This window comes from Clostridiales bacterium (genome assembly GCA_025757645.1).
In the GTDB taxonomy this organism is placed as follows: Bacteria; Bacillota; Clostridia; order Oscillospirales; family Oscillospiraceae; genus CAG-103.
On record CP107216.1, the window covers coordinates 1074376 to 1131135 of the forward strand.

Annotated in this window: 56 protein-coding genes (2 of these 56 cut by a window edge); 40 read left to right on the top strand and 16 right to left on the bottom strand. The window is 63.5% G+C overall.

The window, feature by feature from the left end; translation table 11 throughout:
- Nucleotides 1-56, top strand: the end of a protein-coding gene (locus tag OGM61_05030; protein ID UYI85441.1) for an ECF transporter S component. Its footprint begins 646 nt before the window's first position; only the last 56 of its 702 coding nucleotides appear in the window; its start codon lies beyond the left edge, outside the window; it ends in the stop codon at nucleotides 54-56.
- 45 nt (nucleotides 57-101) lie between these two features.
- On the opposite strand, the gene OGM61_05035 is transcribed toward OGM61_05030, so the two are convergent.
- The 3 genes from OGM61_05035 to OGM61_05045 are packed head-to-tail and all read right to left on the bottom strand — an operon-like array spanning nucleotide 102 to nucleotide 3591.
- Complete coding sequence (locus tag OGM61_05035; protein ID UYI85442.1) at nucleotides 102-980, bottom strand: MBL fold metallo-hydrolase; 879 nt, start codon at nucleotides 978-980, stop codon at nucleotides 102-104.
- A 17-nt stretch (nucleotides 981-997) separates the two neighbouring features.
- Nucleotides 998-2689 (bottom strand): M3 family oligoendopeptidase, encoded by a 1692-nt coding sequence (locus tag OGM61_05040; GenBank protein UYI85443.1) that lies wholly within the window; start codon nucleotides 2687-2689, stop codon nucleotides 998-1000.
- Nucleotides 2686-3591, bottom strand: a complete 906-nt coding sequence (locus tag OGM61_05045) for a LysR family transcriptional regulator (protein UYI85444.1) — start codon at nucleotides 3589-3591, stop codon at nucleotides 2686-2688. The genes OGM61_05040 and OGM61_05045 overlap by 4 nt, the downstream gene beginning before the upstream one ends.
- A 216-nt stretch (nucleotides 3592-3807) precedes the next feature.
- On the opposite strand from OGM61_05045, the gene OGM61_05050 reads away from it, so the two are divergent.
- Nucleotides 3808-4578 carry a DMT family transporter gene (locus tag OGM61_05050; GenBank protein UYI85445.1) on the top strand — a complete coding sequence of 257 codons (771 nt, stop codon included), beginning with the start codon at nucleotides 3808-3810 and terminating at the stop codon, nucleotides 4576-4578.
- Nucleotides 4579-4626: 48 nt separating this feature from the next.
- Here OGM61_05050 and OGM61_05055 read toward each other — a convergent pair whose 3' ends face one another.
- The 5 genes from OGM61_05055 to OGM61_05075 form a co-directional block, all read right to left on the bottom strand.
- The gene (locus tag OGM61_05055) at nucleotides 4627-5214 is read right to left on the bottom strand and encodes a cytidylate kinase-like family protein (GenBank protein ID UYI85446.1); all 588 of its coding nucleotides are present in this window, start codon (nucleotides 5212-5214) and stop codon (nucleotides 4627-4629) included.
- Nucleotides 5215-5242: 28 nt separating this feature from the next.
- Nucleotides 5243-6607: an SLC13 family permease gene (locus tag OGM61_05060; protein UYI85447.1), complete on the bottom strand. Its 1365-nt coding sequence runs from the start codon at nucleotides 6605-6607 to the stop codon at nucleotides 5243-5245.
- A 185-nt stretch (nucleotides 6608-6792) separates the two neighbouring features.
- Nucleotides 6793-7641, bottom strand: coding sequence for an NYN domain-containing protein (locus OGM61_05065; protein ID UYI85448.1), 849 nt, complete (start codon nucleotides 7639-7641; stop codon nucleotides 6793-6795).
- Between the two features lie 110 nt (nucleotides 7642-7751).
- Nucleotides 7752-8537 (bottom strand): polysaccharide deacetylase family protein, encoded by a 786-nt coding sequence (locus tag OGM61_05070; protein ID UYI85449.1) that lies wholly within the window; start codon nucleotides 8535-8537, stop codon nucleotides 7752-7754.
- A 131-nt stretch (nucleotides 8538-8668) separates the two neighbouring features.
- Entirely contained in the window at nucleotides 8669-10342 is a 1674-nt protein-coding gene (locus OGM61_05075) for a formate--tetrahydrofolate ligase (GenBank protein UYI85450.1), read from the bottom strand.
- Between the two features lie 115 nt (nucleotides 10343-10457).
- On the opposite strand from OGM61_05075, the gene OGM61_05080 reads away from it, so the two are divergent.
- A complete protein-coding gene (locus tag OGM61_05080; protein ID UYI85451.1) occupies nucleotides 10458-11414 on the top strand; it encodes a tRNA-dihydrouridine synthase family protein in 957 nt (318 codons plus the stop codon).
- Nucleotides 11415-11463: 49 nt separating this feature from the next.
- Here OGM61_05080 and OGM61_05085 read toward each other — a convergent pair whose 3' ends face one another.
- Genes OGM61_05085 through OGM61_05110 form a run of 6 tightly spaced genes read right to left on the bottom strand, consistent with a single transcriptional unit; the run spans nucleotide 11464 to nucleotide 18408 of the window.
- Nucleotides 11464-12207, bottom strand: coding sequence for a DUF975 family protein (locus tag OGM61_05085; protein ID UYI85452.1), 744 nt, complete (start codon nucleotides 12205-12207; stop codon nucleotides 11464-11466).
- Between the two features lie 20 nt (nucleotides 12208-12227).
- Nucleotides 12228-12788, bottom strand: a complete 561-nt coding sequence (locus tag OGM61_05090; GenBank protein UYI85453.1) for a haloacid dehalogenase-like hydrolase — start codon at nucleotides 12786-12788, stop codon at nucleotides 12228-12230.
- Nucleotides 12789-12798: 10 nt separating this feature from the next.
- Nucleotides 12799-13530, bottom strand: coding sequence for a YdcF family protein (locus tag OGM61_05095; protein ID UYI85454.1), 732 nt, complete (start codon nucleotides 13528-13530; stop codon nucleotides 12799-12801).
- Entirely contained in the window at nucleotides 13527-15398 is a 1872-nt protein-coding gene (locus tag OGM61_05100) for an ABC-F family ATP-binding cassette domain-containing protein (protein UYI85455.1), read from the bottom strand. The genes OGM61_05095 and OGM61_05100 overlap by 4 nt, the downstream gene beginning before the upstream one ends.
- A 14-nt stretch (nucleotides 15399-15412) precedes the next feature.
- Nucleotides 15413-16717: a penicillin-binding transpeptidase domain-containing protein gene (locus tag OGM61_05105; protein UYI85456.1), complete on the bottom strand. Its 1305-nt coding sequence runs from the start codon at nucleotides 16715-16717 to the stop codon at nucleotides 15413-15415.
- A complete protein-coding gene (locus OGM61_05110; protein ID UYI85457.1) occupies nucleotides 16714-18408 on the bottom strand; it encodes an FtsW/RodA/SpoVE family cell cycle protein in 1695 nt (564 codons plus the stop codon). The genes OGM61_05105 and OGM61_05110 overlap by 4 nt, the downstream gene beginning before the upstream one ends.
- A 133-nt stretch (nucleotides 18409-18541) precedes the next feature.
- Here OGM61_05110 and OGM61_05115 point away from each other — a divergent pair, with 133 nt between their 5' ends.
- The 27 genes from OGM61_05115 (at nucleotide 18542) to OGM61_05245 (ending at nucleotide 48011) form a co-directional block, all read left to right on the top strand.
- Nucleotides 18542-18892, top strand: coding sequence for a NusG domain II-containing protein (locus OGM61_05115; GenBank protein ID UYI85458.1), 351 nt, complete (start codon nucleotides 18542-18544; stop codon nucleotides 18890-18892).
- The gene (locus tag OGM61_05120) at nucleotides 18889-19401 is read left to right on the top strand and encodes a Gx transporter family protein (protein ID UYI85459.1); all 513 of its coding nucleotides are present in this window, start codon (nucleotides 18889-18891) and stop codon (nucleotides 19399-19401) included. Before OGM61_05115 ends, OGM61_05120 begins: the two co-directional genes overlap by 4 nt.
- Before the next feature lie 337 nt (nucleotides 19402-19738).
- Complete coding sequence (locus OGM61_05125; GenBank protein ID UYI85460.1) at nucleotides 19739-21238, top strand: O-antigen ligase family protein; 1500 nt, start codon at nucleotides 19739-19741, stop codon at nucleotides 21236-21238.
- Nucleotides 21238-21798 carry a lipocalin family protein gene (locus OGM61_05130; GenBank protein UYI85461.1) on the top strand — a complete coding sequence of 187 codons (561 nt, stop codon included), beginning with the start codon at nucleotides 21238-21240 and terminating at the stop codon, nucleotides 21796-21798. Before OGM61_05125 ends, OGM61_05130 begins: the two co-directional genes overlap by 1 nt.
- A gap of 136 nt (nucleotides 21799-21934) precedes the next feature.
- The gene (locus OGM61_05135; protein ID UYI85462.1) at nucleotides 21935-22726 is read left to right on the top strand and encodes a C39 family peptidase; all 792 of its coding nucleotides are present in this window, start codon (nucleotides 21935-21937) and stop codon (nucleotides 22724-22726) included.
- 317 nt (nucleotides 22727-23043) lie between these two features.
- Nucleotides 23044-24429 carry a class II fumarate hydratase gene (gene fumC / locus OGM61_05140; GenBank protein UYI85463.1) on the top strand — a complete coding sequence of 462 codons (1386 nt, stop codon included), beginning with the start codon at nucleotides 23044-23046 and terminating at the stop codon, nucleotides 24427-24429.
- Nucleotides 24430-24431: 2 nt separating this feature from the next.
- On the top strand, nucleotides 24432-25607 hold the full coding sequence (locus tag OGM61_05145; GenBank protein ID UYI85464.1) for an NAD-dependent malic enzyme: 1176 nt from the start codon (nucleotides 24432-24434) through the stop codon (nucleotides 25605-25607).
- Nucleotides 25608-25640: 33 nt separating this feature from the next.
- Nucleotides 25641-28019, top strand: a complete 2379-nt coding sequence (locus OGM61_05150) for an endonuclease MutS2 (protein UYI85465.1) — start codon at nucleotides 25641-25643, stop codon at nucleotides 28017-28019.
- A gap of 121 nt (nucleotides 28020-28140) precedes the next feature.
- Complete coding sequence (locus tag OGM61_05155) at nucleotides 28141-28404, top strand: HPr family phosphocarrier protein (GenBank protein ID UYI85466.1); 264 nt, start codon at nucleotides 28141-28143, stop codon at nucleotides 28402-28404.
- Between the two features lie 92 nt (nucleotides 28405-28496).
- Entirely contained in the window at nucleotides 28497-30329 is a 1833-nt protein-coding gene (uvrC, locus tag OGM61_05160; protein UYI85467.1) for an excinuclease ABC subunit UvrC, read from the top strand.
- Nucleotides 30320-30862 (top strand): 16S rRNA (guanine(966)-N(2))-methyltransferase RsmD, encoded by a 543-nt coding sequence (gene rsmD / locus OGM61_05165; GenBank protein ID UYI85468.1) that lies wholly within the window; start codon nucleotides 30320-30322, stop codon nucleotides 30860-30862. The genes uvrC and rsmD overlap by 10 nt, the downstream gene beginning before the upstream one ends.
- A complete protein-coding gene (gene coaD / locus OGM61_05170) occupies nucleotides 30859-31350 on the top strand; it encodes a pantetheine-phosphate adenylyltransferase (protein ID UYI85469.1) in 492 nt (163 codons plus the stop codon). Before rsmD ends, coaD begins: the two co-directional genes overlap by 4 nt.
- A 60-nt stretch (nucleotides 31351-31410) precedes the next feature.
- Entirely contained in the window at nucleotides 31411-31956 is a 546-nt protein-coding gene (locus OGM61_05175) for a hypothetical protein (protein ID UYI85470.1), read from the top strand.
- Between the two features lie 369 nt (nucleotides 31957-32325).
- Nucleotides 32326-32742, top strand: coding sequence for a division/cell wall cluster transcriptional repressor MraZ (mraZ, locus tag OGM61_05180; GenBank protein UYI85471.1), 417 nt, complete (start codon nucleotides 32326-32328; stop codon nucleotides 32740-32742).
- Entirely contained in the window at nucleotides 32742-33674 is a 933-nt protein-coding gene (rsmH, locus tag OGM61_05185; GenBank protein ID UYI85472.1) for a 16S rRNA (cytosine(1402)-N(4))-methyltransferase RsmH, read from the top strand. The genes mraZ and rsmH overlap by 1 nt, the downstream gene beginning before the upstream one ends.
- Before the next feature lie 14 nt (nucleotides 33675-33688).
- Nucleotides 33689-34231 carry a cell division protein FtsL gene (locus OGM61_05190; protein ID UYI85473.1) on the top strand — a complete coding sequence of 181 codons (543 nt, stop codon included), beginning with the start codon at nucleotides 33689-33691 and terminating at the stop codon, nucleotides 34229-34231.
- 119 nt (nucleotides 34232-34350) lie between these two features.
- Nucleotides 34351-36633 (top strand): penicillin-binding transpeptidase domain-containing protein, encoded by a 2283-nt coding sequence (locus OGM61_05195; GenBank protein ID UYI85474.1) that lies wholly within the window; start codon nucleotides 34351-34353, stop codon nucleotides 36631-36633.
- Between the two features lie 20 nt (nucleotides 36634-36653).
- The gene (locus OGM61_05200; GenBank protein UYI85475.1) at nucleotides 36654-38111 is read left to right on the top strand and encodes a UDP-N-acetylmuramoyl-L-alanyl-D-glutamate--2,6-diaminopimelate ligase; all 1458 of its coding nucleotides are present in this window, start codon (nucleotides 36654-36656) and stop codon (nucleotides 38109-38111) included.
- Entirely contained in the window at nucleotides 38108-39124 is a 1017-nt protein-coding gene (gene mraY / locus OGM61_05205; GenBank protein UYI85476.1) for a phospho-N-acetylmuramoyl-pentapeptide-transferase, read from the top strand. The genes OGM61_05200 and mraY overlap by 4 nt, the downstream gene beginning before the upstream one ends.
- Nucleotides 39125-39155: 31 nt before the next feature.
- A complete protein-coding gene (gene ftsW / locus OGM61_05210; GenBank protein ID UYI85477.1) occupies nucleotides 39156-40316 on the top strand; it encodes a putative lipid II flippase FtsW in 1161 nt (386 codons plus the stop codon).
- 90 nt (nucleotides 40317-40406) lie between these two features.
- Nucleotides 40407-41543, top strand: coding sequence for an undecaprenyldiphospho-muramoylpentapeptide beta-N-acetylglucosaminyltransferase (murG, locus tag OGM61_05215; GenBank protein UYI85478.1), 1137 nt, complete (start codon nucleotides 40407-40409; stop codon nucleotides 41541-41543).
- A 56-nt stretch (nucleotides 41544-41599) separates the two neighbouring features.
- Nucleotides 41600-42859, top strand: a complete 1260-nt coding sequence (gene murA, locus OGM61_05220) for a UDP-N-acetylglucosamine 1-carboxyvinyltransferase (GenBank protein UYI85479.1) — start codon at nucleotides 41600-41602, stop codon at nucleotides 42857-42859.
- A 16-nt stretch (nucleotides 42860-42875) separates the two neighbouring features.
- A complete protein-coding gene (locus OGM61_05225; protein ID UYI85480.1) occupies nucleotides 42876-43655 on the top strand; it encodes an FtsQ-type POTRA domain-containing protein in 780 nt (259 codons plus the stop codon).
- A 152-nt stretch (nucleotides 43656-43807) separates the two neighbouring features.
- Nucleotides 43808-44983, top strand: coding sequence for a cell division protein FtsZ (gene ftsZ / locus OGM61_05230; GenBank protein UYI85481.1), 1176 nt, complete (start codon nucleotides 43808-43810; stop codon nucleotides 44981-44983).
- A gap of 75 nt (nucleotides 44984-45058) precedes the next feature.
- Nucleotides 45059-45883: a YihY/virulence factor BrkB family protein gene (locus OGM61_05235; GenBank protein ID UYI85482.1), complete on the top strand. Its 825-nt coding sequence runs from the start codon at nucleotides 45059-45061 to the stop codon at nucleotides 45881-45883.
- A gap of 183 nt (nucleotides 45884-46066) precedes the next feature.
- Complete coding sequence (locus OGM61_05240; protein ID UYI85483.1) at nucleotides 46067-46648, top strand: sigma-70 family RNA polymerase sigma factor; 582 nt, start codon at nucleotides 46067-46069, stop codon at nucleotides 46646-46648.
- Nucleotides 46638-48011, top strand: a complete 1374-nt coding sequence (locus tag OGM61_05245; protein UYI85484.1) for a PepSY domain-containing protein — start codon at nucleotides 46638-46640, stop codon at nucleotides 48009-48011. The genes OGM61_05240 and OGM61_05245 overlap by 11 nt, the downstream gene beginning before the upstream one ends.
- Nucleotides 48012-48107: 96 nt before the next feature.
- Here the strand turns inward: OGM61_05245 and OGM61_05250 are convergent, their stop codons facing one another.
- Together OGM61_05250 and sigK are read right to left on the bottom strand one after the other, a co-directional pair.
- The gene (locus tag OGM61_05250) at nucleotides 48108-48476 is read right to left on the bottom strand and encodes a metal-sensing transcriptional repressor (GenBank protein ID UYI85485.1); all 369 of its coding nucleotides are present in this window, start codon (nucleotides 48474-48476) and stop codon (nucleotides 48108-48110) included.
- Nucleotides 48477-48542: 66 nt separating this feature from the next.
- Nucleotides 48543-49235: an RNA polymerase sporulation sigma factor SigK gene (sigK, locus tag OGM61_05255; protein ID UYI85486.1), complete on the bottom strand. Its 693-nt coding sequence runs from the start codon at nucleotides 49233-49235 to the stop codon at nucleotides 48543-48545.
- 252 nt (nucleotides 49236-49487) lie between these two features.
- On the opposite strand from sigK, the gene OGM61_05260 reads away from it, so the two are divergent.
- The 10 genes from OGM61_05260 to infB all read left to right on the top strand — a co-directional run.
- Nucleotides 49488-49697 carry a hypothetical protein gene (locus OGM61_05260; protein UYI85487.1) on the top strand — a complete coding sequence of 70 codons (210 nt, stop codon included), beginning with the start codon at nucleotides 49488-49490 and terminating at the stop codon, nucleotides 49695-49697.
- Nucleotides 49698-49869: 172 nt separating this feature from the next.
- Nucleotides 49870-50163, top strand: coding sequence for an AbrB/MazE/SpoVT family DNA-binding domain-containing protein (locus tag OGM61_05265; GenBank protein ID UYI85488.1), 294 nt, complete (start codon nucleotides 49870-49872; stop codon nucleotides 50161-50163).
- Entirely contained in the window at nucleotides 50160-50909 is a 750-nt protein-coding gene (locus OGM61_05270) for an ABC transporter ATP-binding protein (protein ID UYI85489.1), read from the top strand. The genes OGM61_05265 and OGM61_05270 overlap by 4 nt, the downstream gene beginning before the upstream one ends.
- Complete coding sequence (locus OGM61_05275; protein ID UYI85490.1) at nucleotides 50887-51537, top strand: ABC-2 transporter permease; 651 nt, start codon at nucleotides 50887-50889, stop codon at nucleotides 51535-51537. The genes OGM61_05270 and OGM61_05275 overlap by 23 nt, the downstream gene beginning before the upstream one ends.
- Before the next feature lie 90 nt (nucleotides 51538-51627).
- Entirely contained in the window at nucleotides 51628-52389 is a 762-nt protein-coding gene (locus tag OGM61_05280) for a M15 family metallopeptidase (GenBank protein UYI85491.1), read from the top strand.
- A gap of 149 nt (nucleotides 52390-52538) precedes the next feature.
- Complete coding sequence (locus tag OGM61_05285; protein UYI85492.1) at nucleotides 52539-52994, top strand: ribosome maturation factor RimP; 456 nt, start codon at nucleotides 52539-52541, stop codon at nucleotides 52992-52994.
- A gap of 17 nt (nucleotides 52995-53011) precedes the next feature.
- A complete protein-coding gene (nusA, locus tag OGM61_05290) occupies nucleotides 53012-54064 on the top strand; it encodes a transcription termination factor NusA (protein UYI85493.1) in 1053 nt (350 codons plus the stop codon).
- A 21-nt stretch (nucleotides 54065-54085) separates the two neighbouring features.
- Nucleotides 54086-54358: a YlxR family protein gene (locus OGM61_05295; protein ID UYI85494.1), complete on the top strand. Its 273-nt coding sequence runs from the start codon at nucleotides 54086-54088 to the stop codon at nucleotides 54356-54358.
- On the top strand, nucleotides 54315-54767 hold the full coding sequence (locus OGM61_05300; protein UYI85495.1) for a ribosomal L7Ae/L30e/S12e/Gadd45 family protein: 453 nt from the start codon (nucleotides 54315-54317) through the stop codon (nucleotides 54765-54767). The genes OGM61_05295 and OGM61_05300 overlap by 44 nt, the downstream gene beginning before the upstream one ends.
- Nucleotides 54764-56760: the 5' portion of a translation initiation factor IF-2 gene (infB, locus tag OGM61_05305; GenBank protein ID UYI85496.1), read on the top strand. It continues 343 nt past the right edge of the window; only the first 1997 of its 2340 coding nucleotides appear in the window; it begins with the start codon at nucleotides 54764-54766; the stop codon falls past the right edge of the window. Before OGM61_05300 ends, infB begins: the two co-directional genes overlap by 4 nt.

Genomic DNA, 56760 nt, shown 5'->3' on the forward strand with positions numbered 1-56760 from the left:
AGCCGCTATTGCGTAAACTCGCGCGTGTGAAAGAAAAATACGGACTTCTGGAATGAAAAACCTCCGCATCCGATCGGATGCGGAGGTTTTTTGCATGCACTTCATGCCTGCTGCCAGAGCAGACGATTGTCGTCAAAGACGGCGCGGAGTCTGCCGCTGTCCTTCAGCCACGCGAGGTAGGAGCGCACTGTGCTGCCGACGAGCACGTACTGCTCAAAGTTCATCACGAGATCAAAGCGCCGGAACAACTGCTGCAAGACCGCCTCGAACGTCTGCGGTTTCTGGCAGAGCTCCGTGATGATGTCTGCGATCTCGAGCACCTTGTCGATGTTGTACTGCGCGAGCGGGGCGATGTCCTCCGTGGCCGCGGCGTGCGCGGGCACGAAGGCGCGGGCGGTGAGCGTCTTGACCATTTCGAGCGTGTTCAGGTAGGCTGCAACGTCGTAGAGGAAGCCAATCTGGTACTTTTCCAGCGTCTCCCGGCTCGACAGGCAGTCGGCCAGATACACCACGTCGTCCGGCGTGCGAAAGCCCACCATGTCGAAAAAGTGCCCCGGCAGCGAAAGCCACTCAAACCCCTCCGGCAGGCACGCCGGGGTCAGCTCCTGCGCGTCGCTGGGCTTGGCCATGAGGAACTTGTGCTGCAGCTCCTTCGGCGGATAGCCGCCGTAGAGAAACGACGGCTCGAGCACCGGGTGGCGCGTGAAATCGCACTCGATGCCGGGGGCGTAGACCTTGCAGCCGGTCTGGTTTTGCAGGTACTGGTTGCCGCCGATGTGGTCGGCGTTGGAGTGCGTGTTGTAGATGGCGGTCAGGTGCCAGCCATTGGCGTCGAGAATCTGGCGCACCTTGCGCCCGGCCTCCTTGTCGTTGCCGCTGTCGATGAGGCAGACGTCGGTGTCGTTCAGGCGCACGAGGCCGATCTTGGCCGGGCTCTGGATGTAGTAGCTGTTTCCGGCCACCTGGGTCAGTTCATACATGGCGGTGTCCTCCCTTGTCAGACGGTGTGTTTGCGGATGAGCGGCTCTACCCGTGCTGCCAGCTGCGCGAGCGCGCCCGGCTCGAACGGGGAGCGGAAGCCGGCCTCGGCCAGCAGATCCGTCCAGAGCTTTTCGCCGCCCTGCTGCGACAGGTGCAGGTAGCGGGCGAAGGCGTCGTCATAATCGTCCTGCGACGCGAGCAGGAACTGGAACGCCGCCGTCTGCGCCAGACAGTAGTCGATGTAGTAAAACGGCGTCTCGTAGATGTGCATCTGGTACTGCCAGCGTGTGCCGCGCTCGAGATACGGGATGCCGCTCTGGTCGATGTACGGGCGGTATTTCGCCTCCAGCTCCAGCCAGACGGCGTTGCGCTCGGCCGGGGTAAGGCCGGGCTCGGCATAGACGCGGTGCTGGAATTCGTCCACCATCGTGCCGTAGGGCAGGAAGCTGAGCGCATCGAGCGCGTGCTGGAAGCGGTAGCGCTCCGCGTCGCCCGCCTTGGGGAAGAAAGCGTCGAGATATGGCCAGGCGAAAAACTCCATGCTCATCGAGTGCGTCTCGGCGGTCTCCATGCCGCCGCAGCCGAGCTCCAGCGCGAAGCGGTTGTCCGCGATCAGGTAGGCGTTGAGCGCGTGGCCGGCCTCGTGCGTCACGACGTCCACGTCGCCGGACGTGCCGTTGAAGTTTGCGAGGATGAACGGCTGCCGGAATTTCGGGAACTCCGTGCAGTAGCCGCCGCCCCACTTGTTCGGGCGGGACTCCACGTCAAAGGCTTCGTTTTCGCACATCATGCGGAAAAATGCGCCCGGCACGTCGCCCATGGCATCGTACATCTTCTGCGCTGCCGCAAACAGGTCGTCCTTGCCGCAGGGCGTCGGGTCGCCGCCGGGGGTGAAAAATTCGTTGTCGTAGAGCCGGAACGTGTCGATGCCGAGACGCTTCGCGTTTTCCAGCCGCAGCCGGGACACGACCGGCACGATGTCGCGCACGATGTTCTCGCGGAAGGCCTGAACGGCCTGCACGTCGTAGCACATGCGCTCCATGCGGCAGTAGCCGAGCTCAATGAAGTTTTGATAGCCCATCTTTTTGGCCATCCGGTCGCGCACGTGCACGAGCCGGTCAAAGATATCGTCCAGCTGCGCGCTGTGCGCTTCCAGCGTCGTGCCGAGGGCCTCGTAACATTCCCTGCGTGTGGCGCGGTCGGCGCTGCGGGCGTATTTCATCAGCATCGGCCGCGGCAGCTGCTCGCCCCGGAAGGGGAAGAGCATGCCCGCCATGAGCTGGGCGTATTCGCTCACGAGCTTGTTCTCCTCGACCATGTCGTCGATGATCTCCGGCGACATGCTCCGCCGCTGCAGCTCCATGCTGCGCAGCAGGATCGGCGAGAGCGCCGTCTCGAGTTCTTTTCGAAACGGGCTGTCGAGCACGGCGGAGGTGTACTGCAGCGCGAGATTTTCGACCTCCGGGCCGATCTCGTCGTAGTAGTCCTTTTCCGCCAGATAAAACGGGTCTACGGTGTTGATCGTGTAGCGCATGTACGACAGCGACTGCGCCGTGGCGTACTCCGTCGTGAGCGAGAGATATTCCGCCCGCGCGGCGAGAATTTCCTCGACGCTCTGCGCTGCCTTTACGCGCTCGATCACGCGCTGCAGGCCCTCGGTCATTTCCTCGCGCGTCACGCGCCGGTAGGGGAGTTCGGATACTTTCATGCTTGCTCCTTTCCAAGTTCCGCGGCCTCGGGGTCCGTGCGCAGGGTCTGCCGGGCAAAGGCGAGAAACCGCTTCGCCGCCGGGGACAGCTCCTCCGGCGCGGGCGCGGCGATGCCGATCTCGGCATACTGCGGCGGATCGACCGGGAGGATCACGATGCCGGTCGTGTCCCAGCCGCGGGTGATGAGTTGGTTGTTCAGGCTCACGCCGAGACCGGCCTGCACCATGGCAAAGGTGGCGCGGCTGTCCACAGTCGTGTAGCGGACGTTCGGCGTGATGCCCGCGTGGGCGAACACGCGCGCGTTGTCCGTGTCCTGGTGCATATAGGTCGCAATGGTCGGCTCGGTCGCAAACGCCGCGAGCGGGAACGTCCTGCCTCCGGCCAGCGGGTGCTCCGGCGGCAGCCACGCGACCATGGGGTCGGCGTACAGCGGGATCCAGTCAAAGTCGCCCTCGCGGAAGCTCGTGATGCAGAAGTCGGCCGTGTGCTCGCACACGGCGCGCGTGAGCTGGCTGCTGTTGCCCTGCAGGACCTGCACCTCGATGCCGGGGTAAACTTCGCAAAAGCGGGCGATGCAGCGGCTGAGCCAGCCGTAGTACGCCCCGTAGACGCAGCCGACGGCGATCGTGCCGGTCTCGACGCCGCGGATCTCGGCTGCCTGCGCGTCGAGCAGACCGCTCCAGTGCGTCAGCTCCCGCAGCGTCGGCAGCAGCGTCCGGCAGGCGCGCGTCGGCTGCACGCCGCTGTGCGAGCGGCTCAGCAGTGGGAAGCCCAGCTCCTGCTCGAGCGCCGCCATCATCCGGCTCAGGCCGGAGGGGGTATAGTCCAGTTTTTCCGCCGCCGCCGAGAGGCTCCCGGCCTCGAGCACGGCCAGCAGTGCGCGGCATTTTTCCGTGTCCATAAGCTGCCTCTGTCCTTGCAGATTCCGCAAGGAACCGTTGAAACATTGTCTCTTTACGCAATGATATAACCGTGGTATCGTTTCGTCAAGACATTTTCGGGAGGAATACGGATGAAGACCCGGACCATGACGCGCACGCAGGCGGAGCTGCTGCTGGCGGCGGTCATCATTGCGCGCAGCACATCATATGTGCTCACAAAAGTCGGCTTGTAGGACATGGGCAAATTCACGCTGCTGGCGGTGCGGTTTTTGTTGGCGTTTGCATTTCTGGCGGCGCTGTTCCGGCGGCGGCTGCTGCAGATCGACCGGCGCACGCTGCTGAGCGATCTTGCCATGGGCAGCATCTATTTTTGCGTCATGACGGCGGAGCTCACGGCACTGAAAACCGTGGAGACCTCTACCGTGTCGTTCGTGACGAACACGGCCGTCGTCATCGTGCCGCTCATTCAGGCGGCGCTCAGCCGCCGCTGGCTGGAGCGCCGTGTGCTGTTCGGCGCGCTGGCGTGCCTGCTGGGCATGGCACTGCTGACGCTGCGCGGCGGTCTCACGCTCACGCCGGGCGTCGGGTACTGCATTCTGGAGGCGTTTTTGTATTCGACGGCCATCCTCGTGACCGACCGGCTCACGCACGCCGGAGCGGACCCCCTGCTGTCCGGCGTGGTGCAGGTGGGGTTTCTGGGCGCGCTGGCGCTGATCGCGTCGTTTCTGTTCGAGACGCCGCACCTGCCCGGCAGCGGCACGGAGTGGCTGGTCGTGCTGGCGCTGGCGCTCGTGTGCAGCGGCTTTGGCTTCACGCTCCAGCCGGTCGCGCAGAGCGGGACGACGGCGGACCACGCGGCGCTGTTTTGCGCGCTCAATCCCTTCGTTGCGGCAGCGCTGGGCGCGGTGTGCTTTCACGAGCACTTCGGCATTGTGGGCCAGCTCGGCGGCGCGCTGATCCTGGCAGGGATCGTCGTGTCCTGCTGGCCGCAGAAAACCGGCGGATGAAAAACAGAAAATGCCCCGGGTGCCAATGCATCCGGGGCATTTTCATGCTTATTCGTTCTGCGCCTGATAGGCACGCACATAGGTCACGAGCGTGTCAACGGTTTTCTCGATGCCGAGCTTGCCGCTGTTGACGACGAGGTCATAGCCGCGCGCGTCGCCCCACTTCGTGTCGCAGTAGTAGTTGTGGTAGGCCTTGCGGTCGCGGTCGACGCGGCGTATTTCCAGCGCCGCCTGATCGGCCGTGAGGGATTTTTCCTCCATGAGCCGCTGACGCTTCTGGTCGGGCTTGCCGGCGATGAACAGGTGCACGGCGTTCGGATTGCTGCGCAGGATGAAGTCCGAGCAGCGGCCGAGCACGACGAACGACTCGCCGCTGTCCGCCAGCTTCTGAATGTAGTCGAACGTCTCGTGTGCGAGTGCATCCTCCGGCGCGTTGAAGTTCTCGCCGATGCGGCGCGACCACAGCAGGTGCACCGGCTTCTCGTCATAGCGCGCGGCGTCCTCGGCGTTGAAGACACTGGCCAGCAGCAGCTCCTTATCATAAAACGCGATGCCGAGCTGTTTGGCGATCTGTTCGGCGATGTACTTGCCGCCGCTGCCGTGTTCACGGCCGACGGTCACGATGATTTGCTTCATGATGCGTTACCGCCTTTCTGATGTAAAATTACAGGTATCTCAGGAACAGGCATCCCAGCGAGACCGCAATGACCAGCACGGTGGCCGGGACGCAGTATTTGCAGTATTTGCCCCAGCTGATGGGGTGACCACTCTTGGCCGACACGGACGTGGCCACGACGTTGGCCGATGCGCCGATGGGCGTGGCGTTGCCGCCGAGGTCGGTGCCGAGCGACAGCGCCCAGGCGAGCACGGACAGATCCATGCCCTGCGTCGCCGCGATGGACTGCACGACCGGGACCATGGTGGCCGCGAACGGAATGTTGTCGATCAGTGCGCTGCACACGGCCGACAGCAGCAGAATGATGAGGATGACGACCTTGATGCTGCCGCCGCTGATATTCGAGATGAACTGCGCGATGAGCTTGAGCACGCCGGTCTGCTCCAGGCCCGCAACGGAGATGAACAGGCCGATGAAAAACAGCAGCGTCTTGTAGTCCACACCGCGGAGGACTTCCTTGACCGCAGCGCCGCCGTTGGTAAACACGGTCACGAGCAGCGTCAGGCACGCGACGATGACGCCGATGCACGAGACGGTCAGGCCGGTCTGTGCGTGCGTCACGAGCAGCGCGACCGCGATGAGAAACACGATCACATCCGCGACGAACGCCTTGCGGTTGGCGATGGCGGTCGCCGGAGCGGGGCAGACGGCGTCGGCCGGGCGGGCGGCCTCGCTCGCCTTGAGCGGCTTGCGGAAGCACAGCCAGAAGAAGATCAGCACGAACACAAAGCAGATGCCGATGATGACGCCGGTGTTTTTAATGAAGTCCGTGAAGGTATAGCCGAGCGCGGTGCCGATGATGATGTTGGGGGGATCGCCGCACATGGTGGCAGCGCCGCCGAGGTTGGCGCAGAAGACTTCCGACAGGATCATCGGGACAGGGTCAAAGCACAGGATCTGTGCCAGCTCCAGCGTGACGGTCGCAAGAAACAGCACGACCGTGATGCTGTCGATGAACATGGCCAGAAACGCGGACATGGCCATGAAGCACAGCAGCAGCGGCACGACGTGGTAGTGCGCGAGCTTTGCCAGCGACAGGCACAGCCAGCGGAAGAAGCCGGATTTGCCGAGGCCCTCGACCATGATCATCATACCGGTGATGAAGAAGATGGTCGACCAGTTGACGCCGGAGCTTGCGCTCTCCGAAGCGCCGTACCAGAAGTCAGTGCGGAAGATCGCACCGAGGTTCAGAGCATTTTTGATCGCGTCCCAGCTGTGCATGCAGATGCCGAACACGACCACGAGCACGAGGGCTGCACTGCCAAGGGTGACATACTGGCGCTCGAATTTGTCCATGATGATGAGCGCAAACATGCCGACGAAGATGACAGCCGCAAGGATTTGAGCAGTCATGGAAAGACCTTCTTTCTTGCTTGAAATTTGCGGGGAGTGCCGACGCAGAGGCATCGAAGAAAGAGGGTTGCTTCGCGGTGGTGTTCTTCCCCAACAGGAGAGGAATTTTAGCGCGCTCGATGGCAAAAGTCAAGGGCTTTTCGCAAATCTGAGCGGGTTCTTATCAGACTTTTCAATGCTTGATATTACAGGCATTTATAGGCGATGATCGTCGCGCCGCCCTTGCCCTCATAGCGCTTGATCTGATACTTGTTCGGGAAGGCGGCCAGCAGCTCCGGCAGCTTGCTGTAGCCGTAGGCGCGCACGTTGAAATCGGGCTTGACGCGCTTGATGTACAGCCCCGAGGAGCTGACGTTGACAAAGCCGTCGGCGTCCTGATACTTCTCGGACGCGATGTGCAGCAGGTTGTGGATCTCGCCGATATTGGGCTTTTTCGGTTCCGGCTCGGGTTCGGGTTCCGGCGTCGGCTCCGGCTCGGCGGAAGGCGCGGCTTCGGCAGCGGGCTTTTTCGTGCTGCGGGTGGTCTTTTTCGTCTTGCGGGCGGGCTTTTTGGCCGCGGGCTCTGCGGCGTGCTCGGCGGCTGCCGGCTTTTCGTCTGCCTTGGACAGGTAGTCGATGAGGATGAAGTCGTCGCACGCATTTTTGAACGACTCCGGCGTCGTCGTCACGCCGGCGCCGATGATGTACAGGCCCGACTCGCGCAGACGGATGGCCAGCGGCGTGAAGTCGCTGTCGCTCGACACGAGCACGAGCGCGTCATACATATTGTTGTGCAGCAGATCCATGGCTCCGATGACCATGGCGATGTCGGTCGTGTTTTTGCCGGCAACGTAGTCAAACTGCTGCTCGGCGCGGATGGCGAGGCGCTTGAGCTCCGGCTCCCAGTTTTTCAGCGAGTCCTTGCGCCAGTTGCCGTAGGCTTTTTTCACGACGATGCGGCCGTAGGCCGACACCTCGTGCAGCACGGCCTCCAGCTTGGACAGCTGCGTGTTGTCCGCGTCGATGAGCACGGCGATTTTCTGGAAATTTTCCATAGATATTACTCCCAAACCGCCCCGTGGGCGGTGATTTTTTCTCCATTATAACGTTTTTGCGCGCAAAATGCAACGAAAGCGGGGATCATGCCCCGCTTTCCCTGCGCGCCCTATGCGCCCTCGTCCGCGGCCGCCGGGCACTGGCGGCCGTTGGGGTCGATGCTCGTGTCGCCGGGGAGGATCATCTGCGAGATCGGGATGATGGAATACCCGTCGGCGATGAGCGCCTCAATGATCCCGGCCAGTGCCTCCGGCGTGTGCTCGGCCGCGTTGTGGAACAGCACGATGCTGCCCGGCTGCACGCGCGTGAGCACGCGCGAGGTGATCTCGTCGCTGCTCAGGCCCTTCCAGTCGAGGGAATCGACGTCCCACTGGATGACGTGCATGCCCAGGCCGTTGATGGTGCTCACGACCGTGTCGTTGTACTCCCCGTAGGGACAGCGAAACAGCGTCGGCCGCGTACCGGTGACGGCCTCAATTTTATCGGCGCAGGTGTTGACCTCCGTCTGGATCTGCTCGGCGCTCAGCTGCGCCATGTGCGGGTGCGTGGACGAGTGGTTCATGACCTCGTTGCCCGCGTCTGCGAGCGCCTTGACCGACTCCGGATATTTGTCCACCCATTCGCCCACGACGAAGAAGGTCGCGTGGACGTTGTACTTGTTGAGGATGTCGATGAGCATCTGCGTGTCCTCGTTGCCCCAGGCCGCGTCGAATGACAGACTCACGACGCGGTCGTCGCGCTGCACGCTGTAGATGGGCAGCACGCGCTTGGCCGCGCTCACGCCCACGATCGCGGGGCTGTTGACCGCCCAGAACATGAGCGCGATGGCCAGCACCATCGCGCACACGCTCAGCAGTTTCCGGTGTTTTCTGACGGCTTGCCGCACTTTGTACATTGCACCACCTCCGGCTTTCTGCCTTCATCCTATGAGCAGGGGGTGCGCGGTATGCGCCGATTGGTTTACATAACTTTTGCCCATGCGCAGAAAAAACGCCCGCACACGAAACGGTGTGCGGGCGCAAACGCTCAAAACAGGCCGGTGATGCGGCCGTCGTCATCGACGTCGATGTTTTCGGCGGCCGGGACTTTCGGCAGGCCGGGCATCGTGAGCACGTCGCCCGTGAGCGCGACGAGAAAGCCCGCCCCGGCGGACACGGTCACGCTGCGCACGGTCACGGTGAAGCCCGCGGGCGCGCCGAGCAGCGCAGGGTCGTCCGACAGGCTCGCCTGCGTCTTGGCGATGCACACCGGCAGGCCGCCGAAGCCGAGCGCCTCCAGCTCGCGGATCTGTCTGCGCGCGGCGGGCAGGATCTCCGCGCCCGCGCCGCCGTAGACCCGGCGCACGACAGCCGTGATCTTTTCCTCGACCGGTGCGTCGAGCTCGTAGGCAAAACGGAAACGGTTCTCCGTTTCGCACAGGCGCACGACCTCGCGCGCGAGCGCCTCGCCGCCGCGGCCGCCGTCGGCCCAGACGGTGGACAGCACGACGTTGACGCCCAGCTCCCCGCACAGCTCCGTCAGCAGTGCGATCTCGCGGTCGGTGTCGGTGGGGAAGCGGTTGATGGCCACGACGCACGGCAGGCCGAACGTGTCGCGGATGCAGCGCACATGGTGCAGCAGGTTCGGCACGCCGCGGCGCAGCGCGTCGAGATCCTCCGTGCCGAGTTCGTTCAGCGCCAGACCGCCGTGCATTTTCAGTGCGCGCACCGTCGCCACCACGACGGCGGCGTCCGGCCGCAGTCCGGCGAGCCGGCACTTGATGTCCAGAAACTTCTCCGCGCCGAGATCCGCGCCGAAGCCGGCCTCCGTCACGGCGTAGTCGCAGCGGTGCATGGCCATGCGCGTGGCGAGCACGCTGTTGCACCCGTGCGCGATGTTGGCAAACGGCCCACCATGCACGAACGCCGGCGTGCCCTCGAGCGTCTGCACGAGGTTGGGCTTGAGCGCGTCGCGCAGCAGCGCCGCCATCGCGCCCACGGCCTTGAGGTCGCGCGCCGTGACGGGTCGGCCGTCATACGTGTAGCCCACGATGATGCGGCCCAGCCGCGCCTTCAGATCGGCCATGGACTCTGCCAGGCAGAGTACGGCCATGATCTCGCTGGCGGCCGTGATGTCAAAGCCGTCCTCGTGCGGCACGCCGTTGGCCCTGCCGCCGAGCCCGCCGACGATGCAGCGCAGCTGCCGGTCGTTCATGTCCACGCAGCGCCGCCACGTGATGCGCCGCGGGTCGATGCCGAGGGCGTTGCCCTGCTGGATGTGGTTGTCGAGCATGGCGGCGAGCAGGTTGTTCGCCGCGCCGATGGCGTGAAAGTCGCCGGTGAAGTGCAGGTCGATGTCCTCCATCGGCACGATCTGCGCGTAGCCGCCGCCGGTTGCGCCGCCCTTGCGCCCGAACACCGGGCCGAGCGACGGCTCGCGCAGCGCGACGGCCGCGTCCTTCCCGATGCGGCGCAGCGCGTCGGCCAGACCGATGGTCGTGGTCGTCTTGCCCTCGCCAGCGGGCGTGGGCGTGATGGCCGTGACGAGGATCAGTTTGCCTTTTCCGCGCGGCGGCTGCCCGAGCACGGACAGGGCCACCTTCGCCTTATGGCGGCCATACGGCTCTATATCAGCATCGTCGATGCCGACGGTGCGTGCAATGTCACAGATCGGCTGCATCGTGCAGCGCTGGGCGATCTCCAGATCGCTTTGATATCCCATATAACCCCTCCCTTGGATGCGTGTACCCTTTATCATACCTGACGGCGGCGGGTTTGTAAAGCTTGACGCGGGGTGGATTTTCCGCTATCATGGGCCGGATGATGAGGTGATGACCATGCAGTATCTCTGCGCGCCGATGGAGGGCGTGACCGGCGACCTGTTCCGGCAGGCGCAGCGGCAGACGTTCCCCGCGGCGGACAGCTACTATACGCCGTTTCTCTCGCCGACGGCGAACCGCACGTTTTCCCCGCGCGAGCTGCGCGAGATCGAGCCTGCGCACAACGCGGGTATCCGTGTCGTGCCGCAGCTCATGGGCCACTGCGCCGAGGACTTTCTCTGGATGGCGGGGCAGCTCGCTGATATGGGCTACGACGAGGTGAACTTCAACCTCGGCTGCCCGTCGAACACCGTCACGGTGAAGAAAAAGGGCGCAGGTCTGCTCACGGAGCCGGATCTGCTGCGGCGGTTTTTCGACGCCGTGTTTGCCGCCTGTCCGCTGCCGGTGTCGGTCAAGACGCGGCTCGGCAAGACGACGGCGGAGACATTCCCCGCGCTGCTGGAGCTGTATAATGACTACCCGATCTGCGAGCTGATCGTGCACCCGCGCGTGCAGGCCGACCAGTATCACGGCCACCCGGATCTCGACATGTTTGCCTACGCGCTCGCGCACAGCCGCGCCCCGGTGTGCTACAACGGCGATTTGTTCGACGCTCCGGCCGTGCGCGCGTTTCAGGCGCGCTTTCCGACGGTGGAGCGCATCATGCTCGGCCGCGGGCTGGCCGCCAACCCCGGCCTTATCGGCCAGCTGCGCACGGGTGTCGAGCCGACGGCGGCGCAGTTTCAGGCGTTTCATGACCGGCTCTATGCGGCCACGAGCGCGCGCATTCCCGACCGGCGCGCGCTGCTGTTTCGCATGAAGGAGGCGTGGCGCTATCTCGGCTGCAGCTTCGCGGATGCCGAGCGGCCGCTGCGCCGCATCCGCAAGGCGCAGGACATGATAGAGTACGAGAGCGCGGTGCGCCAGCTTTTCGCGTCCTGCCCGGTGCGGGAGAATGCGGGCTATTTTGTCTGAAGATGCAGATATCCCCGGCAGCCATGCTGCCGGGGATATGTTTTTGTGTTCAGTTCTGGCTGTACCAGTCGCCGCCCGGCTGCGGGCCAGGGTTCGGCTGCCAGCCGTTGGGGGCACGGTCGCCCATGCTGCGCGGCAGGCTGCGGTAGAACGCGGCGCGCGACACGGTCATATACGGCGTGAGCCAGAGATAGCCGATGCCGGCGGTCAGCGTGGCCAGCAGCGCCCAGCCGATAAAGCTCAGGTCAAGGCAGAACAGGTCGCCCTTGCGCCCGTCCATGAGCGCCTTGGAGCGCTCGATGGCCTCCGTGGCCTGCATGCCCGGATTTTCGGCCATGATGTACGTCGCCATGGAGTAGCGGTAGGCGGCGACGATGCCGGGAATGACAAACAGCAGCGACCATGCGATCACCTTGAGCGTGATGAGCAGGTTGAGCACGAAGGCGTTGCCGAAGATGTCAAAGCCGGAAAACAGATCCTCAAACTGTGCCTGCTCGCCGTCGACCAGCTTCAGGCAGAAGCGGTTGTGGCCGATGGAGACGCTGCCGCCGATGACGAACTGCACCAGCGAGATCACCCCGGACACGGGGAGAAACACCTGCAGCGCGTGGCGCAGGGCCTCGGGATAGTACTGCGTCAGGTCGTCCCCGTTGATGGTGAGGCTAAATGACGGGGTGAAGCTGCTGCTCGTCCCGCCGAGGATGCTCGCCAGCAGCGTCACGCCGACGGCGAGCCACCAGTAATTTTTCAGCGCGCGGCGGGCCATGCCGCGGTAATCGGATGCGGAATACATAGGCGTTCTCCTTTCTGCCCTTACCAGGGCGTGCGGGTCTGCCCGTGCACGAGGTAGGCGTGCTCGGCCAGCTCCGCGAGCGGGCTGTCGCTGCGGGAATCGGAGTAAAACTCCGCGATCTCGACGTTGGGATAAGCCTCGTGCAGGCGGCGGACCTTTTCCGCACCGTGGCAGTTTTCGCCGTCGGTCTTGCCGGTGTGTTTATCCACGCGCGAGGCCAGCAGCCGCACGCCGAGCTTCTGCGCCGGAATGCGCACGAGAAACTCCGGCGAGGCGGAGATAATGATGTCGTCCGGTCGCTGCTGCGCAAGATACCACGGGTTTACGCGCGCAAAATTCTGCGCCCAGAACGCCTCCAGCTCCGCGTCCACATCGGGCACGCGGCGCAGAAAGCCGTACATCCGCTCCTTGATGGCCGTCTTGCTCACCTTGCCGAGCCAGTAGCCCGGCAGCAGGACCAGCGTGCCCAAAAGCGCCCGGATCACACCGGGATGCCGCCGCAGACACCAGCGCACGAACGCCACTGTGCTGTCCACGGGGAAGATGGTCTTGTCCCAGTCGTATACGTTGACTTTTTCCATAGGGCACCTCTCAGTACAGGGTGCCGGCCAGCTGCATATACGCGGCGGCAAAGGCCTCCCGGATGAAGTAATTGACGCGCATGGTCGGCAGCGTCGTCTCGGCAGCGATGCCGACGGGCTCTGCGCCCAGTGCCCGCACCATGCGTTTGGCGCGGTAGAGGTGGTATTCGCTCGTCACGATGCCGACGCCGTTCGCCGGGTCGTACCCCCGCGCACGGAGGATGGCGAACGAATTTTCCAGGTTCTCGCGCGTGGTGCGCGACTGATCCTCCTGCACGATGCGCGCGCTGTCGATGCCGTGCGCCGTGAGGTAGTCGGCCATGGCTTTGGCCTCTGTGATGTCCTCGCCCTCGCCCTGGCCGCCGGAGACGACGGCCAGCGCGTCCGGGTTCGCGCCCAGATACGCGAGTGCGGCGTCGAGCCGGTTGCACATCGACAGCGACGGTGTGCTGCCGTTGACGCCTGCGCCGAGCACGATGATCGCGTCCGGGTGCGCGTCCGTGTCCGTGCGCGCGTCGCGCACGACGGGGATCTCAAAGACCGCGAACACGATCACCCCTGCGCACACGAGCACGCCCAGCACGATGCGCCCCACGCGGTGCAGCTGTGGGAATAGAAATACCAGCACGGCGATGCCCCAGAGCGTGTAGCCCAGAAAGTCGTGCCCCGGCATCGCAAAACGCAGCACGCAGCCGGCGATGACGAGCACGATGGCGGCAATCAGAGATGTTTTGTGTTTCATTCGCACAGCGCCTCCCACGCCTCGTAGAGCGCCTCGAGCTGCGCATTGAGCGCCTGCTTTCGCGCATCGATCTCCATGAGTTTCTGATAGTCCGTGGCGTTGGCCTCGCTCTCGGCGTCGAGCGCCGCGAGCTGCCCCTCCAGCTTTTCGATCTCGCGCTCCGTGCGCTCGCGCGCTCGCGTGGTGTTCGGGGCGCGCTTCGGCTTTGGCTTCGGCTCTTTTTTGCGCTCGACGGCCTTGGCCGTCTGCTGCAGGGCGGTCTGGCGCGCGCGGTATTCGCGGAATTGCTCATACGTCCCGCGGTAGTCCGTGATCGTGCCGTTTTCAAGCAGCCAGATGCGGGTGGCGAATTTCTCGATGAAGTACCGGTCGTGCGATACGAACAGCAGCGCCTGTGTATAGTCGCTCAGCGCGTCCTCGATCCACTCGCGGCTGGCGATGTCGAGATGGTTCGTCGGCTCGTCGAGGATGAGGAAATTGATTTCCCGGCGCATGAGCATGCACAGCCGCAGCCGGGACAGCTCGCCGCCCGAGAGCGCCGACACGGGCTTGAGCACATCCTCGCCGCAAAAGCCGTAGGCGCCGAGCTGGTCGCGCGCCTCCTGCGGCGTGCACTTGCACTCGTAGAGCATCGTGTCGAGCATGGAGCGCTCCGGCACGGCAAAGCGGACGATCTGCGGCAGGTATGCCGTGCGCACGGACGGCCCGCGCTGCACCCAGCCGATATCCGGCGTCTCTTCGTTCATGACGAGCCGCAGAAACGTCGTCTTGCCGGCGCCGTTGTCGCCGATGAGGGCGATGCGCTCGCCGCCGGTCACGGTCAGGTCGAGGTCGTGAAAGAGCGTCCGCTCGCCGTAGCGCTTGCCCAGACCCGACATGGTCAGCACGTCGTCACCGCGGAATTCCTGCGCCGTGAAGTGCACGTTGAGCTTGCGTGCCTCGGTCGGCCGCTCGGTCGTTTCGAGCTTTTCCATGCGCTTTTCGATGGAAAACGCGCGCTTGTGCAGCTTGTCGTTGCCCATGAAGGCCCAGAGGTGCAGCTTGGCCGCCGCCTCCGTGAGCTGCTGGAGCTTGGCCTGATCTTTCTCGTATTTTTTGAGCTGCTCGTCAAAGCGGCGCTGCCGCTCGACGACGTAAAAGCTGTAGTTGCCGCTGTAAAACTCCGCCTGCCCGGACGTAAAGTCGATCGAGCGCTGCACGACGCGGTCGAGAAAATACCGGTCGTGGCTGATGACGAGCACCGTGCCGCGAAAATGCAGCAGGTACGCCTCCAGCCACTCGGTCGCGCGCAGGTCGAGGTGGTTCGTCGGCTCGTCGAGCAGGAGAATGTCCGTGTCCTCGAGGATGAGCCGCGCGAGGTTCACGCGCGTTTTCTCCCCGCCGGAGAGACTGTCGAACGGCTGCGCGCGCATCGCGGCCGGGATGTCCAGACCGTTGGCGACGCGGTTGCGCTCGTGCTCCATGTCGTACCCACCGAGACGGCGGAAATTTTCCGACAGGCGGTCGTACTCCGAGAGCAGGGCGGGGGAGTCGTCCGTCGCCATGCGCGCGGTGAGCTCGTTCATGCGAGCTTCCATATCGTAGAGCCGCCGGTGCGCCTCGCGTAGCACGTCCTCCGTTGTCCAGCCGTCAGGGTAGACGGGGATCTGCGAGATCAGCCCCAGCCGCCGCCCGGAGGCGATGGACACGGTGCCGGCGTCCGGCTGCAGCTCGCCCGAGAGGATGCGGAAAAACGTCGTCTTGCCGCAGCCGTTGCGCCCGAGGATACCCACGCGCTCGCCGGCGTTGACGTCGAATGTGATACCTTTTAATATATCGTTGCCCTGCTCAAAGCCCTTGACGAGCCCACGGACGGATAGATCGATCATGTGTGACTCCTAAATTACTTGTTCACGGCCGCCTGCAGCACGGTGTTGGCCACAGCGCCCGCATTCGTCAGGCCGCCGCCGGCGTTCTCCACCAGCACGACGAAGGCGTACGGGTGCGCATCGTCGAGCAAAAAGCCCGTGAACCAGGCGTGCGACGTGCCGTCACCCACCTCGGCGGTGCCGGTCTTGGCGCAGAGGTTCAGGCCCGGGAAGCGGTTCGTGCCGTAGTGGGCCGAGACGTTGTAGTTCATCATGTCGCGCAGCTTGTTGGCGGTCGCGGTGCTCAGCAGGCTCGTGGTCGAGCCGCTGGGTGTGTCGAGCAGCAGCGATGGTTCCACGACGCTGCCGCCGTTGGCGATGGCCGAGACATAGCGCAGCATGGAGTACGGGCAGATGAGGTCCTCATACTGGCCGATGCCCGACCAGGCGAGATTTGCGCTGCCGGACGCACCCTTGGTGAAGCTGCCGGCCATCGTCGGGATGCCGCTCAGCGACTGGGAATCGAGGAAGCCGAACTTCTTGGCGTAGCTCTCGATGGTGTCCGCCCCTAGCTCGAGCGAGATCTGCGCGAACGCGCAGTTGCAGGAGTTTGCCAGCGCGTCCTCAAACGTCTGGCTGCCGTGCACGCCCGTGCACTTGACGGTCACGCCCGCCACATCGACGCTGCCCGCGCACGTAAAGCGGCGGCTGTCGATGTCCTTGATGTTCTCGATCGCGGCGGCGGAGGTGATGAGTTTGAAGATGGAGCCCGGCGTGAACGAGCCGTTGATGCAGCGGTTGATGTATGCGCCGTCCGGCACGTCGCCGTCGCTGCTGGGGTCGATGCTCGGGCCGGAGGCCATGCACAGGATCTCGCCGGTCTTGTAGTTGCTCACAAGCACCGCACCCTTGCGCCCGGCGAGCGCCTCATAGGCGGTCACGCACAGGCTCGAATCGAGCGTGAGCGCGACGGTGTGCCCGTCGGTGGCGTAGGTGCCGGTGATGGGGTTGTAGCCCGACAGCTGCTTGGAAAATGCCTTGAGCGCGCCAGTGCCGACGTTGCCGGTGTAGTCGCCGACGGCCTGATAGCAGGCCGTGCGCACGGCGGCGTCATCGGCGTAGCTGCGCGAGCCGCCGTTGGCCGTTGCGAGCACGACGCCGCTGCGGTCGGTGAGCGTGCCGGTGCTGAGCACACCGCTGGTGTAGACGCTGCTGTTGGCGGCGAAGGTCGCCCACTCGGCGCCGTGTTCGATGTAGCGCACGATGTACACGCCGATGCCGCCGAGCACCAGCACGGCGACGAGCAGCGCGCTCATGGCGCGGCGTTTGACTTTGTTCATGCCTGCGCCTCCTTTTTATTGCGCGATGGCAGCCGCACCACGAAGCTCGCACCGCGTCGGGTGTCTGCCGCCTTGATATAGGCCAGCAGCATCCAGCACGAGAGCATGCTCGACCCGCCCTTGGACACGAACGGGAACGTCACGCCCGTGAACGGCAGGATATCGAGCACGCCGAACACGTTGAGCGACATCTGCACGAGCATGAGCGTCACGGTGGCGCAGCCGGCGATGACGTAGTACGACGAGCGGCCCTGGGCCGCATTCTTGACGGTGAAGATGGCGAGGGCGATGATGGCCAGCATCGCGCACAGCGCCACGATCAGGCCGAGCTCCTCGCACAGCATGCCGAACACCATGTCGGTGTTGGCAGCAAAGATATTTTTCAGCCAGCCGCAGCCTGCGCCCTGCCCGAACAGACCGCCGGAGGCGGCCGCGCTCAGCGCGCGCGTTTGCTGGAAGCCCGCGCCAGAGACGTCCTCCCACACGTGCCCCCAGGTGGCGAAGCGCTGCGCCACGTGCGGCTTGATGCTCAGCACCAGCGTACCCGCCATGGCGGCGGACGCCACGGCCAGCAGCACGGTCGCAATGCTGCCCGAGCGCATGAAGGCGATGACGAGGAAAGTCGCAAAGAAGATGAGCGCAGAGCCAAAGTCGCCCATCAGCGCCAGCCCGCCCACGCAGATGGCGGAAAAGGCGATGAACAGCAGGATGCTCTTGCTGCGGAACATCCGGTTGATCGACGTTGCGCCGACGTAGATGAACGCGACCTTGATCAGCTCCGACGGCTGCAGGGAAAAGCCCGCGATCGTCAGCCAGTTTTTCGCGCCGAACACCTCGCGCGCGGCGAACAGGTTCAGCGCCAGCAGTGCCAGCGAGATGATGGCCGCCGGCCAGCGCAGCGCCTTGACATGGCTCAGGTCGCGCAGCCACCAGCCGAGCAGGAAAAACAGCGCGATGCCCACGATGATGAGGATGATCTCCTTGGTCAGATCGTCCGGCGTGCTCGTCGCGCAGATCTCGAGCCCGAGCGTGCACAGGAAAAACGCGATCGTCTCGACCTCGAAGCCCGAGCGGTCCATCGTGCGCATGAGCACGTAGCAGAACCACTGCGTGAGCGCGAGGGCTGCAAACGACATCAGAATGCCCAGCAGGTGCGCGCTGTCGGCCGAGGACACGAACTCCAGCGCCAGCAGCAGCTGAAACACCGTCAGGAAAAACAGCGTGCCGCCGGCGGAGACCTTCCGTCCGGCGATCGTGCGGCGCTGCTCCTGCACGGCGCGGCGCTCTTCGCTCATGTCGGCGAACTTGAGCATGTGCGTCGAGCAGCGGAGAATGTCGCCGCTGAACACCTGCGTCGGCTCGGTGATCTGTTCGCCGTTGAGGTACACGCCGCCGCTGCGGCTCAGGTCACTGACGGTCCACTCGCCGGCGTCGTTGCGCATGAGTACGGCGTGGACGTTGGCCACGTCGGGATAGGGCAGCGTGATGTCCGCGCTGCGGGCGCGGCCGATCAGGCACTCCCAGTGCAGCAGGGGATAGACCTTGCCGTCCGGCGTGACGAGATGACCCCAGGTCTCCGGCTCGGCGCGGCCGTAGAACATGGACGCGACACAGCGGATGAGCACGATGAGCGCGATGACCGGCAGAATGAAGTGCGCGGCCTGCGCGGCATAGGCAGTTACGGCAGACACGGCGTCCGCCTCCTTTCCGAAGCTCCCGCGCGGGGAGCGGTACATTTATAATACAGCGATGAAAAATCAAACCATTATACCACGGCAAAAATCCATTGACAACCACTGCCGGGCATCCTACAATGAACCTATGATGAAACAGACGAAATTTTGGGTCCTTTTGTTCGCCGCGCTCGCCATTTTGGGCGGCGGCGCATTTTTGCTGCTGCGCGGCCATGGGCAGACGGGGCAGACGGCCGTCATCCGCATCGACGGCGAGGTCTATCAGCGCATCGACCTGCGCGCCGTGACCATACCATATGATATCGAAGTGCAGACCGACTGGGGCACGAACACCGTGCACGTCGAGTCGGACGGCGTGTCCGTCACATATGCCGACTGCCCGGACCACCTGTGCGTCCAGCAGGGGAAGATCACTACGTCGGCCATCCCGATCGCCTGCGTGCCGCACCACCTGACGGTGCAGATCGAGGGGTCGCCATGAAGGGGACGAAGCGTCTGGCCGTTCTGGCCATGTTCACCGCCATCGCGCTGACGATCTTCGTCGCCGAGGCGCAGATCCCGCCCGTCGTGCCGATCCCGGGCGTGAAGCTCGGCCTTGCCAACATCGTCACGCTCATTGCCATGGCCCTGCTCGGCCGACGGCAGGCGGGGGAGATCCTGCTCGTGCGCATCGTGCTCGGCAGCGTGTTCACCGGCGGCGTATCGGCGATGCTCTTCAGCATCGCGGGCGGCGTGCTCGCCTATCTCGTCATGTGCCTGACCATCCGCCGCCTGCCGGAGCGGCTGCTGTGGGTCGTGAGCGTGCTGGCGGCCTTCGGGCACAACGCAGGGCAGCTGCTGGTCGCCGTCTGGGTCACGGGCACGCCGTCCATTCTGGTGTATGCGCCCGCGCTCGTCGCGGCGAGCGTGATCACCGGGGCGTTCACCGGCGTGGCCGCCATGTATCTCGTGCGTGCGCTGCGCAAAACGGGGCATTTTCCGCAGGCGTGAGATGACTTCGTCATGATTTTGTAACATTTTCGCGCCCCGAGTTCTTAAAATGTTCGGCAATTAGGAAGCCGCAGTTTTTGGGAAACTGCGGCTTTGTTGTGCAAATACGACAAAATGCGCGGAGAATATATAGTAATATACATCAAAAACACACGCGAAAAGATTTCGGAAATGTTAAATCTGTTTTAAGTATTGACTTCCGGCAGGCGGCGCGCTATAATGCATCCGCGAATGAAAGATGGGAAGATTTAGGCTGGTATCAGCCGGTTACACAAATCCTTTTTTCTTCCCGCGCCGGGGTGCCCCGGCGGAGCTTTCCGGACGATTTTTGATGCTTATGAATGCTTTTGATAAACCTGTCCAATCGAATACGGAGCAGGCGGGGCGCGGCCATGGGTTCGCGCGGATGTTTGACCGCGTGTGCGCGTTTCTTGATGAGTGCGTCGGCGGCGCGTCGGCGCTGATCGCCGCCTGTCAGAGCGTGGCTGACCGGTTCTGGCACAGCAAGCTGTATTTCCCGGTCTGCTTTCTGATGCTCGCGGTGTTCATGGCGGCCGGACTGCCGGTCGTGGGCGGCGTTCTCGTCATGTCCACGCTGATCTTCCTGCTGCTGTTTTGCGACGATCTGCTGAGCGTCCTGTTCCCGGTCGTGCTGCTGGCCATGGTGGGCACGGAGTTTTACGATGAGCTCTACAGCCTGCTTCGCTTCTGGTGGATCGGCCTGCTGGCAGCGGCGGCGCTGCTCGTGCACATCGGTGCTTACGCCCGCGCGCCGCGCAACGGCGGCTGCCTGCACGGCATGGTGGCCGTGTCGGTCGCAACGCTGCTCGGCGGCCTGGGCTTCATCTCCCGCGAGGAGTATTTCGCGCCCACGGCGCTGTACTATTCTCTCGGCCTCGGCGTTGTGATGCTGCTGGTCTACCTGCTGTGCCGCAGCGAGGCGGACCGCACGCGCGACTATGACGTCGCCGAGCGGATGCTGCAGATCCTTTATGCCGGCGGTCTGTTCACAGGCTTTGTGGTGGCGCTGTTTTATGCGCGCCATATGCAGGAGTTCGTGCAGGACTTTTCCACGATCTATTTCAAGTACCGCAATTTCAGCGCGACGATGCTGCTCATCTCGCTGCCCGCCGTGTCGTACTTTGCCGCGCGTGACCGGCGGCACTTCCTCGCGGTCGCGTTTTTGTACTTCATGATGCTCATGACCGGCTCGCGCAGCGGCCTGATCTTCGGTACGGCAATGCTGCTGCTGTGCCTTGCCTATGTGTATTACTGCAATCCCGAGCGCCGCGCGGTCTATCGCCGCGTCGGGCTCATCAGCCTGATCCCGGCGGTCGCGCTGCTCATCGCGCTCGTGCCGCGGCTGTTCGCCTCGCGCATGGTCGACGGTGCGCTCATCTCCCCGGATGACAGCCGGTACACGTTTTTCATCCAGGGCCTGCTGGACTTTGTGAAGAATCCGCTCTTTGGCTGCGGTCTTGGCTCGATGCACAATGCGCCGATCTTCCTCGGCGTGGAGGGCAGCATCGTCTGGTACCACAACCTCATCGCGCAGATCCTCGGCAGTATGGGGCTTGTCGGCGCGGTCGGCTATGGCTGGCTGTTTTATGACCGCGTGCGCCTGCTCTGGCGCAAGCGCAGCCGCATGACGCTGGCGTTCGCACTGTCCTACTTTGCCATGCTGCTCATTTCCATGACGAATCCGGGCATGTTCTGCCCGATGCCGAATGCGCTGCTCATGGTGGCCATGTTTGTGGTCGTGGAGCGGCAGCCCGATACCGCTGCGGCGCCGGTCAAGGCCGGCATCGCCAGTGCACCGGAAAGGAGATTGTTCTGATGAAACGTTTTCAGCTTCTTACGACCGCAATTTTTCTGTTCTGCACGCTTCTGATCGCCGGCTGCACCGGCCGCGGCGTCGAGGCGCAGGCGACCGCCGCCCCGGAGGCGACGCCGACGGCCACTGCAGATATTATGTCCGGCATCCAGACTGGCGACAGCGCCGTCAACAAGATCCTGGCCGGCACGTGGACTTTTGAGCGCACGGACGCCGACAAGAAGACGGATGAGGGCAGCGCCAGCCAGATCCTGCCCAGCACGGACACCGGCGCCAAGGAGACCACGGACGTCAAGGAGCCCGGCACGATCCGCGAGCTGACGTTCCGCACCAACGGCACGGGTACTTACACGGATGCCAACGGCACGCCGCTGGCTTTCGAGTTTGCGCTCAACGGCGACAACCTGACGCTCGCGCTCGAAAACGGCACGGTGCAGATGTTCCGCTGCACGCTGGAAAACGGGCTCATGTACCTCACGCCGATGAGCAACAACGGCGCGTATCAGGCCTTCACCGATGTGTTCCGCCAGACGCAGAGCACGTCCGGCGAGACGGCCAACTGAATCACCCGGATCCTCCCGGCCGGACGCTCAGAGCGTCCGGCCGTTTTGCGTTTAAAAAAGATTTCAGAAATTTTTCGAGATTTTCGGCCCAGAATCGTGTATAATCAGGAGCATCCATTCGGAAAGGAACTCTGCCATGTCCCGAAAGACAAGAAAACGCGGCCGCCGACGGCTGCTTGTCATTGTGGTGCTGCTGGCGCTGATCGTCTTCGGCGTGTTTGCGCGCGGTCTGTTCACGAGCGGCAAGACGACGGCCGAGCGCGCGCAGCGCGAGCTGGACAGCTATGCCGAGAAAAATGATGCCTCGCTCGATGATTATCCGGACGCGCTCGTGCAGCTCTATGCCCGCAATCCCGACGCGCGCGATTTCGTGCGCGACTACCCGAAGAAAAAAGATCTGACCCCGACGATCGACCTCAGCGGCCTTGCCGGGTCGGAGACCGTGCCGCTGCTGCTGCAGTGGGACGAGCGCTGGGGCTACCGCGAATACAACGAGAGCATCATCGGCCTGGCCGGCTGCGGGCCGACGTGCCTGTCCATGGTCACGATCTACCTCACCGGCGACACGACGAAGGACCCGCTCTGGATGTGCCAGTTCGTGGAAGCGCACCAGTTCAACGTGCCCGGCAGCGGCAGCAAGTGGGCGCTCATCTCCGAGGGCGGGCGGATGCTCGGCCTGGACGTGACGCAGATCCCGCTGGACAAGGACCGCATCTACCGCAATCTCGACGTTGGCAATCCGATCATCGTGGTCGTCGGCCCAGGCGATTTCACGACCGACGGGCACTTCCTCGTCCTGACCGGGCGCGACGGCGACAAGATCACGCTCAACGATCCGAACAGCCCCACGAACTCCCAAAAGAGCTGGGACTATGACACCCTCGCCGGGCAGATCCAGAGCCTCTGGGTGCTGCGCCGCGCGGGCTAAGCGCCGGATAAGGAGAAGCCTCGCAGAGTTTCGCCGCCGGAGCGGCGAAAGGAAATCCTGTCATCTTTTCCGGCGATATGTGCGGCGGAAAAAATACTTCTCAGGCTGCAAGTGTGAAATTTGTGCGCCGGCGGCACACAAATTCTGCGCGCAGCAGACTGCAAGCCCTTTGTCGGAAAACCGCTTGGGTTTCCGACAGTTTTCAGCAGCGCCGTCTTCGGACGGCGCTGCTTTTTGCGTGTTTCCGGGGTTGCGGTGCGCGGGCAGATGGGCGTATAATAGCGGCATCTGAGATTTTTGCGAAAAGAGGTTACAGGATGGAATACCGTCTGGAGCATGATACCATGGGCGAGGTGCGTGTGCCTGCTGACCGTTACTGGGGCGCGCAGACGCAGCGCAGCTTTGAAAACTTCCGCATCGGCACCGAGAAGATCCCGCCGGAGGTCATCCGCGCGTTCGCGGTCGTGAAGCTCGCGGCCGCGCGCGCGAACGCGCAGCTCGGTGTGCTCGACGCCCGCCGCGCTGGTGCGATCGAGACCGCCTGCCATGAGATCCTCGACGGCTCGCTCGACGGCAACTTCCCGCTCGCCGTCTGGCAGACCGGCAGCGGCACGCAGACGAATATGAATGTCAACGAGGTCATTGCCCACCGCGCCAATGAGCTGCTGGGTGAAGATCTTGTGCACCCGAACGACCACGTCAACTGCTCGCAGAGCTCGAACGACACGTTTCCGACGGCCATGCACGTGGCCGCGCGCGTCGCGCTCGAGGAGCAGGTCCTGCCCGCCATCGGCCGCCTGACGGCGACGCTCGACCGCCTGAGCGCGGAGTACCGCGATGTGGTCAAGATCGGCCGCACGCACCTGCAGGACGCCGTGCCGCTCACGCTCGGGCAGGAGATCAGCGGCTGGAGCGCCATGCTCGGCCACGACCGCGACATGATCGTGCAGGCCTGCCGTGCGCTGAGTGAGCTTGCCCTCGGCGGCACGGCCGTCGGCACGGGGCTCAACGCCCCGGCGGCGTTCGGCGATCTGGCGGCGGAGGAGATCTCCGAGCTGCTGGGCTACGCCTTCCTGTCGGCGCCGAACAAGTTCCACGCGCTCACGAGCAAGGACCAGATGGTATTTGCCCACGGCGCGCTCAAGGCGCTGGCGGCCGATCTCATGAAGATCGCCAACGACGTGCGCTGGCTCGCTTCCGGCCCGCGCTGCGGCATCGGCGAGCTCATCATCCCGGCCAACGAGCCCGGCTCGTCCATCATGCCCGGCAAGGTCAATCCCACGCAGTGCGAGGCCGTCACGATGGTGGCCGTGCAGGTCATGGGCAATGACACGGCCATCGGCATCGCGGCGTCGCAGGGCAACTTCCAGCTCAATGTGTTCCTGCCGGTGACAATCTATAACTTCCTGCAGTCGGCGCGTCTGCTTTCTGACGCCATGGATTCGTTCGAGGCCAACTGCGTGCGCGGCATCCGGCCGAATTACGCCGTCATTCAGGCGCATCTGGACGCATCGCTCATGCTTGTCACGGCGCTCAACCCGCACATCGGCTACGAAAACGCGGCAAAGATCGCAAAGCACGCCCACGCCACCGGCCAGACGCTCAAAGCCGCGGCGGTGGAGCTCGGCCTGCTCACGGCCGAGGAGTTTGACGCCTGGGTGCGGCCCGAGGATATGGTGCACCCGAAACAGGAGGAGGCATAAGCATGGATTACGCAAAGGAATCGCTCCGTCTGCACGAGCAGTGGGGCGGCAAGATCGAAGTCAACACCCGCGTGCCGGTCTCCACAAAGGACGACCTGTCGCTCGCATATACGCCCGGCGTGGCCCAGCCGTGTCTGGAGATCCAGCGCGACCCGGACAAGAGCTACACGCTCACGCGCCGGCACAATCTCTGCGCCGTCATCACGGACGGTTCGGCCGTGCTCGGCCTTGGCGACATCGGGCCAGAGGCGGGTATGCCCGTCATGGAGGGCAAGTGCGTGCTGTTCAAGGCGTTTGCGGACGTGGACGCCTTTCCGCTGTGCATCCGCACGAAGGATGTGGACGAGTTCGTGCGCACGGTGTACCTGCTCTCCGGCAGCTTCGGCGGCATCAATCTGGAGGACATCTCCGCGCCGCGCTGCTTTGAGATCGAGCGCAAGCTCAAGCAGCTGTGCGACATTCCGGTCTTTCACGACGACCAGCACGGCACGGCCATCATCACGCTCGCGGGCCTCACAAACGCGCTGCGCGTGGTCGGCAAGCGCCTCGAGGATGTGAAGATCGTCCTGTCCGGCGCGGGCGCGGCCGCCATTTCCATCAGCAAGCTGCTGCTGAGCGCGGGCGCGCGCGACGTGACGCTCTGTGATCGCGTGGGCGCGATCTATGCCGGCCGGCCGGAGAACATGAACTGGATCAAAACCGAGATGGCCGAGGTCACGAACCTCCGCCGCCAGGCCGGCACGCTGGCCGATGTCGTCCGCGGCGCGGACGTGTTCATCGGCGTGTCGCAGCCCGGCCTGCTGACCGGCGACATGGTGCGCACCATGCACCGCGACGCCATCGTTTTTGCCTGCGCCAACCCCACGCCGGAGATCTTCCCCGACGAGGCCAGGGCCGCGGGCGCGGCCGTCGTCAGCACCGGCCGCAGCGACTATCCGAACCAGATCAACAACGTGCTGGCCTTCCCGGGTATCTTTCGCGGCGCGTTCGACGTGCGCGCGTCCGATATCAACGAACCCATGAAGCTCGCCGCCGCGCACGCGCTCTCGGCGCTCATCACGCCCGAGGAGCTGTGCGCCGATTATATCATCCCCAAGGCCTTTGACCCGCGCGTCGGCCCGGCCGTGGCCGCGGCGGTCGCGCAGGCCGCGCGCGCGAGCGGCGTCGCGCGCATCTGATCTTGAATTTTTCCCCCGCAAAGGAGACATCCTATGGATTCCTATGAAAAATCCCTGCAGACGCTGGAGCTGCCGGCCGTGCTGGCGCTGCTGGCTGCGCAGGCCGTGAGCGAAACGGCCCGCACGCAGGCCATGGCCCTGCGTCCGAGCGGCGACCGCGCCGTGGTGGCGACCCGCCTCGGCGAGACGAGCGCCGCCGCATCGATGATGGTCGTCAAGGGCAGCCCGTCGTTTTCCGGTGTGAAGGACGTACGCGCGGCGCTGCAGCGCGCGGACATGGGCGGCGCGCTCAACACGCGCGAGCTACTGGATATCGCGGGCGTGCTGCAGGCGGCGCGCTGCGTGCGCAGCTACGGCACCGGCGAGCGGCAGGACAAGACGAGCATCGACTACCTCTTCAGCGCCCTGCAGGCCAACCGCTTTCTGGAGGAGAAGATCTTCACCTCCATCACCGGCGAGGACGAGATCGCCGACAGCGCGTCGAGCGAGCTGGCGTCCATCCGCCGGCTGATCCGCGCCGCGAGCGCGCGCGTGCACGATGCGCTGCAGAAGATCATCTCCTCGCCGAGCTATGCCAAGGCGCTGCAGGAGCCGATCATCACCATGCGCTCCGAGCGCTATGTCGTGCCGGTCAAGGCCGAGCACAAGGGCGCCGTGCCCGGCCTCGTGCACGACGTGTCGGCCTCCGGCGCGACGCTGTTCATCGAGCCGATGGCCGCCGTGAAGGCAAACAACGAGCTGCGGGAGCTGCGCGCACGTGAAAAGACGGAGATCGAGCGCATCCTCGCCGAGCTCTCGGCCGAGTGCGCCGCGCACCGGGAGGACATCTCGAGCGACTTTGACGTGCTCGTGCGCCTCGACCTCATTTTTGCCAAGGCAAAGCTCGCCTACCAGCTCAACGCGATCGCGCCGGAGCTGACGGACAAGCACCTGCAGCTGCGCCGCGCGCGCCATCCGCTGCTGCCGAAGGACACCGCTGTGCCGATCGATGTTTCGCTCGGCGGCGAATTTGACACGCTCGTCATCACCGGCCCGAACACCGGCGGCAAGACCGTCACGCTCAAGACCATCGGTCTGCTCGCGGCCATGACGCAGTGCGGCCTGCACATCCCGTGTGCCGACGGCAGCACCATGCCGGTGTTCCACGAGATCATGGCCGACATCGGCGATGAGCAGAGCATCGAGCAGTCGCTGTCCACGTTCTCGGCGCACATGACGAACACCGTGCGCATGCTCAAGGAGTGCGACGACCGGTCGCTGCTGCTGTTCGACGAGCTCGGCGCCGGCACGGACCCGGCCGAGGGCGCGGCGCTGGCCATCGCCATCATCGAGCACGCGCGCAAGTGCGGCGCGCTCATCGCCGCCACGACGCATTATACCGAGCTCAAGGTCTACGCCACGACGCAGCCCGGCGTCATGAACGCCTCGTGTGAGTTTGACGTGGACTCCCTGCGCCCGACGTACCACCTGCTCATCGGCATCCCCGGCAAGTCCAACGCCTTTGCCATCTCCGAGCGGCTGGGCCTGCCGCAGGAGATCATCGACGACGCGCGCAGCCGTGTCAGCACCGAGAGCGCGAGCATGGAGGCCACCATCGAGAAGCTTGAGCAGGTGCGCCAGCTCATGGAGCGCGACCGCGCCGAGGCGGCGCGCCAGCTGCGCGAAGCGGAGGAAAACCGCCGCAAGTCCGAGCGCCTGAAGGCGGAGCTCTCCGTCCGGCTGGAAAAGGCGGACGAGAAGGCCCGCCGCGACGCCGAGCGCATCATCGGCGACGCGCGCCGCACGGCGGACGAGGTGATGCGCGAGCTCGACGCGCTGCGCAAAATGGAGAAAATGGACACCGACCACCACCGCGCCAACGACGCGCGCGCCGCCCTGCGCCGCAAGCTGAACGTGGCCGAGGACGCGGCCGCCGCCGCGGCGCACCCGCAGGTGCAGGAGAAAAAAGTCTCCGCCCGCCCGGTGCGCGTGGGCGACACCGTGCAGCTGCGCAAGATGGGCGACATCAAGGCGACCGTCACGGCCATCTCCGCCGACCGGACGCTGACCCTGCGCGCGGGCATCATGAACGTGACGGCCAAGGAACAGGACGTGTACCTGCTCGAAAACGAGAAGCCCGAGGCGCAGAAGTTTGCCGCCGCGCACGCAGCCAGCCTGCGCAATGTGGCCGCCGAGTCGGAGATCGACCTGCGCGGCATGGACACGATGGAGGCCGTCGCCGCGACCGAGCGTTTCCTCGACAACGCCGTCATGGCCAAGCTCGAGAAGGTCACCATCATCCACGGCAAGGGCACCGGCGCGCTGCGCGCAGCCGTGCAGCAGTCGCTGCGCAAAAACAAGGCCGTCAAGTCCTACCGGCTCGGCCGTTACGGCGAGGGCGAGAGCGGCGTGACCGTTGTCGAACTGAAATAAAAACAGAAAAACCCGGCGAAAAAACGCTGTGCAAAGCAACAAAAAAACGAAAATCGGTTGACGATGCCGGGCGTTTTTGATAAGATGATACAAGCATAATAGTGCATAAGGAGTGGAGAAAATGATCACGAAAGAAGCAGTCATCAACAACCTGGAGGGACTCCATGCACGGCCCGCGGTCTTTTTTATCCAGAAGGCAAACGAGTTCAAGAGCAGCATCTGGATTGAGAAAGACGAGAGACGCGTTAACGCCAAGAGCCTTCTCGGCGTCCTGTCACTTGGCATCGTGAAGGGCTCGACGATCACCCTCGTGGCCGACGGCGCCGACGAGCAGGAAGCGATCGATACCCTGACCGCACTGATCAATTCCGATTTTTCCGAGTGATCCCAACAACATGAAACCGAAACAGGGGCGTGTCATCAGCACGCCCCTGTTTTCCTGACCGCAGATTTTTTTCGGCATCGCAGGAGCAGACTATGGAAAAACTCCGACCCGACCAACTGCGCGAAAAGGCCAATATGCTCCCGCTGCTGCCGGGCGTGTACATCATGCTCGACGAGCACGGCGAGGTCATCTATATCGGCAAGGCGAAAGCGCTCAAAAACCGCGTCACGAGCTATTTTCGCGGCGAGCACCTGCCGAAGGTGGCGGCCATGGTCGCGCACGTTGCGGATTTCAATGTCATCGTCGTGCAGTCCGAGTTCGAAGCGCTCGTGCTCGAAAACTCGCTCATCAAGCTGCACAAACCCAAATACAACATCCTGCTCAAGGACGACAAGGGCTATCCCTTCGTGCGTCTGGACGTGACGCAGCCGTACCCGACGTTCTCGCTCGTCAATCATACGGAGAAGGACGGCGCGAAGTACTTCGGCCCCTACGGCGGCCGGAGCATGACGGCCGAGATCATCGACACCGTATGCAAGACGCTGCGCCTACCGACGTGCACGCGCCGCTTTCCGCGCGACATCGGCCGCGCCCGCCCGTGCCTGAATTACCACATGGGCACCTGCGCGGGCTACTGCCTGAAGGACGTCACGCGCGCGGAGTACCTCAAGGCCATCCGCGAGGCCGAGATGATCCTCGACGGCCGCACGGCGGAGCTCACGGCCGAACTGACCGAGCAGATGCAGGCCGCGGCCGATGCGCTGCGGTTTGAATACGCGGCGTCGCTGCGCGACCGGCTGCGTGCCATCCAGGGCCTGCAGAACCACCAGCGCGTCATCGCCACGGCCTACTCCGACACGGACGCCGTCGGCTTTCAGCGCGGGGCCAAGTGCTGCTTTACCGTGCTGCACTTTACGGACGGCAACCTCACCGGCAAGGACAAGTCGTTTCTCGACGAGCCGATGGAGCCGGACGGCGAGGCGCTTGCCGCGCTCGTGCAGCAGTATTATGAGGGGCGCGGCGCCTATCCGCGGCAGGTGCTGCTGCCGTGCGCGCTCGAGGGGCAGGAAGCGCTCGAGCGTCTGCTCACCGAGGCGGCGGGGCACAAGGTCGCGCTCGCCGTGCCGCAGCGCGGCGACAAGTGCCGCCTGACGGAGATGGCGGCGAACAACGCGCGCGAGGAGATCCTCATTGCGACGACCGCGGCGCAGCGCAGCCTCAAAACGCTCGAATGGCTTCAGCGTGCGCTGGAGCTCGACGCGCCGCCCGAGCGCATCGAGGCATTTGACATCTCGAACCTCGGCGATACCGGCATCGTTGCCGGTATGACCGTGTTTCAGCACGGCCGGCCGCGCAAGTCGGACTACCGGAAGTTCCGCATCCGCACGACGGACGGGCAGAACGACTACGGCGCCATGCACGAGGCGGTCACGCGCCGCTTTCAGCACTATGTGGACGGCGATCCGGGCTTTTGCCCGCTGCCGGATCTGCTGCTCATCGACGGCGGCGCGGAGCACGCGACGGTCGCACAGACGGTGCTCGACGGCTTCGGCCTGACCGTGCCGGTGTTCGGCATGGTCAAGGACGACCGCCACCGCACGCGCGCGCTCATCACGCCCGGCGGGCATGAGATCGGCATTTCCGCCAACCCCGCGGTGTTTGCCTTCATCGGCACGATCCAGGAGGAGACGCACCGCTTTTCCATCGACTATCAGCGCCGGCTGCGGCGCGAGAGCCTCTCGTCCGAGCTCGATCAGATCCCCGGCGTGGGCGAGAAGCGGCGCAACGCGCTGCTCAAGGCGTTCCGCAGCACAAAGGCCATCCGCGCGGCTTCGTATGAGGAGCTGTGCGCGGCCGTTCCGGCGGGTGCTGCCCGCGCGGTCTACGACCACTATCACCCGAAAGGAGAACCGCCATGCGTGTGATCACAGGTACGGCCCGCGGCCGCAGGCTGCGCGAGCCGGAGGGGATGGCCACCCGTCCCACGACCGATAATGTCAAGGAATCCATGTTCAACCTCATCCAGTTCGACATCGAGGGCCGGCGCGTGCTCGACCTCTTTGCCGGCACGGGCCAGCTCGGCATCGAGGCGCTCAGCCGCGGCGCGCGCAGCGCCGTGTTCGTCGATGAGAGCCGCGCCGCCGTGCAGCTCGTGCGCGCCAATCTCGCACTCTGCCGCCTGCAGGGCGACGTGGTGCAGGGCGAGTCGCTCGGCTACCTGCGCACGTGCGGAAAATTTGACCTGATCTTCCTCGATCCGCCGTATGATACGGGATTGCTTGACAAAGCACTTGAAAATGTTGTACAGTTTGACATATTAGCTGAGGGTGGTATAATCGTGTGTGAGAGCCGCCGCGAAAAGGTGCTCCCGCAGCTTCGAGCGCCGTATCATCTGCTCACGGAGCGCAATTACGGCAAGATCAAGCTCACGCTCTACGGAAAGGGAATCCACGCATGAAAACAGCGATTTACCCCGGCAGCTTTGACCCCATTACCCTCGGCCACCTGAACATCATCCGCCGCGCGTCCGGCATTTTCGACCGCGTCGTCGTGTGCATCATGCCCAACGCCGGCAAGCTGCACCCCATGTTTACCCGCGAGGAGCGCGTGGCGCTCGCGCGCCGCGTCGTCAGCCGCTTCCCCAATGTGGAGGTGGACACGTTCGACGGCCTGCTCGCCGAATACGCCAAGACCTTCCCGGAGGGTGCGGTGATCGTCAAGGGCCTGCGCGCGAACACGGACTTTGAAAACGAGTTTCAGATGGCGCTCATCAACAAGAAGATCAATCCCGAGCTGGACACCATGTTCCTGACGGCCAGTCAGAAATATACGTTCCTCAGCTCGTCGGTCGTTAAGGAGCTCGCGGGCTACGGCGCGGATCTGACGCCGTTCGTCCCGTGCGAGATCATTGACGATGTGCACGAACGCGCGACGCGCGGCGAATAAACCCGTTTCAGATCGACTTTTTCACCGGCACTGCCGGAACACGCTTTGGGAGGAAACAAAATGGACAACGAAGTCATGGAACTCATTGACCAGCTTTATACCATGGTGTCGGAGGCATGGGGCGTGCCGCTCGGCAACGAAAAGTGCATCGTCGAGCGCGACCAGGTCCTCGAGATCCTCGATGAGATCAAGACCGCCATGCCGGTGGAGCTTTCCGAGGCAAAGCGTCTGGTCTCTGCCCGCGACGAATTCATCAACAACGCCAAGCGCGAGGCCGAGGGTATCCGCAATCAGGCGGAGGAGCGCGCCCGCGCGCTCGTGGACGATCAGGAGATCGTGCGCATCGCCAAGGCCCGCAGCAACGAAATGCTCGCCTCCACGCAGGCCAAGGCCGACGCGCTGCGCCGTGCCTCGAGCCAGTTCTGCGATGAGGCGCTGCGCCGCACGGAGGAGGCCATCTCCGCCGCGCTCGGCAGCGTGCAGCAGGCGCACGCTGCGTTCCAGAACGTTGCCGGCAGCACGGCTGCGCCCGCCGCTGCCCCTGCAGCCAGACAGCCGGAGATCCGCTTCGAGGGCGAGGAAGCCCCCGAGGAGGAAACCAACTGACCTGCTTTTCCTGCACATCCGCACCGCCGCCGGTATGTCCGGCGGCGGTGGTGCGTTTTGCCGAAATTTTTCCCCGCCGGGCGCGCTTTGGGCGCTTCCGGCGGGGACTTTTTCACGCTTCGGCGGCACATCTTGTGCCGCCGTTTTCCTTTTTTCGGCGGGGAACGCAAATGCTTGTGGCCGGAAAAACCACAGTCGGCTTGACAGAATTGTCGGAAATTGCAAGAAAAAGGCGGGAATTTCTCCTTGCAATTTTTCCATCCTGCCACTATAATGAGGATTGCACGTGGGGCGAAGTGGTTTAAAAAGCATCAAAAGCCCACGCATGGGGCGCGAAAGTGCACGATTTCGGAGAAGGGGGGATGCAGCATGACCGGTATCTATCAGCATACGCTTGACGCCAAAGGCCGTCTGTTCATCCCGGCCAAGCTCCGTGAAGAACTGGGCGACACGTTCTATGTGACGGTCTCGCCCGAAAAGTGCCTGTCGGCCTACAGTCAGGAAAACTGGAAGGCGATCTCCGAGAAGGCGGCGGCCATGACCAATCTGCAGCAGCGCAAGGTGCGCCCGCTGTTCGCGTATGCGGCCCGCTGCGATCTCGACGGACAGGGACGTATCCTCCTGCCGCAGCACCTGCGTGAATTCGCCGGCCTGACCAAGAGCGTCACCGTGGTCGGCAGCAACAACCATGCGGAGTTCTGGGATAGCGCGCGCTGGGATGAGATCTGCCCGCTCGAGGCGCTGCCGGAGAACATCGCCGCCGTGATGGAGGAGCTGGATTTCTGATGGACGCCGGACATATCCCCGTGCTGCTGCACGAATGCATCGACAACCTGAACATCCGCCCCGACGGCATTTACGTGGACGGCACGCTCGGCATGGGCGGCCACTCCGAGCAGATCGCCGGCCGCCTGACGATCGGAACGCTCATCGGCATCGACCGCGACGAGACAGCGATTGCGCGCGCCGGCGCGCGGCTGGCCCCGTTCGGGGAACGCGTGCAGCTCGTGCACGGCAACTTCCGCGACACGGCCGCCATTCTCGACCGCCTCGGCATCGACGCCGTGGACGGCATGCTCTTTGACCTCGGCGTTTCCTCACCGCAGCTCGACGAGACGCAGCGCGGCTTTTCGTATATGCACGACGCGCCGCTCGATATGCGCATGGACGCGACCAGCGGCCTGAGCGCGTGGAACGTCGTCAACGAGTGGCCGGAGAATGAGCTCAAACGCATTTTGTATGAATACGGCGAGGAGCGCTATGCGCCTCGCATTGCCGGGGCGATCGTACGCGCCCGGGCGCAGCGGCCGATCTCGACCACGCTGGAGCTGGTCGATGTGATCCGCTCGGCCATGCCGGGCGCGGCGCTGCGCGAAAAGCAGCATCCCGCCAAGCGCAGCTTTCAGGCGATCCGCATCGCCGTGAACGACGAGCTGGCGGCGGTGCGCGAGATGATGGACACCGCGCCGGACAAGCTCCGCGTCGGCGGGCGGCTGTGCGTCATCAGCTTTCATTCCCTCGAGGACCGGATCGTCAAGACCGGCATCGCCCGGCGGGAGCACGGCTGCACCTGCCCGCGCGAGGCACCGGTGTGCACCTGCGGCTTTGTGCAGACGCTGCGCAGCGTCTCCCGCAAGCCGATCCTGCCCGGCGAGGAAGAATTGGAGTGTAACCCGCGCGCCCGCAGCGCGAAGCTGCGCGTTGCCGAGCGCGTCTGAGAAAGGAGCCGATCATGGCATCTCCTGCTTCGAAAAAACGCAATACCGCGCCCATGGACGGCAACGCGGCGTATGACCTGCACAGCACGGCTGCCGAAGAATACCGGTACAGTGCGCCGGTCGAGATGCCGCACGCTCCCCGGACGACGGAGGCCGTCGTCCCGGAGTCCGTTCCCACCCCCAAGCAGGCGATCGCCCCGCTGGCCGTGCTCGGCTTTGCCATTGCCGCCGTGCTGATCGTCGTGTCGCTGGTCGCGCGCGTGCAGCTCTCGCAGGCGTCGGCGGAGGTCTCGGCGCTGGAGAATCAGTATACCCAGCTGCAGGAGCAGCAAACGCGCCTGCGCATTGATTACGAGAGCGCGTTCAACCTCACGGAGATCGAGGATTACGCCATCCACGAGCTCGGCATGCAGAAGCCGCGCAGCGATCAGCTCTATTATATCAGCGGCGACGCCACGGACACGGCGGTGGTCCTTGACCAGAACGCGGCTGAACCGCTGAGCCTTGCCGACCGCCTCGGCGATTTCTTCTCTTCCATTTTGGAATATTTTCGATAAGCCAGCCTGTATGATAGTACTATCCCCGCAGGAACAAGGAGACAGACATGGCGAATGAAACTTCCGGGCGCCGGGACAACCGCGTGCCTTTTCGTGCAAGTACCAAAACACCGAATATCATGATGCTCCGCCGCACACGCTTCCTTTTGATTGTGTGCGGCATCCTTGCATTTGCTGTCCTTGGCATCAAGCTGTTCAATGTCATGATCGTACACCATGACGAGTACGAAAAAATGGCGATCGACCAGCAGGTGCGCACGACGGAGATCACGGCCTCGCGCGGCGCGATCTACGATACGAACGGCAAGATCCTGGCCATGAACGCCTCGGCCGATACGATCTTCATCAGCCCGGCCGAGATCGTCAAGAACAAAGAAGATCCGCAGCTGATCGCGCGCGAACTTTCCGAGATCCTCGACGTCGATTATGATAAGATCCTGGCCATGACGAAGAATACCGACCGCTGGTATGAGGTCGTCAAGCGCAAGGTCGAGCCGGAAGTGTCGGAAAAAGTGCGCGCGTTCAAGAAGGAGAACAACCTCACCGGCGTGAAGATCGAGCCGGACACGAAGCGCTATTACCCCTACGGCAATCTGGCCGCGCACGTCATCGGCTTCGTCGGGCAGGACAACAACGGCCTCTACGGCCTGGAGCAGCGCTATGACAGCTATCTGACCGGCAGCGCCGGGCGCATCATCCGCGCGACGGATAACCGCGGCACGGATATGCTCTTTGTCAACTACGAGGACTACTACGATGAGACAAAGGGCGACGACATGAACCTGACCATCGACGCCACGATCCAGTATTACCTCGAAAAGCACCTGCAGCAGGCGGTCGAGGACTACGACGTGCAAAATGGCGCCGCGGCCATCGCCATGGACCCCAACAGCGGCGCCATTCTCGGCATGGTCTCGCTCGGCAACTTTGACCTGAACGACTATCAGAAGGTCAGCGACAAGGATCAGGAGGGCATCGACGCCGAAACGAATCCCGACAAGAAGGCCGAGATGCTCTCCGCCGCGCAGACGAAGCAGTGGCGCAACAAGGCCCTGTCGGACACCTACGAGCCCGGCTCGACGTTCAAGATCATCACGCTGGCCATGGCGCTCGAAGAGGGCGTGGTCAATGAAAATTCGTCGTTTTACTGCGGCGGCAGCACGAACGTACTCGGCCGTACCGATCCGCTCAAGTGCTGGAAAACGACCGGCCACGGCAGTCAGAACCTGACGCAGGCCATCCAGCACTCGTGCAACGTGGCGCTCGTGCAGATCGGCCAGCTCATCGGCGCACGCACCTTCTACAAGTACGCCGAGGCGTTCGGCTTCCTGAATTTGACCAGCAACGTGGACAGCAACCTCACCGCCAAGACCGGCATCGACATGTCCGGCGAGAGCGGCAGCATCTGGTGGAGCCAGAACACGTTCTACGACCCGGAGAACCTCTCCCAGCTCGCGGCGGCCTCCTTCGGCCAGACGTTTACGATCACGCCGCTGCAGCTCATCACGGCAGTCAGCGCCTGCGTCAACGGCGGCTATCTCATGAAGCCGTACGTCGTCAAGAGCATTGTCAACAGCGACGGGGAAGCGGTCGTGTCCAATTCGCCGACCGTGGTGCGCCAGGTCGTGAGCGAGCAGACGAGCGCCACCGTGCGCCAGATCCTCGAGCAGGTCGTCGGCGACCCCGTCGACGGCACCGGCAAAAACGCCTACGTCGCCGGCTACCGCATCGGCGGCAAGACCGGCACGTCGGAAAAGGTCGCGCAGGACGCGGCCGGCGGCGCGAAGGAGTACATCGTCTCGTTCATCGGCTTTGCGCCGGCGGATGACCCGCAGATCGTCATCCTCGTGCTGCTCGACACGCCGAGCAACAGCACCGGCATCTATATCAGCGGCGGCCAGATGGCCGCGCCCGTCGTCGGCAAAATGATGGCGGACATCCTGCCGTACCTCGGCGTGGAGCCGTCGTACTCCGAGACGGAAAAGACGCATATGGATAAGACCGTACCGAACGTGACGGGCCTGTCCGTTGAGCAGGCGAAGGCCGCGCTCGCGGAGGTGGGCCTGCAGGTGCGCATCTACGGCGATGGCAGCACAATCACGGCGCAGCTTCCGGGCAGCGGCGCGGTCGTGGCCAACGGCAGCACCATCCTGCTCTACGCCGGCAAAGAGCCCTCGGCCGACAAGGAGACGATGCCGGATCTGTCCAATCTCAGCTATCAGACAGCCCGCGACCGCATGGCCGCACTGGGGCTGTATATCAAGACCAGCAGTTCGATCACGGATACCGCGGCGCAGGTCATCTCCGGCCAGAGCGTCGCCGCCGGCACCCAGATCGATCACGGTACGGTCGTGGAGGTCACGCTCGTGACCAGCGATTCGGGCATGCTGGGCCGATACTGACGAACAACGGAGGTACGTTTATGAAACTCAAGCGACTGCTGTCCGTTCTGGACGTGTGCGAATGCACCGCCGATCCGGAACTGGACATCCGGGATATCAGCTTTGACTCGCGCACCACGCAGCCCGGCGACCTGTTCGCCGCCGTCTGCGGGTATGAGTCCGACGGGCACCGGTTCATCGGCGCGGCCGCCGAGCGCGGTGTGGCCGTCGTGCTCTGCCAGCGAAAGCCAGAGGTCGAGATACCGTATATCCTCGTGGCCGACAGCCGCCTTGCGCTCTCGCGCATCTGCTGCGAATTTTTCGATAACCCGTCGCGCGAGCTGACCATGATCGGCGTGACCGGCACGAACGGCAAGACCACCGTCACCACGCTCATCAAGCACATGCTTGAGCAGTGCCTGCACACGAAGGTCGGTCTCATCGGCACGAACGCGAACGTCATCGGCGACGAGGTGCTGCACACCGAGCACACCACGCCCGACGCCTATGAGCTGCAAAAGCTCCTGCGCCGGATGGTCGACGCCGGCTGCACGCACGCGGTCATGGAGGTGTCGTCCCACTCGCTGGTGCTGCACCGCGTGGAGGGCATCCGCTTCCGGGTGGGCATCTTCACGAACCTGTCGCAGGATCATCTGGACTTTCACAAGACCATGGAGGCGTATGCCGCGGCCAAGGCGCAGCTGTTTGCGCAGAGTGACGTCGGCATCGTCAACGCGGACGACGATTGGGCGCACGTCATGCTCGAGCACGCCAAATGCCCGATGCATACCTATTCCGCCAAACGCAACGACGCCGACCTTGTGGCCAAGGACATCCGCCTGAGCGCGTCGGGCGTGCGCTTTGTCGCCATGCACGGCGATGCGATCGCGCGTATGCGCCTCGGCATCCCCGGCATGTTCTCGGTCTACAACGCGCTGAGCGTCATTGCCTGCGCCTGCGCGCTCGGCGTTTCGCTCGACGACTGCGCCGCCGCGCTCGACACGGCAAAGCCCGTCAAGGGCCGCGCCGAGGTGCTCGAGACCGACGGGGATTACGCCATCCTCATCGACTACGCCGTCACGCCCGATGCCATCGACAACATCCTCACGACGGTGCGCGAGTTCGCACCCGCGCGGCTCGTGTTCCTCTTTGGCTGCGGCGGCGACCGGGACCGCGGCAAGCGCCCGAAGATGGGCCGCATCGCGGGCCAGAAGGCGGATTTCGTCATCGTCACGAGCGACAATCCGCGCACGGAAGACCCGGAGGCGATCATCGCCGATATCCTTCCCGGTCTCAAGGAGACGCACACGCCCTATGTCGTGCGGCCCGACCGGCGCGAGGCCATCGCCTACGCGATCGAGAATCACTGCCCCGGCGATGTCATCATCCTCTGCGGCAAGGGCCATGAGGATTACCAGATCATCGGCAAGACGAAAGTGCACATGGACGAGCGCGAGATCGTCGCCGAAATACTCGAGAAGAGGAAGAGAGAGAAATGACACTGAAGCTGATACTGGCGTTCGTCATCGCGTTTGCGGTGTCGGCCGTCGTTGGATTTTTCCTGGTCCCGTATCTCAGACGCATCAAGGCGGGCCAGAGCATCAAGGAAAACGGCCCCACGTGGCACATGTCCAAGCAGGGCACGCCCACCATGGGCGGGCTGATGTTCATCGCCGCGATCGCGGTCGTGTGCCTGTCGGTCGGCTTTGAGTGCATGGCCGAGGGCGAATACGGCCACCTGTTTTGTCTGGCGTTCGCGCTCGTGTTCGGCGCGATCGGTTTTCTGGACGACTATGAAAAGCTCCGGAAAAAGCAGAATCTCGGCCTGACGGCCGGAAAGAAGCTGCTGCTGCAGCTGGCGGCGGCCGTGGCGTTCATTTTCCTCATGCGCCGCTTCGGCTATGTCGCGCTCGACAGCCTGTACATCCCGTTCTGGAACAAGACGGTGCCGGTCTCCGAGCCGCTGTATGTCATCTTCGCGGCCTTCGTCATCGTCGGCACGGTCAACTCCGTGAACCTCACCGACGGTGTGGACGGCCTCGCCGCGAGCACGACGATGCCGGTGTGCATCTTCTTCGCCGTCATCTCCATGCTCTGGGGCGAGCGGTTTTTGTCCCTCGGCGTGTTTGCCTCCGGCCTTGCCGGCGGCCTGCTGGGCTTTTTGATCTATAACTTCCACCCGGCGAAGGTGTTCATGGGCGACACGGGTTCGCTCTTTCTCGGCGGCGCGGTCGCGGCGCTGGCCTTTGCCTACGACATGCCGCTCATCCTTGTGACGCTCGGCATCATGTACATCATCGAGGCGCTGTCGGATATCATCCAAGTCGGCTACTTCAAGCTCACGCACGGCAAGCGCGTGTTCAAAATGTCCCCGTTCCACCACCATCTCGAGATGGGCGGCTGGACGGGCCACAAGTGGAAGGAAACGCAGATTGTGGCGCTGTTTGCCGGCGTGACGGTGCTGTTTGCAGTTTTGTCGTTCATCGGCGTGTTCCACCGCTTCGGCGTGTGAGGCGCGCGCCGCGGTGCAGGGAGGTGCTTATATGAATATTTCCGATCTGAGACTTCCCGCGCGCCAGGCGAAAGCGTCCGCCGGGCCGCAGCGCGGCAGCTTCGACCTGCCGTTTTTCGTGCTCACGCTGCTGCTGCTGACGATCGGCGTCATCATGGTGCTCTCGTCGAGCTTCGCCCGCGCGTATGCGCAGGGCAAGTCGCCGACGTATTACTTCGTGCGCCAGGCGGCCTTTGCCGTGGCCGGCGTTGTGGCCATGATCTTGCTGTCCAAGGTGCGCATGGCGACCTACCGCCGTCTGTCGCTGCTGGTGCTGGGCGTGAGCATCTTCCTGCTTGCCGTCGTCTGGATCCCGCACATCGGCACTCGCGTCAACGGTGCGCGCCGGTGGCTGAGTCTCGGCTTCACGACGTTTCAGCCGTCGGAGATCGCAAAGATCGCGGTCGTGCTGTTTTTCTCCAGCATGATCTGCACCTATAAAGAGCAGATGCAGACATTCCGCTACGGTGTCGTGCCGTTCATGGTCGTCACGGTCATCATCGTCGGCCTGCTGATGCTTGAGCCGCATCTGTCGGCGTCCATCATCATCATGGCGCTTGCGATCGTGATGATGTTTGTCGGCGGCATCAAGCTCTCGTACCTGCTTGTCGGCATGGGCAGCGCGGGCGCGCTGCTGCTCATCGCAAGCAAATTCGTGCCCTATGTGCACAAGCGCATCGTGTCCTGGCGCGACCCGTTTGCCGATACGAGCGCGGCCGGCTATCAAATCGTGCAGTCGCTGTATTCCATCGGCTCGGGCGGCTTTCTCGGGCTCGGCCTCGGCCAGAGCCGGCAGAAGTACCTCTATCTGCCCGAGGAGCACAATGACTATATCTTTTCCATCGTCTGCGAGGAGCTCGGCTATGTCGGCGCCATTGCGATCCTGATCCTGTTTGCGCTGCTCATCTGCCGCGGCTACTGGATCGCCGCGCACTCGCCCGACCGCTACAGCTTCCTCGTCGGCATCGGCATCACGACGCTGCTGTCGATCCAGGTGTTTTTGAACATCGCAGTCGTCACGAACCTCATCCCCTGCACGGGCATCTCGCTGCCGTTTTTCAGCTACGGCGGCACGGCGCTGCTCATGCAGCTCGGGGAGATGGGCATCATCCTGAGCATCTCGCGCGACATTCCGACGAAAAAGGCGCGCTAGTTTCTGACTTTGAAGTGTATATCCGGCAGCCCGCGGCGGTCTTCGGCGCGGACTGCCCGATTTCCGTTTTTGATCCTGGGAGGCATTGCTATGAATTTTCTCTTTACCTGCGGCGGCACCGCAGGCCACATCAACCCCGCGCTCGCGGTCGCTGGCATCCTGCGCGACCGGATGCCCGACTGCGGCATCCTCTTCGTCGGCGCCAACGGCAAGATGGAGACCGACCTCGTCCCGCGCGCGGGCTACGACATCGTGACCATTGAGGTCACGAACATCCACCGCAGCCTCAAGCCGTCGGAGATCGCGTACAACTTCCGCTCGCTGCACAACGCGCGGCAGGCGACGAAGGACGCGCGCAAGATCATCGAGGACTTTCAGCCTGACGTCGCCATCGGCACCGGCGGCTATGTCTGCTACCCCGTGCTCAAAGCGGCGGCGCAGCTCGGTATCCCCACCGTCGTGCATGAATCCAACGCCGTGCCCGGCCTGACGACGAAGATGCTTGCCGGCGCGGTCGACCGCATCCTCGTCGGCTTCGAGGAGAGCAAGCAGCACTACAGCGAGCAGGAAAAGGTCGTCGTCACCGGCACGCCGGTGCGCGGCGCGTTCACGGCCTGCTCCAAGGCGGAGGCCAAGCGCCAGCTCGGGCTCGACCCGGACAGGCCGCTGGTCGTGTCGGTCTGGGGCTCGCTCGGCGCGTCGTACATGAACGAGGTCATGACGGCGTTCATCACGCGCGCCGCCGTCACGGACGCGCCGTTTGCGCTCATCCACTCGGCCGGGCGCAACGGCTATGAGAAGATGCACGCGGCCCTGCTCGAAAAGTGCCCGGCCGATCTCGCTGCGCACGGCATGGACGTGCGGCCGTATATTTATGACATGCCGCTCGTCATGGACGCGGCCGATCTCGTGCTCTGCCGCGCGGGCGCGTCCACGCTCGCGGAGCTCTCGTGCATCGGCAAGCCCGCGATCCTCATCCCGTCGCCGAACGTCACGAACAACCATCAGGAGCGCAACGCGCGCGTGCTCGAGCACGCCGGCGGGGCGAAGGTGCTGCTCGAGGGCGCGTTCACGGCAGACGATCTGTATAACCTCGTCAGCGACCTGCTCGCCGACCCCGCGCAGCTTGCGCAGATGGCGCAGAACATGAAATCCGCCGGCGTTTCCGACGCCGCCGAGCGCATTGCCGATCTGGTGCTGAAACTGGCCGACCGGCACGCAAAATGACAATCTCGCGTTTCTCTGCATAGGATGGCATGAATTTGCTGTGCGGAGGAAAGATTATGAGCATATGGCACATTTACGGCGGAAACAGACTGACCGGGAGCACCCAGGTGCAGGGCGCCAAGAATGCGGTGCTGCCGATCATGGCGGCATCCGTGCTCGCCGGCAGTGAGACGGTTCTGCACAACGTGCCCGACCTGAAGGACGTGACGATCACGCTGCGCATCCTGCGCCATCTCGGCTGCACGGCGGAGCGCGACGGGGACACGGTGCACATTGATTCCCGCGGCATGAACCGCGACTTCATCCCGCACGATCTCATGCGGGAGCTGCGCTCCTCGGTCATTTTTCTCGGCGCGATCCTCACGCGCTTCGGAACGGCGAGCCTGTCCATGCCGGGCGGGTGCGAGCTCGGCCCGCGGCCGGTGAACCTGCACCTCGACGCGCTGCGCGCGCTCGGCGCGGAGGTCACGGAGCGCGGCGGAGACATCGTCTGCTGCGCGCACGATCTGAAGGGGCGGCGCATCCTGCTGCCGTTTCCGAGCGTCGGCGCGACGGAAAACGCCATGCTGGCCGCCTGCGCGGCGGCGGGGGAGACGGTCATCTGCAACGCCGCGCGCGAGCCGGAGATCCTCGACCTGCAGTGCTACCTGCGCAAGCTGGGCGCGCGCATTTCCGGCGCCGGCACGTCAACGGTCACGGTCAGCGGCTTCCGGCCGCAGCCGTTTGTGGAGCACACGATCATGCCGGACCGCATCGTCGCGGCGACGATTTTGTGTGCCGGAGCCGCCTGCGGCGGCGATGTGGAACTGCAGGGCGTCGATCCGGACCATTTTTTGACCGTTCTGGACTCGCTTTCCGAGGCAGGGTGTGCTATAATAAAAACGGCGTCCACCGTGCGCCTGACATCGACCGGGCGGCTCACCGCGCCGCGGCCGGTCGTCACGCAACCGTATCCGGGCTTTCCCACGGATGCGCAGCCGCCGCTCATGGCTGCCTGCCTGAAGGCGAAGGGCACCACGGTGTTCACCGAAAACATCTTCACCAACCGTTATCGTCATGCCGAGGAGTTCCGGCGTCTGGGCGCAGCCGTCAGCATCGAGGGGCGCGTGGCCTATGTCACCGGCGTCGACCGGCTCACCGGCGCGCCGCTCACATCGAGCGACCTGCGCGGCGGCGCGGCCATGATCGTGGCCGGCCTCTCCGCCGAGGGCGAGACCGAGATCCTCGACAACGGCTATATCAACCGCGGCTACGACCGCTTCGATGCGTGCCTGTCGGCGCTTGGGGCCGATGTGCGCTGCGTGGCGCCGCGGTGAAAGGAATCACCTGTCTATGAAACAATCGAAGCAGCCCGGGCCGCGCCGCGCGCGCCGGCCCCGCCGCCCGTCCGGCGGCCGGGGCAGGTCGCTGCTGCAGCCGCTGATCTTTCTGCTGATCTGCGCGGCGCTCGTCCTGGGCATGAGCGTATTTTTCCGTGTTGCAAAGATCGAGGTCGTGGGCAACTCCATCTACACGGCCGAGGAGGTCGTCGAGGCCTCCGGCATCGGCACGGGCGACAATCTGTTTTTCATCAACCGTTTCTCGGCCGCCAGCCGCATCTTCAGCAAGCTCCCGTATGTGGACAAAGCGAAGGTCACGCGCGCGCTGCCCAACCGCGTCACCATCACGATCCAGGAGAGCAGCGCCATGGCCTATGTTCAGGCGGATGGCGGTTACTGGGTTTTGGATCAGAACTGCAAGCTGCTCAAATCCGTCACGGAGAGCGAGCTGACCGGCCTTGCCCGGGTCGACGGCATTACGCCGGTCGAGCCGAAGGTCGGCGAGGTGCTCAACGCCGGTGAGGCCGATGCACCGAAAGTCACGTATCTGGCGGCGATCCTCGGCCAGCTGCTCACGCGCGACATGGCGTCCAAGGTCACGGTCATCGACCTGTCGGATGCGTCCAACCCCGGCTTCACCTATGACGGACGATTCACGGTGCGCCTCGGCGCGAATGAAAATGTCGAGTACAAATTCGGTATGCTGCAAAGCGCGGTCTCCCAGCTCACGGCCAGCGATGCCGGCACCATCGACCTGTCGATCGACAAACGCGCACATTTCAGCCCCGGCTGATTGTTCACAAAAAAAGATTGACCTGATAAGGAAAACGATATAAAATGGGAAAGAATAAGAACAAACAGAAGCGCAACCCGCCAAAAAACGGCTTCCAGAGCGCGCATGCGCCGGCCGCCGATACAAATAGAAACAACAGGGAGGAACCGAATATGTCCTTTGCTACCGAGTCCGGTCCGGAAAATGTCGTCACCATCAAGGTCGTTGGCGTCGGCGGGGCCGGCAACAACGTCGTAAACCGCATGGTTAAGTCCGGCACTCAGGGAATTGAGTACGTGGCTGTCAATACAGATAAGCAGGCTCTGGCCGTTTCGAGCGCGGATCAGAAGATCCAGATCGGCGAGAAGCTGACCCATGGTCAGGGCGCCGGCAGCGATCCTGACGTCGGCAAGCGCAGCGCCGAGGAGAGCCGCAACAACATCGCCAAGAGCCTGGAGAATGCGGACATGGTCTTCATCACCGCCGGCATGGGCGGCGGCACCGGCACGGGCGCAGCGCCCACGATCGCGGACATCGCCCGCGAGGCCGGCATCCTGACCGTCGGCGTCGTCACCAAGCCCTTCAAGTTCGAGGGCAAGCGCCGCATGGATCAGGCCATGGTCGGCATCAACGAGCTGCTGGGCAAGGTCGACTCCCTGCTCATCATCCCGAACGACCGGCTGAAGTTCGCCACCGACCAGAAGGTCACGCTGGCCAACGCCTTCGAGATCGCGGACGATGTCCTGCGTCAGGCCGTCGTGAGCATCTCGGACCTCATTAAGAACACCGGCTTCATCAACCTCGACTTTGCGGACGTCACCTGCGTCATGAAGGACGCCGGCTTCGCCCACATGGGCGTCGGCCGCGCCGCCGGCAAGGGCAAGGCGGAGGACGCCGCCCGCATGGCCGTGGCCAGCCCCCTCATGGAGACGTCCATCAACGGTGCGCGCGGCGTGCTCATCAACATCACCGGCTCTGAGGATATGGGCCTGGAGGATGTCGAGACGGCCGCAAACCTCGTTCAGGAGGCTGCGCACCCGGACGCCAACATCATCTTCGGTGCGAGCTTCGATCCCTCGCTCGACGACGAGATCCGCGTGTCCGTCATTGCCACCGGCTTCGACGAGCCGGGCAAGGCGCAGGCCGAGCAGGCTGCCGCCGCTCCGGCGCAGGCCCCCGCTGCCGGCCTCTACACGGCCGCGGCGACCGCTGCCAAGGCTGCTGCTCCGGCTGCGGCCCCGGCCGCTCCGGCGACGCCGGCTCCGGCTGCTGCCCCGGCTGCGGACGCTGCCGCGCCCGCGGAGGAAGATCCGTTCGACAGCATCTTCAAGATCTTCAATTCCAAGTAATTCGACATTTTTTGACCAAAACCGCCTTCGCTCCTGTGAAGGCGGTTTTTGCATTCCAACGGAGGAGGCAGCTGCTTGAAAAACTGGCGCATTACCCGCGTTCTGATGTCCATGGCGGACACGTTTCTCGCCCGGCGCGTGACGCGCTCGGCGGCCGAGCTCGCCTACTGCATGGTCATGGCGCTGTTCCCGGCCATCATCTGCATATACGATCTGCTCGCGCTCATCCTGCGCGATCCGGCCGCCGTGCTGCGCATCGTTGAGACGCTCGTGCTCCCGCGCGAGACGCAGGCGCTCGTATCGGACTTTCTGACTTACGTGTCCGGCAACACGAGCGAGGTCATGTTCTTTGCCGCGCTGCTGGTCATGATCACGAGCGCGTCGGCCGCTTTCCGCGCCATGGCCGCCATCGTCGGCGAGATCCACGGCGGCAAACGCTTCGGCATCGTGCGCAGCACGATCGTGAGCGTGGCCTTTTCCGTGGCATTTCTGCTGGTGCTGTACCTGTGCATCCTGCTCATGCTGACCGGCAAGCACTTTCTGCTCTGGCTCGATGCGCTGCTGCCGCATGTGAGCATCGTCTGGTCATGGACGTGGCTGCGGTTTTTGATCCTGTTTGCCATTCTGTTGATGATGATCCTGATCCTCTACCGGCTCACCACGCCGCGCCGGCCGCAGCACCGGGTGCTGCCGGGGGCGGTGTTTTCCGCCGTGGCGATCGTGTGCATGAGCATCCTGCTGTCGTGGCTGATCGGCAACAGCACAAAGTATTCCCTCGTGTACGGATCGCTCGCTTCGGCCGTGATCCTGCTGTTCTGGTTTCAGGCGTTCGGACTGCTGCTGATCCTTGGCGTGCTGCTCAACCATGCGCTTGAGGTGACTGCGGAACAAGAACCGTAGATGTGCCTGCTTCCTTAGAAAAGTTTGGAATCTTCCTTTACAAACCGACAATTTTCACGTATGATAATTGGTTAAGAAGAGTTTGTGAGCCGAAGACGGCTTTTGCGCCGAAAAATTGATCGAATTCAGATTTTTTTGCAATAAAATTCGTTTTCAGGCATTATTCTCATGTGGGGTAATTCTATGCAAAATGATGATATGCACAGCGCCGGTTCGTGCATGGCCAGCGGCCAGCCGCCGGATGATGCGCTCATACTGCGCATCGCGCAGGGGGATACTGCGGCACTGGAAGTGCTGTATCGCCAGACGTCCTCCTCCATTTACGGCTTCGCGCTGTCCATCCTTCGGGATCCTGTGGCGGCGGAGGACGTGATGCAGGACACGTTTGTGAGCGTGATGCAGTCGGCACCGGGCTATCAGCCGTCGGGCAAACCGATGGCGTGGCTGCTGACGATCGCGCGCAATCTGGCGTTGATGCGCCTGCGCAGGGCAGAAAGTAAGAACCTGTCCTTTGATGAGCTGTTTCATGTGGAGGATACGCATGACGCTTATCAGACGACGGAAAACCATATGGTGCTTGAAAAAGTGCTGCATACGCTCACGGACGGCGAGCGGCAGATCGTGATGCTGCACGCGCTGTCCGGACTCAAGCACAGAGAAATTGCCGACCTGCTGGGTATCCCGCAGGCAACCGCTATTTCACGCTATAACCGCGCGCTGGCAAAGCTGCGCAATTCGATGGGAGGTGACGATCTTGACCGATAAGGAATTGCTGGAACGGCTGCGGGCTGAGGTCGCCGCCGTAACGCCGGATTGCTGGAGCGGCATCCTTGCGCGCGTCCAGTCTCCGGCGCAGCAGCCGGAGGAAGCGCCGGTCGTCCCGATGCCGGAGCGCAAGCGCCGCAGTGCCTGGCGGGGCTGGGTCGCCGCAGCGGCAGTGTTTTTCCTGGTCATCCTCGGTGGCGGGCTGTATGCTACGCAGGTGCCCGGCGGCGTCGCCACGCTTGATGCCAACCCCAGCATCGAGCTGACGGTCAATAAGCTCGGCCGCGTCCTGTCTGCCCGTGCGTGCAATCCGGATGCCCAGTTTGTGCTCGACGGTCTGGAGCTGCGCAACCAGTCCCTGCAGACGGCGGCGGACGCGATCGTCGCCAATATGCAGGCGAACGGCTATGTCTCGGCGGATGCGAATTCGATCCTTGTGACGGTCGAGGCCGGCAAGGGCGATGCGCGCTTGTGCGGCCGGCTGGCGGACGCTGTGGAAAGCGCCCAGACGGACTGCGGCATGGAGTCGGCGGTCCTTGCGCAGGTGCTCGAGGACGATCCTGCGCTGGAGGCGTATGCCTCTGCCGTGGGCGTCAGCGCCGGCAAGGCAATGCTGATCCGGCAGATCAGCGCCCAGGTGCAGGATCTGACCGGCAGCGAGCTGGTCGGCCTGCCGATCAATGATCTGAACATTCTGGCGGCGTCCAACCAGGTGGAGCTTTCCGGCATCGAATCCATCGGCGCTGCCAGCACCGGCGTATATGTTCCGTATGACAAGGCGCTGCAGGCGGCGCTTACGTGCTGCGGCCTGACTACGGATGACGTGACCAGGGCAAGTATGCGCTTTACGCTCATTGACGGCGAGATGGTCATGGAGTTCGTGCTCTCGGACGGCGAGCGGCACTATGTGTGCAGCGTCGATGCCGAAACGACTGAGGTCTGCCGCCTGACGGGCGATGAGCCGAAGCGGCCGGAAGAGGCGGAGATCGTTCCGGTCTCGCCGGTGGTGCGGCCGAATTCGCCCGTGACGCCGGCACCGACTCCGACGCCCACCCCGATGCCGGCGCCGGCACCGGCACCGACACCGACACCGACGCCTGCCCCGACGCCTGCTCCGACGCCTGCCCCGACGCCGACGCCGCCCGTCGGCCCGGTCACGCAGGAGCAGGCGCTGAAGATCGCCATTGCGGCGGCCGGTATCTCGGAGAGCGACCTGGCCGCGTGGGATGTTCAGCTCGACGAGAGTGGTGTGCAGCCGGTCTACCGCGTGACGCTTACGACGGTGTACTACTTCCACCCCCGCTACGTCGTGGCTGTCGATCAGCAGACCGGAACGGTGCTCTCGGTGGAACGGTCCGCATAATTCAAGCAACGAAAAGGACGCCCGGTCGGGCGTCCTTTTTTGCTGCGCGCAGATATGGCGCATCCCTCTGCCGGTGGGGCAGAGGGATGCACGACTTCAGTTCATGAATTTTTCGATCGCCTGATTCAGCTCGTCGATGGCCTGCTGGTCGCCGGTCTCCACAGCGTCGGCCAGACAGTGGTCGATGTGATCCTTCAGGATAATCTTTGCTGTGTTGTTGAGCGCCGAGCGCACGGCTGCGAGCTGGATGAGCACCTCGGCACAGTCGCGTCCGTCCTCTACCATGCGCTTGACCGACTCCAGATGGCCGATCGCGCGGGCCAGCCGGTTGATGACCGCCTTGGTCTGCGTGTGGGTGTGCGGGTGCGCGTGGGTGTGCCCCTCGCCGCCGTGGCAGTGGGTGATGACGTTGCCGTTCTCGTCCACGTGCGTGTGCACCATCGTGTTGGGATCCTGTTCCGCCATGGTGTATCATCTCCTGTCATTTCGCCGCAATTTTACCGTGTTTTGCGCCGCTTGTCAATGTGCACCTCAGTAACCGTCGGCCTGCAGCGCGGCGCGCAGCTTCTCGATGGCCTTTTTCTCGATGCGTGAGACGTATGACCGGCTGATGCCGCAGCGCTGCGCGGTCTCGCGCTGCGTCAGCGCCTCACCGCCGCCGATGGCATAGCGCAGGCGGATGATCTCCGCTTCACGCGCATCGAGCACTTCGCCGATGCAGCGCCGCAGCGCCCGGCTGACCTCGTCCGCCTGGAGGTGTTCGTCCATGTCGTCGTCCTCGGACAGGATGTCGATCAGCGACAGGTTGTTGCCGTCGCCGTCCGTGTCGAGCACGTCCGAGAGCAGCATTTCCGACGCATTCTTGCGCGTGCTGCGAAAATACATCAGAATCTCGTTTTCGGCGCACTTGCTGGCGTACGTCGCCAGACGCACGCCCTTGTCGGGCCGGTAGGTGTTGATGCCCTTGATGAGCCCGATCGTGCCGATCGAGATCAGGTCGTCCGTGTCGTCATAGTGCGTGTAGTATTTTTTGATGATGTGCGCCACCAGCCGCAGGTTGCGCTCAATGAGCACGTTGCGCGCCTCCAGATCGCCCTGCAGCCAGGCGTCGAGATATTTGCGCTCCTCGGCCTCGCTCAGCGGACGCGGGAACGAGCCGCCGGGCGTCAGGCGCAGCATCAGAAATGCACTGCTCATCATCAGCATCAGGGTACTGTACAGCATTTTCAGCCCTCCGTTTCTGCCTGTGGCCATTCTATTCGGCGGCTGCAAGTACACTTGCCTGCCACACAATTTTCCGGATGTGCGCAAATGTTACACAACAAAGCGTTGATTACTGAATAAAAAATGACGGTGCGACGAAGAAAATCATACGTTATACTTGACAAAATGCCCAAAAAGCGTTAATCTTTGAACAGAAGGCCATTCCGGATTGAAAAATGGCCGGTGTGCTCAAAATTGAAAGGAGAACATATCATGGATTACAAAACTCTGAGTGTGAAGACGTTTATCGAGGACATGAACGGCAAAGAGATCATGATGAAGACGGTTCCGTCCCTGACCAAGTATCCCCTGAAGCTCTTCTACAAGAAGACCGTCGGCGACATCGTCAATCTCGTTCGCAGCAAGAAGCTCGTTCCGGAAGATGCCATCCAGGCTTTCATCAAGGACGTCGAGGCGCTCTAAGTTATCTCATATGCAACAGATCCCCTGCCGGCCGGCAGGGGATCGTTTTTTGCCTGCATGGTTTACATAACTCTTATTTTTGCGCTGAAACGCAAAAAACCGGATTGACAATCCGTTCAACTTGTGGTACAAAGTAAGAAAAGTAATACGATTCTTACAGGAGGCGGATCGCATGGAATCCATGCAGGACAAATTCATGACCACGGTGCGCATCGGCCCAAAGGGGCAGATCGTGATCCCGAAGGAGGTGCGCGCGATGTTTGGGCTCGCGCCGGGGGACTCGCTCATCCTGCTGGCGGACCGCGAGCGCGGCATCGCGCTGCAGAGCAGCAGCTACTACGATTCGTTCGTGCGCGCGGTGTTCGATCAGGGCGCGCAGGCGGCCGCGCCGGATGTGCCCGAGGCCGAGACGAAGGTGTTCGCCTCCGCGCTGGAGCGGGAGTTGAAGAAGGGGAACGGCAAGTGAACATTCTGGAAGTGGAGGGCCTGTGCAAGACCTATCCGGCGTTTGCGCTGCGCGATGTGTCGTTCGCAGTCGAGCCGGGGACGATCATGGGCTTCATCGGCCGCAACGGCGCCGGCAAGAGCACGACCATCAAGTCCATGCTCAATCTCGTGCACCCGGACAGCGGCCGCGTGACCATGTTTGGCCAGGATTTTTACGCCAACGAGCCGGCCTGCAAGCAGCAGCTCGGCGTGGTGCTCGGCGGTGTGGATTTTTACCCGAATAAGAAGCTGCGCAGCATCACGAACGTGACGCGGACGTTTTACGACCGCTGGGACGAGGACAAATACCGGCACTATCTGCAGCTGTTCGCGCTCGACGAGACGAAGAAGGTCTCGCAGCTCTCGTCCGGCATGCGCGTGAAGTATATGCTCGCGCTTGCGCTCTCGCACGATGCGCGCCTGCTCATCCTTGACGAGCCGACGAGCGGACTCGACCCCGTGTCGCGCGACGAGCTCATGGAGCTGTTTCGCGGCGTGGTCAAAAGCGGCGAGCGCAGCATCCTGTTTTCGACGCATATCACGTCCGATCTCGAAAAGTGCGCCTCGCACATCACGATGATCAAGGACGGGCAGATCCTGTGCAGCGACACGCGCGACGGGTTTCTCGCGCGCTATCGCGCGCAGTTCGGCGACGGGCAGATGTCGCTCGAGGACATTCTTGTGCGCGTGGAAAGGAGAAGCTATGACGGCGAAGATTTTCTCTAAGGACCTGCGCCTTGCAGCGCACCCGATGATGTACGTGTTCGCGCTCTTCGGCGTCATGCTCATCATCCCGAACTATCCGTACACGGTCGTATTTTTCTACGGCCTGCTCGGCATTTTCTTTACGTTTCTCAACGGCCGCGAGAACAAGGACGTCTATTACTGCGCCGTGCTGCCGGTCACGAAGCGTGACCAGGTGCGCGCCCGCGCCTGGCTCGTCGTGGCGGTGGAGCTGGCGGAGCTCGTGATCGCGGTCCCGTTTGCGTTCCTCTCCGCGCGCATCAATCCCAACGGCACGAACCTCGCCGGCATCGACGCAAACGTCGCGCTCTTCGGCTGCGTGCTGCTGATCTACGGCGTGTTCAACGTTGTGTTCCTGCCCGTGTTTTATAAGACAGCCATCCGCGCCGGGCGAGCGTTTCTGCTCGCGGTCATCCCGATGACGGTGCTCATGGTGCTCGTCGAGGCGCTGTCCCATTTTCCGGCCGTCGGGCCGTATCTCGATGCGACCGACGCGGCCGGTCAGGTGCGGCAGCTGCCGGTACTGGCCGTGGGGCTGGCGGCGTTTGCGCTGCTGTCGTGGCTGGCATACCGGAAGGCGGCCAAAAATTACGAGCGGGTCGATCTGTGACGGGGGACTTGCCGGAACGCGAAAAATATGCTATCCTGAAAAGCAGCTCGTGTGAGCTGCTTTTCATTTTTTCGTCCGGGAGGGATCTGCATGAAGAACAAACGTCTCTGGCTGTCGGTGACGCTGACGGTCCTGGTCGTCGTATGCGCTATGCTCATCCTCTCGCGCATCAACGAGACGCGCAGCAACGCCGCGCCCGCCGCGCCGACGGATCTTATTCTCCCGCCGGACATCCAGACGACGGCGCAGCCCGATACGAAGAAGTATGACGACCTGCCGGATGTGGATATTTCCTCCTGGGAGTATCTCATTGCGAGTCAGGCGCATAATATCAGCGACTATGTTCCGGATGTGAGCAAGATCAGCGGCTCGCAGTCCACGTTCGATTCCCGCGCCGTCGACGCGCTCAATGCGCTGCTCAAAGCGGCCAGGGACGCCGGCTGGAGTCCGTATATCTACTGCGCCTACCGTCCGTACCTGACGCAGGAGCAGCAGTATGAGGATCAGGTCAGCGAGAATATGCGCAAGGGCGACACGCGCGACGAGGCTGAGACGGCCGCAGCGCGCGTGGCCGCGCCCCCCGGCACGAGCGACCACCAGACCGGCCTCGGCGCGGACATCGTTGACCAGTACTATTCCTCGCTGAGCGTGGACACGGTCAACGCGCGCTTTCTGACCTGGCTCGCCGACAACTGCGCGGACTACGGTTTCGTCATCCGCTACCCGTCGGACAAGGTCAGCATCACCGGGCGCAACGAGCCGTGGCACGTGCGCTATGTCGGCGACGCGGCGGCGCGGTTCATGACCGAGCACAACCTCTGCCTGGAGGAATTCGTGGCGTTGTACCAGTAAGTGTCCGGCGGCGCAAAAAAAGGCTTGCATTGTCCGGCGCGGGATGGTATGATATTGCCGTACGAAGGAAGCAGGATTTGACAGAGTGGGCACTCGCCCACTCTTTTTCTTGATGTCTTTCGAAGTGTCAGAAAATGGAATGGTGATCTATGAGTAAATTGACAGATGCCGTCCTGGCGCTGGCCGGGCCTGTGGCCGCGCAGCAGGGATGCGAGATCTGGGACGTGGAGTACGTCAAGGAAGCGGGCAGCCGCTACCTGCGCGTGTATATCGACAAGCCGGACGGCGTGTCGATCCAGGACTGCGAGGATTTCAGCCGTGCGCTCGATCCGATCCTCGACGAGGCCGACCCCATTCCCGACAGCTATATTTTCGAGGTGTCGTCCGCGGGAGCGGAGCGGCAGCTCAAGCGCCCGGGCGATTTCGAGCGCTTCCTCGGCGCACAGGTCGAGGTGCGGCTCTACCAGCCGGTCGACGGCAGCAAGGTGCACATTGGCACGCTCGAGCAGTATGACAACGGCGACGTGACCGTCTCCGACGGCAAGACCCGCCGTGTCTTTCAAAAATCCGCCATCGCACAGGTGCGCCTGCACCTGACCATATAAGGAAAGGGAATTCGACCATGAACGCAGAATTTTTTGACGCAGTTGCAGATATCGAAAAAGAAAAAGGTATTCCGCGCGAATATATGTATGAGAAGATCCGTCAGGCCATGCTGACGGCGTTCCGCAAGGACACGCCCGACTGCGAGGACAACGTGGAGGTCATTCTCGACGAGGCGAAAAAGAAGATCGAGATGGTCGTCAAGAAGACGGTCGTCGCGCGCGTCATCGACCCGTATGTCGAGATCAGCGAGGAGGCGGCGCACCGCATCAGCAAGCGCGCCAAGATCGGCGACGTGGTCAGCGTCCCGGTCGAGACCAAGCAGTTCGGCCGCATCGCGGCGCAGGCTGCCAAGCAGGTCATCATTCAGGGCATCCGCGAGGCGGAGCGCGGCATGATCTACGAGGAGTTCAACTCCAAGGAGCACGAGATCCTCACCGGCGTCGTCAATAAGATCGACCCGCGCACCGGCTGCGCGTTTTTGAAGATCAGCTCCAACTCGGACTATACTGAGGCCATGCTCGCCCCGGCGGAGTGCATCCGCGGCGAGGTGCTGCATGAGGGCGACCGCATCAAGGTCTACGTGGTCGAGGTGCGCAACAGCACGCGCGGCCCGCAGGTGCTCATCAGCCGGACGCATCCGGGCCTGGTCAAGCGCCTGTTCGAGCTCGAAGTGCCGGAGATCTTTGACGGCACGGTCGAGATCAAGTCCATCGCCCGTGAGGCCGGCAGCCGCACGAAGATGGCCGTCTGGGCGGAAGATCCGGTCATCGACCCGATCGGCGCGTGCGTCGGCCCGAAGGGCGGCCGTGTCGCAAGCGTCGTCAACGAACTCGGCGGCGAGAAGATCGACATCGTCAAGTACAGCGAGGTGCCGGAGGAATTCATCGCGGCCGCACTGGCGCCGTCCGAGGTGCTGGAAGTGACCCTGCTCGACGAGGGCAAGAGCTGCCGCGTCATCGTGCCGGATAACCAGCTCTCGCTCGCCATCGGCAAGGAAGGGCAGAACGCCCGCCTGGCCGCGAAGCTCACCGGCTATAAGATCGACATCAAGCCGGAGAGCGAGGCATAAACCGAAAGGAGGCAGTCACCCATGCCCAAGTCCATTCCCCAGCGGCAGTGTGTCGGCTGCCGTGAAAAGAAGCCCAAACCGGAGCTGATCCGGGTGGTGCGCGCGCCCGACGGGGCCATCTCGCTCGATGCGCGCGGCAAGGCGGCGGGCCGCGGCGCGTATCTGTGCCCGAAGGCCGTGTGCCTGAAAAAGGCGCAGAAGAACCGCGCGCTCGAGCGCGCGTTCGACGTGCCCATTCCGGCGGAGATCTATGAGCAGCTCGCAGCGGAACTGGAGGTGCTCGGCGACGGATAAAGCAGCCAACTATCTCGGCCTCATGCGCAAGGCCGGGCGCATCGCGCTCGGGGAGCATGACGCCGGAGCGGCGGCGCGTGCCGGCAAGGCGTGCCTGCTGCTGCTGGCGCAGGACGCATCGGACAATGCGCGCAAGCGCGCCGAGGGCTTTGCCCATGCGGCGCAGGCGCCGCTGCTGCGCCTGCCGTACACGAAGCAGGCGCTGTCCGACCGGCTCGGCAAGACCGGCTGCGCCATCGCGGCAGTCACCGATCCGGGCCTGGCGAAGGCCTTTGTGTCTGCACTGGCGCAGGCAGATCCGGAGCAATACAGCAACACGGCGGCAGAGCTTGCCGCACAGACGAGAACAGACACGGGCACGGCGCCGACAGGCGGCGGGCGCAACGGCAAGAGGAGGAAACGAGTATGAGCGGATTGATTAAATACAGAGTGCATGAGGTGGCGAAGGATTTCGGCATGACCTCGAAGGAGATCACGCAGATCCTGACGGATTATGCCACCACTCCGAAAAATCATATGCAGGTGCTGGAGGACGACGAGCTCAACGACATCTTTGAGTATCTCACGCAGCACCATCAGGCGGCCAGCCTGGAGGAGCTCTACAAAGTGCCGGACCAGCCGAAGGCCAAGCCGCAGGCAGCCCCGGCCGCGCAGGGCGCTGCGCCCAAGGGCGAAGCCGCACCCGCAAAGCAGCCGCAGCAGGCTACCCAGCCGCAGCAGCAGCACAAGCCGAAGAAGGACGACAAGCCGCACCAGCCGCGTCAGGTGGCCGAGCGCCGCGTCGTCGATACCCGCGGCGCGACGACGAACCTGTCCAAGTACGACCAGCGTCTGGACGATCTCGTGCCCGAGCGCGCGCAGAATAAGCGCGGCGGCAAGCAGAAGATCCAGAACCGCAACCGTCAGCGTCCGCAGAATCCTGCCGCCGGCGCCAAGCGCCGCCAGGAGGAGCGCGACAAGATGCAGAAGCTGCAGCTGGAGATCGCAAAAAAGCAGCAGCTCAAGGTCCAGATCCCGGACACGATCTCCGTCGGCGAGCTCGCGTCCCGCATGAAGAAGACCGGCGCAGAAGTCGTGCGCCGTCTCGTGAAGATGGGCGTCATGGCGTCGCTGTCCGATACCATTGATTACGATACCGCCGCGCTCGTGGCCATGGAGCTCGGCTGTAAGGTCGAGCACGAGGTTATCGTGACGGTCGAAGAGCGCCTGATCGACGACCGCGAGGACAGCGAGGACGAACTCGTCCCGCGCGCCCCGGTCGTGGTGGTCATGGGCCACGTCGACCACGGCAAGACCAGCCTGCTCGACCGCATCCGCCGCACGAACGTCGCGGCCGGTGAGGCCGGCGGCATCACGCAGCACATCGGCGCTTACCGCGTCATGGTCAACGGCAAGCCTGTCACCTTCCTCGACACGCCGGGCCACGAGGCGTTTACGTCCATGCGTGCCCGCGGCGCTATGGTCACGGATATCGCCATCCTCGTCGTCGCGGCCGATGATGGCATCATGCCGCAGACGATCGAGTCGATCAACCACGCGAAGGCCGCCGGCATCCCGCTGGTCGTGGCCATCAACAAGATGGATGTCCACGGCGCGAACCCCGACCGCATCAAGCAGCAGCTCACGGAGTACGGTCTCGTGCCCGAAGAGTGGGGCGGCGAGACGATCGTCTGCCCGATCTCGGCCAAGACCGGCGAGGGCGTGGACAAACTGCTCGAAAACCTGGTCCTGCTCGCCGAAATTCTGGAGCTCAAGGCCAACCCCAACCGTGCCGCCCGCGGCACGGTCATCGAGGCCCGCATGGACAAAGGTCGCGGCCCGATCATGACCGTGCTCGTGCAAAACGGCACGCTCCATCAGGGTGACATCATCATCGCCGGCACAGCCGTCGGCCGTGTGCGCACGATGACCAACGATAAGGGTCAGCGCGTGACGAAGGCCGGCCCGTCCATCCCGGTCGAGATCGCCGGCATGTCCGAGGTGCCGAGCGCGGGCGACAAGTTCAACGCCGTCGCCGACGAGCGCATGGCGCGTGAGCTCGTCGAGGAGCGAAAGCAGCAGAAGAAGGACGCCGCCAACGCCGGCAGCAAGAAGGTCTCGCTCGACGACCTGTTCTCCCGCATCCAGCAGGGCGAGATGAAGGACTTCAACATCATCGTCAAGGCCGACGTGCAGGGCAGCGCCGAGGCTGTCAAGTCCTCGCTCGAGAAGCTCTCGAACGATGAAGTGCGTGTGCAGGTCATCCACTCCGGCGTCGGCGCCATCAACGAGTCCGACGTCATGCTCGCCGCCACGTCGAATGCGATCATCGTCGGCTTCAACGTCCGCCCGGACGCGGCCGCGCGCGACAACGCCGCCCGCAGCAATGTGGAGATCCGTATGTACCGCGTCATCTACGACTG

Coding starts and splice junctions, on each gene's coding strand:
- OGM61_05035 (UYI85442.1), bottom strand. CDS start 980: ATGTATGAACTGACCCAGGTGGCCGGAAACAGCTACTACATCCAGAGC.
- OGM61_05040 (UYI85443.1), bottom strand. CDS start 2,689: ATGAAAGTATCCGAACTCCCCTACCGGCGCGTGACGCGCGAGGAAATG.
- OGM61_05045 (UYI85444.1), bottom strand. CDS start 3,591: ATGGACACGGAAAAATGCCGCGCACTGCTGGCCGTGCTCGAGGCCGGG.
- OGM61_05050 (UYI85445.1), top strand. CDS start 3,808: ATGGGCAAATTCACGCTGCTGGCGGTGCGGTTTTTGTTGGCGTTTGCA.
- OGM61_05055 (UYI85446.1), bottom strand. CDS start 5,214: ATGAAGCAAATCATCGTGACCGTCGGCCGTGAACACGGCAGCGGCGGC.
- OGM61_05060 (UYI85447.1), bottom strand. CDS start 6,607: ATGACTGCTCAAATCCTTGCGGCTGTCATCTTCGTCGGCATGTTTGCG.
- OGM61_05065 (UYI85448.1), bottom strand. CDS start 7,641: ATGGAAAATTTCCAGAAAATCGCCGTGCTCATCGACGCGGACAACACG.
- OGM61_05070 (UYI85449.1), bottom strand. CDS start 8,537: ATGTACAAAGTGCGGCAAGCCGTCAGAAAACACCGGAAACTGCTGAGC.
- OGM61_05075 (UYI85450.1), bottom strand. CDS start 10,342: ATGGGATATCAAAGCGATCTGGAGATCGCCCAGCGCTGCACGATGCAG.
- OGM61_05080 (UYI85451.1), top strand. CDS start 10,458: ATGCAGTATCTCTGCGCGCCGATGGAGGGCGTGACCGGCGACCTGTTC.
- OGM61_05085 (UYI85452.1), bottom strand. CDS start 12,207: ATGTATTCCGCATCCGATTACCGCGGCATGGCCCGCCGCGCGCTGAAA.
- OGM61_05090 (UYI85453.1), bottom strand. CDS start 12,788: ATGGAAAAAGTCAACGTATACGACTGGGACAAGACCATCTTCCCCGTG.
- OGM61_05095 (UYI85454.1), bottom strand. CDS start 13,530: ATGAAACACAAAACATCTCTGATTGCCGCCATCGTGCTCGTCATCGCC.
- OGM61_05100 (UYI85455.1), bottom strand. CDS start 15,398: ATGATCGATCTATCCGTCCGTGGGCTCGTCAAGGGCTTTGAGCAGGGC.
- OGM61_05105 (UYI85456.1), bottom strand. CDS start 16,717: ATGAACAAAGTCAAACGCCGCGCCATGAGCGCGCTGCTCGTCGCCGTG.
- OGM61_05115 (UYI85458.1), top strand. CDS start 18,542: ATGAAACAGACGAAATTTTGGGTCCTTTTGTTCGCCGCGCTCGCCATT.
- OGM61_05120 (UYI85459.1), top strand. CDS start 18,889: ATGAAGGGGACGAAGCGTCTGGCCGTTCTGGCCATGTTCACCGCCATC.
- OGM61_05125 (UYI85460.1), top strand. CDS start 19,739: ATGAATGCTTTTGATAAACCTGTCCAATCGAATACGGAGCAGGCGGGG.
- OGM61_05130 (UYI85461.1), top strand. CDS start 21,238: ATGAAACGTTTTCAGCTTCTTACGACCGCAATTTTTCTGTTCTGCACG.
- OGM61_05135 (UYI85462.1), top strand. CDS start 21,935: ATGTCCCGAAAGACAAGAAAACGCGGCCGCCGACGGCTGCTTGTCATT.
- fumC (UYI85463.1), top strand. CDS start 23,044: ATGGAATACCGTCTGGAGCATGATACCATGGGCGAGGTGCGTGTGCCT.
- OGM61_05145 (UYI85464.1), top strand. CDS start 24,432: ATGGATTACGCAAAGGAATCGCTCCGTCTGCACGAGCAGTGGGGCGGC.
- OGM61_05150 (UYI85465.1), top strand. CDS start 25,641: ATGGATTCCTATGAAAAATCCCTGCAGACGCTGGAGCTGCCGGCCGTG.
- OGM61_05155 (UYI85466.1), top strand. CDS start 28,141: ATGATCACGAAAGAAGCAGTCATCAACAACCTGGAGGGACTCCATGCA.
- uvrC (UYI85467.1), top strand. CDS start 28,497: ATGGAAAAACTCCGACCCGACCAACTGCGCGAAAAGGCCAATATGCTC.
- rsmD (UYI85468.1), top strand. CDS start 30,320: ATGCGTGTGATCACAGGTACGGCCCGCGGCCGCAGGCTGCGCGAGCCG.
- coaD (UYI85469.1), top strand. CDS start 30,859: ATGAAAACAGCGATTTACCCCGGCAGCTTTGACCCCATTACCCTCGGC.
- OGM61_05175 (UYI85470.1), top strand. CDS start 31,411: ATGGACAACGAAGTCATGGAACTCATTGACCAGCTTTATACCATGGTG.
- mraZ (UYI85471.1), top strand. CDS start 32,326: ATGACCGGTATCTATCAGCATACGCTTGACGCCAAAGGCCGTCTGTTC.
- rsmH (UYI85472.1), top strand. CDS start 32,742: ATGGACGCCGGACATATCCCCGTGCTGCTGCACGAATGCATCGACAAC.
- OGM61_05190 (UYI85473.1), top strand. CDS start 33,689: ATGGCATCTCCTGCTTCGAAAAAACGCAATACCGCGCCCATGGACGGC.
- OGM61_05195 (UYI85474.1), top strand. CDS start 34,351: ATGATGCTCCGCCGCACACGCTTCCTTTTGATTGTGTGCGGCATCCTT.
- OGM61_05200 (UYI85475.1), top strand. CDS start 36,654: ATGAAACTCAAGCGACTGCTGTCCGTTCTGGACGTGTGCGAATGCACC.
- mraY (UYI85476.1), top strand. CDS start 38,108: ATGACACTGAAGCTGATACTGGCGTTCGTCATCGCGTTTGCGGTGTCG.
- ftsW (UYI85477.1), top strand. CDS start 39,156: ATGAATATTTCCGATCTGAGACTTCCCGCGCGCCAGGCGAAAGCGTCC.
- murG (UYI85478.1), top strand. CDS start 40,407: ATGAATTTTCTCTTTACCTGCGGCGGCACCGCAGGCCACATCAACCCC.
- murA (UYI85479.1), top strand. CDS start 41,600: ATGAGCATATGGCACATTTACGGCGGAAACAGACTGACCGGGAGCACC.
- OGM61_05225 (UYI85480.1), top strand. CDS start 42,876: ATGAAACAATCGAAGCAGCCCGGGCCGCGCCGCGCGCGCCGGCCCCGC.
- ftsZ (UYI85481.1), top strand. CDS start 43,808: ATGTCCTTTGCTACCGAGTCCGGTCCGGAAAATGTCGTCACCATCAAG.
- OGM61_05240 (UYI85483.1), top strand. CDS start 46,067: ATGCAAAATGATGATATGCACAGCGCCGGTTCGTGCATGGCCAGCGGC.
- OGM61_05250 (UYI85485.1), bottom strand. CDS start 48,476: ATGGCGGAACAGGATCCCAACACGATGGTGCACACGCACGTGGACGAG.
- sigK (UYI85486.1), bottom strand. CDS start 49,235: ATGCTGTACAGTACCCTGATGCTGATGATGAGCAGTGCATTTCTGATG.
- OGM61_05260 (UYI85487.1), top strand. CDS start 49,488: ATGGATTACAAAACTCTGAGTGTGAAGACGTTTATCGAGGACATGAAC.
- OGM61_05265 (UYI85488.1), top strand. CDS start 49,870: ATGGAATCCATGCAGGACAAATTCATGACCACGGTGCGCATCGGCCCA.
- OGM61_05275 (UYI85490.1), top strand. CDS start 50,887: ATGACGGCGAAGATTTTCTCTAAGGACCTGCGCCTTGCAGCGCACCCG.
- OGM61_05280 (UYI85491.1), top strand. CDS start 51,628: ATGAAGAACAAACGTCTCTGGCTGTCGGTGACGCTGACGGTCCTGGTC.
- OGM61_05285 (UYI85492.1), top strand. CDS start 52,539: ATGAGTAAATTGACAGATGCCGTCCTGGCGCTGGCCGGGCCTGTGGCC.
- nusA (UYI85493.1), top strand. CDS start 53,012: ATGAACGCAGAATTTTTTGACGCAGTTGCAGATATCGAAAAAGAAAAA.
- OGM61_05295 (UYI85494.1), top strand. CDS start 54,086: ATGCCCAAGTCCATTCCCCAGCGGCAGTGTGTCGGCTGCCGTGAAAAG.
- OGM61_05300 (UYI85495.1), top strand. CDS start 54,315: ATGAGCAGCTCGCAGCGGAACTGGAGGTGCTCGGCGACGGATAAAGCA.